At 64.3% G+C, this 48,965-nt stretch carries 49 protein-coding genes and 1 tRNA gene; 32 read left to right on the plus strand and 18 right to left on the minus strand.

From position 1 onward, the window contains the following. Nucleotides 1–47 precede the first annotated feature (47 nt). Nucleotides 48–902: a sulfurtransferase gene (locus NMG10_RS22175; protein ID WP_254465148.1), complete on the minus strand. Its 855-nt coding sequence runs from the start codon at nt 900–902 to the stop codon at nt 48–50. A 35-nt stretch (nt 903–937) separates the two neighbouring features. Further along, complete coding sequence (locus NMG10_RS22180) at nt 938–1,603, minus strand: TetR/AcrR family transcriptional regulator (RefSeq protein WP_050707373.1); 666 nt, start codon at nt 1,601–1,603, stop codon at nt 938–940. A gap of 146 nt (nt 1,604–1,749) precedes the next feature. Between NMG10_RS22180 and NMG10_RS22185 the strand changes: the two genes are divergently transcribed. The 6 genes from NMG10_RS22185 (at nt 1,750) to ggt (ending at nt 8,046) form a co-directional block, all read left to right on the plus strand. Continuing rightward, nucleotides 1,750–3,180, plus strand: coding sequence for a coniferyl aldehyde dehydrogenase (locus tag NMG10_RS22185; RefSeq protein ID WP_254465149.1), 1,431 nt, complete (start codon nt 1,750–1,752; stop codon nt 3,178–3,180). A 13-nt stretch (nt 3,181–3,193) separates the two neighbouring features. Beyond that, the gene (locus NMG10_RS22190) at nt 3,194–3,679 is read left to right on the plus strand and encodes a twin-arginine translocation pathway signal protein (RefSeq protein WP_203648564.1); all 486 of its coding nucleotides are present in this window, start codon (nt 3,194–3,196) and stop codon (nt 3,677–3,679) included. A gap of 135 nt (nt 3,680–3,814) precedes the next feature. After that, nucleotides 3,815–5,422: a GMC family oxidoreductase gene (locus NMG10_RS22195; protein WP_254465150.1), complete on the plus strand. Its 1,608-nt coding sequence runs from the start codon at nt 3,815–3,817 to the stop codon at nt 5,420–5,422. A gap of 101 nt (nt 5,423–5,523) precedes the next feature. Further along, nucleotides 5,524–6,003, plus strand: coding sequence for a pantetheine-phosphate adenylyltransferase (coaD, locus tag NMG10_RS22200; protein WP_028689146.1), 480 nt, complete (start codon nt 5,524–5,526; stop codon nt 6,001–6,003). 109 nt (nt 6,004–6,112) lie between these two features. Next, nucleotides 6,113–6,364, plus strand: a complete 252-nt coding sequence (locus NMG10_RS22205; protein WP_011531711.1) for a YfhL family 4Fe-4S dicluster ferredoxin — start codon at nt 6,113–6,115, stop codon at nt 6,362–6,364. Beyond that, nucleotides 6,364–8,046, plus strand: a complete 1,683-nt coding sequence (gene ggt / locus NMG10_RS22210; protein WP_254465151.1) for a gamma-glutamyltransferase — start codon at nt 6,364–6,366, stop codon at nt 8,044–8,046. Before NMG10_RS22205 ends, ggt begins: the two co-directional genes overlap by 1 nt. A 168-nt stretch (nt 8,047–8,214) precedes the next feature. Here the strand turns inward: ggt and mutM are convergent, their stop codons facing one another. Continuing rightward, the gene (mutM, locus tag NMG10_RS22215) at nt 8,215–9,027 is read right to left on the minus strand and encodes a bifunctional DNA-formamidopyrimidine glycosylase/DNA-(apurinic or apyrimidinic site) lyase (protein ID WP_232854886.1); all 813 of its coding nucleotides are present in this window, start codon (nt 9,025–9,027) and stop codon (nt 8,215–8,217) included. A gap of 3 nt (nt 9,028–9,030) precedes the next feature. After that, nucleotides 9,031–9,849: an HDOD domain-containing protein gene (locus NMG10_RS22220; RefSeq protein WP_232854953.1), complete on the minus strand. Its 819-nt coding sequence runs from the start codon at nt 9,847–9,849 to the stop codon at nt 9,031–9,033. 234 nt (nt 9,850–10,083) lie between these two features. On the opposite strand from NMG10_RS22220, the gene NMG10_RS22225 reads away from it, so the two are divergent. Then, nucleotides 10,084–11,280 carry a class I SAM-dependent rRNA methyltransferase gene (locus tag NMG10_RS22225; RefSeq protein ID WP_232854885.1) on the plus strand — a complete coding sequence of 399 codons (1,197 nt, stop codon included), beginning with the start codon at nt 10,084–10,086 and terminating at the stop codon, nt 11,278–11,280. Between the two features lie 171 nt (nt 11,281–11,451). On the opposite strand, the gene NMG10_RS22230 is transcribed toward NMG10_RS22225, so the two are convergent. Then, a complete protein-coding gene (locus tag NMG10_RS22230) occupies nt 11,452–13,128 on the minus strand; it encodes a DUF4153 domain-containing protein (RefSeq protein ID WP_232854884.1) in 1,677 nt (558 codons plus the stop codon). 317 nt (nt 13,129–13,445) lie between these two features. Between NMG10_RS22230 and ilvD the strand changes: the two genes are divergently transcribed. Continuing rightward, complete coding sequence (ilvD, locus tag NMG10_RS22235) at nt 13,446–15,287, plus strand: dihydroxy-acid dehydratase (protein ID WP_203648582.1); 1,842 nt, start codon at nt 13,446–13,448, stop codon at nt 15,285–15,287. A 272-nt stretch (nt 15,288–15,559) separates the two neighbouring features. Here the strand turns inward: ilvD and NMG10_RS22240 are convergent, their stop codons facing one another. From NMG10_RS22240 to serA, 4 genes are all read right to left on the minus strand, one after another. Further along, nucleotides 15,560–16,582: a putative 2-aminoethylphosphonate ABC transporter substrate-binding protein gene (locus NMG10_RS22240; RefSeq protein ID WP_254465152.1), complete on the minus strand. Its 1,023-nt coding sequence runs from the start codon at nt 16,580–16,582 to the stop codon at nt 15,560–15,562. A 30-nt stretch (nt 16,583–16,612) separates the two neighbouring features. Next, complete coding sequence (locus NMG10_RS22245; protein WP_234562339.1) at nt 16,613–18,337, minus strand: putative 2-aminoethylphosphonate ABC transporter permease subunit; 1,725 nt, start codon at nt 18,335–18,337, stop codon at nt 16,613–16,615. 1 nt (nt 18,338) lies between these two features. Continuing rightward, nucleotides 18,339–19,397, minus strand: a complete 1,059-nt coding sequence (locus NMG10_RS22250) for a putative 2-aminoethylphosphonate ABC transporter ATP-binding protein (RefSeq protein ID WP_203648586.1) — start codon at nt 19,395–19,397, stop codon at nt 18,339–18,341. Between the two features lie 185 nt (nt 19,398–19,582). Further along, nucleotides 19,583–20,812: a phosphoglycerate dehydrogenase gene (serA, locus tag NMG10_RS22255; protein WP_203648588.1), complete on the minus strand. Its 1,230-nt coding sequence runs from the start codon at nt 20,810–20,812 to the stop codon at nt 19,583–19,585. 170 nt (nt 20,813–20,982) lie between these two features. On the opposite strand from serA, the gene NMG10_RS22260 reads away from it, so the two are divergent. From NMG10_RS22260 to NMG10_RS22275, 4 genes are all read left to right on the plus strand, one after another. Beyond that, nucleotides 20,983–22,380: an FAD-binding oxidoreductase gene (locus tag NMG10_RS22260; protein ID WP_232854880.1), complete on the plus strand. Its 1,398-nt coding sequence runs from the start codon at nt 20,983–20,985 to the stop codon at nt 22,378–22,380. Between the two features lie 25 nt (nt 22,381–22,405). Then, nucleotides 22,406–23,071 carry a fumarylacetoacetate hydrolase family protein gene (locus NMG10_RS22265; RefSeq protein WP_254465153.1) on the plus strand — a complete coding sequence of 222 codons (666 nt, stop codon included), beginning with the start codon at nt 22,406–22,408 and terminating at the stop codon, nt 23,069–23,071. A gap of 151 nt (nt 23,072–23,222) precedes the next feature. After that, nucleotides 23,223–24,143: an SdiA-regulated domain-containing protein gene (locus tag NMG10_RS22270; RefSeq protein ID WP_254465154.1), complete on the plus strand. Its 921-nt coding sequence runs from the start codon at nt 23,223–23,225 to the stop codon at nt 24,141–24,143. An 86-nt stretch (nt 24,144–24,229) separates the two neighbouring features. Further along, the gene (locus tag NMG10_RS22275; protein ID WP_203648596.1) at nt 24,230–25,135 is read left to right on the plus strand and encodes an SdiA-regulated domain-containing protein; all 906 of its coding nucleotides are present in this window, start codon (nt 24,230–24,232) and stop codon (nt 25,133–25,135) included. A 171-nt stretch (nt 25,136–25,306) separates the two neighbouring features. Here the strand turns inward: NMG10_RS22275 and rpiA are convergent, their stop codons facing one another. Next, on the minus strand, nt 25,307–25,981 hold the full coding sequence (gene rpiA / locus NMG10_RS22280) for a ribose-5-phosphate isomerase RpiA (RefSeq protein WP_011536226.1): 675 nt from the start codon (nt 25,979–25,981) through the stop codon (nt 25,307–25,309). 133 nt (nt 25,982–26,114) lie between these two features. On the opposite strand from rpiA, the gene ilvA reads away from it, so the two are divergent. Together ilvA and NMG10_RS22290 are read left to right on the plus strand one after the other, a co-directional pair. Beyond that, nucleotides 26,115–27,629, plus strand: a complete 1,515-nt coding sequence (gene ilvA / locus NMG10_RS22285; protein WP_203648598.1) for a threonine ammonia-lyase, biosynthetic — start codon at nt 26,115–26,117, stop codon at nt 27,627–27,629. A 128-nt stretch (nt 27,630–27,757) separates the two neighbouring features. After that, entirely contained in the window at nt 27,758–28,183 is a 426-nt protein-coding gene (locus tag NMG10_RS22290) for a DUF2269 family protein (RefSeq protein WP_254465155.1), read from the plus strand. 115 nt (nt 28,184–28,298) lie between these two features. Here NMG10_RS22290 and NMG10_RS22295 read toward each other — a convergent pair whose 3' ends face one another. After that, on the minus strand, nt 28,299–28,955 hold the full coding sequence (locus NMG10_RS22295) for an HAD family phosphatase (RefSeq protein ID WP_254465156.1): 657 nt from the start codon (nt 28,953–28,955) through the stop codon (nt 28,299–28,301). A 141-nt stretch (nt 28,956–29,096) separates the two neighbouring features. Here NMG10_RS22295 and NMG10_RS22300 point away from each other — a divergent pair, with 141 nt between their 5' ends. From NMG10_RS22300 to NMG10_RS22310, 3 genes are all read left to right on the plus strand, one after another. Continuing rightward, nucleotides 29,097–29,576: an RNA pyrophosphohydrolase gene (locus tag NMG10_RS22300; protein WP_028688498.1), complete on the plus strand. Its 480-nt coding sequence runs from the start codon at nt 29,097–29,099 to the stop codon at nt 29,574–29,576. A gap of 22 nt (nt 29,577–29,598) precedes the next feature. Next, nucleotides 29,599–31,872 (plus strand): phosphoenolpyruvate--protein phosphotransferase, encoded by a 2,274-nt coding sequence (ptsP, locus tag NMG10_RS22305; RefSeq protein ID WP_254465157.1) that lies wholly within the window; start codon nt 29,599–29,601, stop codon nt 31,870–31,872. A 137-nt stretch (nt 31,873–32,009) separates the two neighbouring features. After that, nucleotides 32,010–32,453, plus strand: a complete 444-nt coding sequence (locus tag NMG10_RS22310; protein WP_203648604.1) for a hypothetical protein — start codon at nt 32,010–32,012, stop codon at nt 32,451–32,453. 163 nt (nt 32,454–32,616) lie between these two features. Here NMG10_RS22310 and gabP read toward each other — a convergent pair whose 3' ends face one another. After that, entirely contained in the window at nt 32,617–34,002 is a 1,386-nt protein-coding gene (gene gabP / locus NMG10_RS22315; protein ID WP_203648614.1) for a GABA permease, read from the minus strand. A gap of 606 nt (nt 34,003–34,608) precedes the next feature. Between gabP and NMG10_RS22320 the strand changes: the two genes are divergently transcribed. The 5 genes from NMG10_RS22320 to NMG10_RS22340 all read left to right on the plus strand — a co-directional run bounded on the left by NMG10_RS22320 (nt 34,609) and on the right by NMG10_RS22340 (nt 38,915). Continuing rightward, complete coding sequence (locus NMG10_RS22320; protein ID WP_203648616.1) at nt 34,609–35,382, plus strand: ABC transporter ATP-binding protein; 774 nt, start codon at nt 34,609–34,611, stop codon at nt 35,380–35,382. Nucleotides 35,383–35,395: 13 nt separating this feature from the next. Continuing rightward, complete coding sequence (locus NMG10_RS22325) at nt 35,396–36,157, plus strand: ABC transporter substrate-binding protein (protein ID WP_110734354.1); 762 nt, start codon at nt 35,396–35,398, stop codon at nt 36,155–36,157. 57 nt (nt 36,158–36,214) lie between these two features. Next, nucleotides 36,215–36,907, plus strand: a complete 693-nt coding sequence (locus tag NMG10_RS22330) for an ABC transporter permease (protein WP_203648618.1) — start codon at nt 36,215–36,217, stop codon at nt 36,905–36,907. After that, nucleotides 36,908–37,597 (plus strand): ABC transporter permease, encoded by a 690-nt coding sequence (locus NMG10_RS22335; protein ID WP_232854873.1) that lies wholly within the window; start codon nt 36,908–36,910, stop codon nt 37,595–37,597. It abuts the gene before it with no gap. A 94-nt stretch (nt 37,598–37,691) separates the two neighbouring features. Further along, nucleotides 37,692–38,915 (plus strand): methyltransferase, encoded by a 1,224-nt coding sequence (locus NMG10_RS22340; protein WP_254465158.1) that lies wholly within the window; start codon nt 37,692–37,694, stop codon nt 38,913–38,915. A 225-nt stretch (nt 38,916–39,140) separates the two neighbouring features. Here NMG10_RS22340 and mdtI read toward each other — a convergent pair whose 3' ends face one another. Continuing rightward, on the minus strand, nt 39,141–39,458 hold the full coding sequence (gene mdtI / locus NMG10_RS22345) for a multidrug/spermidine efflux SMR transporter subunit MdtI (RefSeq protein WP_050703396.1): 318 nt from the start codon (nt 39,456–39,458) through the stop codon (nt 39,141–39,143). Beyond that, nucleotides 39,452–39,811 carry a multidrug/spermidine efflux SMR transporter subunit MdtJ gene (locus NMG10_RS22350; protein WP_028688477.1) on the minus strand — a complete coding sequence of 120 codons (360 nt, stop codon included), beginning with the start codon at nt 39,809–39,811 and terminating at the stop codon, nt 39,452–39,454. Before NMG10_RS22350 ends, mdtI begins: the two co-directional genes overlap by 7 nt. A 527-nt stretch (nt 39,812–40,338) precedes the next feature. Between NMG10_RS22350 and NMG10_RS22355 the strand changes: the two genes are divergently transcribed. From NMG10_RS22355 to NMG10_RS22395, 9 genes are all read left to right on the plus strand, one after another. Further along, nucleotides 40,339–40,917: a hypothetical protein gene (locus NMG10_RS22355; RefSeq protein ID WP_203648623.1), complete on the plus strand. Its 579-nt coding sequence runs from the start codon at nt 40,339–40,341 to the stop codon at nt 40,915–40,917. 9 nt (nt 40,918–40,926) lie between these two features. Next, nucleotides 40,927–41,133: a helix-turn-helix transcriptional regulator gene (locus NMG10_RS22360; protein WP_023629980.1), complete on the plus strand. Its 207-nt coding sequence runs from the start codon at nt 40,927–40,929 to the stop codon at nt 41,131–41,133. A gap of 18 nt (nt 41,134–41,151) precedes the next feature. Then, the gene (locus NMG10_RS22365; protein ID WP_203648624.1) at nt 41,152–41,538 is read left to right on the plus strand and encodes a hypothetical protein; all 387 of its coding nucleotides are present in this window, start codon (nt 41,152–41,154) and stop codon (nt 41,536–41,538) included. A gap of 67 nt (nt 41,539–41,605) precedes the next feature. Then, nucleotides 41,606–41,812 carry a hypothetical protein gene (locus tag NMG10_RS22370; RefSeq protein ID WP_051555605.1) on the plus strand — a complete coding sequence of 69 codons (207 nt, stop codon included), beginning with the start codon at nt 41,606–41,608 and terminating at the stop codon, nt 41,810–41,812. 98 nt (nt 41,813–41,910) lie between these two features. Further along, nucleotides 41,911–41,986 (plus strand) — tRNA-Thr (locus NMG10_RS22375). A gap of 154 nt (nt 41,987–42,140) precedes the next feature. Next, nucleotides 42,141–43,286: a copper-containing nitrite reductase gene (nirK, locus tag NMG10_RS22380; protein WP_254465159.1), complete on the plus strand. Its 1,146-nt coding sequence runs from the start codon at nt 42,141–42,143 to the stop codon at nt 43,284–43,286. Nucleotides 43,287–43,363: 77 nt separating this feature from the next. Further along, nucleotides 43,364–43,576: a DUF3079 domain-containing protein gene (locus NMG10_RS22385; protein WP_254465160.1), complete on the plus strand. Its 213-nt coding sequence runs from the start codon at nt 43,364–43,366 to the stop codon at nt 43,574–43,576. 79 nt (nt 43,577–43,655) lie between these two features. Further along, nucleotides 43,656–43,904 carry a type II toxin-antitoxin system Phd/YefM family antitoxin gene (locus tag NMG10_RS22390; RefSeq protein WP_203648638.1) on the plus strand — a complete coding sequence of 83 codons (249 nt, stop codon included), beginning with the start codon at nt 43,656–43,658 and terminating at the stop codon, nt 43,902–43,904. A 10-nt stretch (nt 43,905–43,914) separates the two neighbouring features. After that, a complete protein-coding gene (locus NMG10_RS22395) occupies nt 43,915–44,262 on the plus strand; it encodes a type II toxin-antitoxin system RelE/ParE family toxin (RefSeq protein WP_254465161.1) in 348 nt (115 codons plus the stop codon). A gap of 202 nt (nt 44,263–44,464) precedes the next feature. Here the strand turns inward: NMG10_RS22395 and NMG10_RS22400 are convergent, their stop codons facing one another. The 4 genes from NMG10_RS22400 to NMG10_RS22415 all read right to left on the minus strand — a co-directional run bounded on the left by NMG10_RS22400 (nt 44,465) and on the right by NMG10_RS22415 (nt 47,285). After that, entirely contained in the window at nt 44,465–44,878 is a 414-nt protein-coding gene (locus NMG10_RS22400) for a type II toxin-antitoxin system HicB family antitoxin (RefSeq protein ID WP_050703389.1), read from the minus strand. Nucleotides 44,879–44,895: 17 nt separating this feature from the next. After that, on the minus strand, nt 44,896–45,087 hold the full coding sequence (locus NMG10_RS22405; RefSeq protein ID WP_050703388.1) for a type II toxin-antitoxin system HicA family toxin: 192 nt from the start codon (nt 45,085–45,087) through the stop codon (nt 44,896–44,898). A 521-nt stretch (nt 45,088–45,608) separates the two neighbouring features. After that, on the minus strand, nt 45,609–46,154 hold the full coding sequence (locus tag NMG10_RS22410; RefSeq protein ID WP_232854868.1) for a phosphonate degradation HD-domain oxygenase: 546 nt from the start codon (nt 46,152–46,154) through the stop codon (nt 45,609–45,611). Nucleotides 46,155–46,226: 72 nt separating this feature from the next. Then, complete coding sequence (locus NMG10_RS22415) at nt 46,227–47,285, minus strand: haloacid dehalogenase-like hydrolase (protein WP_274235420.1); 1,059 nt, start codon at nt 47,283–47,285, stop codon at nt 46,227–46,229. A gap of 244 nt (nt 47,286–47,529) precedes the next feature. Between NMG10_RS22415 and NMG10_RS22420 the strand changes: the two genes are divergently transcribed. Then, nucleotides 47,530–48,921, plus strand: a complete 1,392-nt coding sequence (locus NMG10_RS22420) for an L-cystine transporter (protein WP_254465163.1) — start codon at nt 47,530–47,532, stop codon at nt 48,919–48,921. Nucleotides 48,922–48,965 lie beyond the last annotated feature (44 nt).

A 48,965-nucleotide genomic window follows, 5' to 3' on the forward strand; every position in this document is an offset into this window, starting at 1 on the left:
CCCCCCCCCCCCCCCCCCCCCCCCCCCCCCCGCTCCCACGTTACGAATTACTCGCCAGTCGCCACGCCACGCTGCGGATCGTTGATCCATTCACTCCACGACCCGGCATACAGCCGCCCCAGCGGATACCCCGCGAGCGCCAGGGCAAACAGGTTATGGCAGGCCGTCACGCCAGAGCCGCAATAGGCCACCAGATCCTCCGGCGAACGACCGGCCAGCTTTTCGGCAAAACGCTGCTTCAGCTTGTCGGTCGGCAGGAAGCGCCCGTCGGCGCCAAGATTGTCGGTGAACGCCGCACATTGGGCGCCCGGAATGTGCCCGGCCACCGGGTCGATCGGTTCCACCTCGCCACGGAAACGCGGCAGCCCGCGGGCATCGATAAGGGTCAGCGCCGGATCGTCCAGGCGCTTGACCAGGTGTGTGGCGTCGATCTGCAGCTTCATGTCCGGCTCGCCGCTGAACGTCCCCTCGCGACGCACGGGCGGGTCCAGGCTCAACGGCAGGTGGGCGGCATGCCAGGCCTTCAGGCCGCCGTCGAGAATGAACACCGCATCGCGCTTGCCCAGCCAGGCCAGCAGCCACCAGGCCCGGGCGGCGAAGGCACCGGGACCATCGTCGTAGAGCACTACCTGGCTGTCGTTGTCCACACCCCACTCGCGCAGGCGTTCCACCAGCCGCTGCGGATCGGGCAACGGGTGACGCCCCGTGCGGCCCTTGACCACCGGCCCGCTCAGGTCACGCTCAAGGTCGGCGAAATGCGCCCCGGCGATATGCCCCTCGGCATAGCTGCGTTGGCCGTAGTCGACGTCCTCCAGGGCAAAGCGGCAATCGAGGATCACCAGGCCGGGCGCGTCCAGGCATTCGGCCAGCTGTTGCGGGGTGATCAGTTGCGCAAGGGGCATGACAATCTCCTGATGAATGGCTCGAAGACCCCGGTTCACTGCTCCAGGGCCTGGTTGAAAGGAACGTGGAACTCATCGCACAACGCCTGCACCGCGGCACGCGAGCCTGGGGTGACATACCCCAGTTCCAGCACCACCACCTGATAGACGCCGCGCATGAACGCTTCTTCACCCAGGTGCGCGCAATGCTCGCGGGTGGTGCTGAGAAAACGCACCCAGGAGGTCAGCACGATCCACGCGTTGATGGTCAGCGACTCGATCTGCGGGCCGTCCATGCTCAGGATGCCAGCCTCGACAAAGCCCCGGTAGATCGCCTGCCCCTGCAGCAGGCAGCGCCGCGAGAAACGCCGGTAACGGGCGGCCAGCTCCGGGTCGCTGTCGAGCAGGTGCTCCAGGTCACGGTGCAGGAAACGGTAGTTCCACATCGCCGCCAGCAGCGCCTTGAGGTAGAAGCGCTTGTCCTCGACGGTGGCGATGCGGCCCTGGGGCGGGCGCAGGAAGCTGTCGACCAGTTCTTCGTACTGGTTGAACAGCACGGCGATGATCGCCTGCTTGTTGGGGAAGTGGTAGTACAGGTTGCCGGGCGAGATTTCCATGTGCGCGGCAATGTGGTTGGTGCTGACGCAACGCTCGCCCTGCTGGTTGAACAGCTCCAGGCTGCTCTGCACGATGCGCTCTCGGGTCTTCATGCGCGGGGCCATGCTCAGCTCCAGTCTCCAGCTTGATTGATCGGACCCATCTTACGGCTTCCCGTAGGTCGGGTGCACCGCCGGCCAGGTGAAAAAGAGTGCACCATCGTACCAATTAGAGTATATGCTCTATTCACTTGTCACCCCCCGGAGCCGCCATGACCTCGCCTGCCGTCCTCCCCCCTGTGCAATCCGACCTCGACCTGCAAGCGACGTTCGACGCCCTGCGTCGGGCCTTCGCCGACAACCCGATGCCCCCGGCCGCGCAACGCCGGCAGTGGCTGAAAAGCCTGCGTGAGGCGCTGCTGGCCGAGCAGGAGACGCTGATCGCGACCATCGACGCCGACTTCAGCGGCCGCAGCCGCGACGAGACCCTGATCGCCGAGCTGATGCCGTCGGTCCTCGGCCTGCGCGACGCGGAAAAACAGCTGGGGCGCTGGATGCGCGCCTCGCGGCGCAAGGTCGGCCTGGCCTTCCAGCCCGCCAGCGCGCGGATCGAGTACCAGCCACTGGGGGTGGTGGGGATCATCGTGCCGTGGAACTACCCGCTGTTCCTCGCCATCGGCCCGCTAACCGGTGCCCTGGCCGCCGGCAACCGGGTGATGCTCAAGCTCAGCGAGTCCACGCCCGCCAGTGGGCAGGCCATCAAGGACCTGCTCGGGCGTGTGTTCCCCAGCGATCTGGTCAGTGTAGTACTGGGCGAGGTGGAGGTCGGCCAGGCCTTCGCCCGCCTGCCTTTCGACCATCTGCTGTTCACCGGTGCCACCAGCGTCGGCCGCCATGTGATGCTGGCCGCCGCGCAGAACCTCACCCCGGTGACCCTGGAGCTGGGCGGCAAGTCGCCGGCCATCGTCTCGGCCGACGTGCCGCTGGACACCGCCGCCGAACGCATCGCCTTCGGCAAGACCCTCAATGCCGGGCAGACCTGCGTCGCCCCCGACTACGTGCTGGTGCCCCGCGAACGCCTGGACGCCTTCGCCGATGCCTACCGCCGCGCCGTGCATCGCTTCTATCCGCGCCTGACCGACAACCCCGACTACAGCGCGATCATCAACGAGCGGCAGCTCGGTCGCCTCAATCGCCTGCTCGACGATGCCCTTGAGCAAGGCGCCCAGGTCGTCGACCTCTACCCCGACGAGCCCCGCCAGGGCCGCCATCTGCCGCCACACCTGCTGCTGCAGGTGCACGACGGCATGCAGGTGATGCAGGACGAGATCTTCGGCCCTTTGCTGCCGCTGGTGCCCTACGACCGCCTGGACGACGCCCTGGCCTACATCAACCAGCGCCCCCGGCCCCTGGCGCTCTACTATTTCGGCTATGACAAAGGTGAGCAGGGACGGGTACTGCGCGACACCCACTCAGGCGGCGTCTGCCTCAACGACACCCTGCTGCATGTGGCCCAGGACGACCTGCCGTTCGGCGGCGTCGGCCCGTCCGGCATGGGCCACTACCATGGCCACGAGGGTTTCCTGACCTTCAGCAAGGCCAAGGCCGTGCTGGCCAAGCAGCGCATCAATGCCGCCAAGACGATCTACCCGCCCTATGGCAAAGCCTTGCAGCGCCTGGTCTACAAGCTGTTCATCCGCTGAGCGCAGGCGCCTCATGCATCGTCGCGACCTGCTCAGGTTCAGCTTCGGCGCCAGCCTGTTCCTGGGTGCAACCAGCCTGGTCGGCTGTACGCCGCAGGCGGCCTCGCCCGGTTATCAGGTCCTGCGTGATGACGACCTGCCGCTGCTGCAGGCCCTGATACCCGTCGTGCTGGCGGGTACCCTGGCTTCCACCGAATTGGTGCTGCACAGCCTCGACCACAAGCTGGCGGCGCTGTCGCCCGCCATGCTCAAGCTGACCCGGCAACTGTTCGACGTGCTCACCCTGCCGCTGACCCGAGGGCCGCTGACCGGCATCTGGGGCGGCTGGGCCGGCGCCACGGATACAGAGCTGGACCGCTTTCTCGAACGCTGGCGTGACAGTTCGCTGAACCTGCTGCGCCAGGGCCATGCCTCGCTGCTGCAACTGCTGCTCATGGCCTGGTACGAACGCCCCGAGGCCTGGGCAGCCTGCGGCTATCCAGGGCCGCCGAAGGTCTGACCTGTCACATACTCCTGTAGGAGCGGGCTTGCCCCGCGAACACCGGCAAAGCCGGTGCCAGGCACAGCGCTGCCTGCTTCGCGGGGCAAGCCCGCTCCCACGAACCGCCGACTCGCAAAATAAAAAGGGAAGCCAATGCCCGTCCCAGACCCATTTCGCCAAGGCCTCGCTCGAGGCTGGATCACCCATGATGGCTCGCGCCTGGCGCAGGACCTGAGCCTCGAAGCCGACGTCGCCGTGATCGGCAGCGGTGCGGGCGGCGCCACTACCGCCGAACGGCTGAGCGCGGCCGGCCTCAAGGTACTGCTGATCGAGGAGGGCCCACTGAAGACCAGCAGCGACTTCCACCTGCTGGAACACGAAGCCTATGCCGACCTCTACCAGGAAGGCCTGGGCCGCCTGAGCAAGGACGGCGCCATCACCATCCTGCAGGGCCGGGCGGTGGGCGGCACCACCCTGGTCAACTGGACCTCGAGTTTCCGCACACCGCCACAGACCCTGGAGCACTGGGCCCGCGAACATGGCGTCAAGGGCTTGGACAGCGACAGCCTGAAGCCCTGGTTCGAACGCATGGAGCAGCACCTGGGCATCAGCCCCTGGATGATGCCGCCCAATGCCAACAACGACGTGTTGCGACGCGGCTGCGAGGCGCTCGGCCTGCGCTGGGCGGTGATCCCGCGCAACGTGCGTGGCTGCTGGAACCTGGGCTACTGCGGCATGGGCTGCCCGGTCAACGCCAAGCAGTCGATGCTGGTCACCAGCATTCCGGCCACCCTCGAGCAAGGCGGCGAACTGCTCTACCTGGCCCGCGCCGAACGCTTCAGCCACGACGGCCAACGCATCGACCACCTGCAATGCCAGGCCCTGGACGCCCAGGGGATCCAGCCCACGGGCCGCCAGGTTCGGGTGCGCGCCCGTCACTACGTACTGGCCGGCGGCGGCATCAACAGCCCGGCCCTGCTGCTGCGCTCCGACGCACCCGACCCTCACCAGCGCCTGGGCAAGCGCACCTTCCTGCACCTGGTCAACTTCAGCGCCGCGCAGTTCGAGGAGAAGATCGACCCGTACTACGGCGCGCCGCAGTCGATCTACAGCGACCAGTTCCAGTGGCAGGACGGCGTCACCGGCCCGGTCGGCTACAAGCTCGAAGTCCCGCCGCTGCACCCGGCCCTGGCCAGCACCCTGCTCGGCGGCCATGGCCAGGACAATGCCCTGCGCATGGCCGAGCTGCCCCATACCCATGTGATGCTGGCGCTGCTGCGCGACGGTTTTCACCCGGACAGCCCCGGCGGCCAGGTGGAATTGCGTAGCGATGGCTCGCCGGTGCTCGACTACCCGGTCACCGACTACCTGCGCGACGGGCTGCGCCGGGCCTGGCACAGCATGGCGCAGATCCAGTTCGCCGCCGGTGCTCGCCGGGTGCTGCCGGTGCATGGCGATGCCCGGTATGTCGATAACCCGGAACAGGCCAAGGCGTTGATCGACAGCCTGCCCCTGGAACTCCACCGCATGCGCCTGGGCAGCGCCCACGTCATGGGCGGCTGCGCCCTGGGCGAGGATCCTCGGCAGGCGGTGTGCGACAGCCTGGGCCGGCATCACCAGCTGGAAAACCTGTCGATCCACGACGGTTCGCTATTCCCCACCAGCATCGGCGCCAACCCGCAGCTGTCGGTCTATGCCCTGACCGCCCTGCTCAGCGAGGCGCTGGTCGGCCGCCTGGCATCCGCGCATGACAGCCAATAGCCATGCTGTCTATAGTGCCATCGACCAGCCACGCGACTTGGCCGAGCTCAATCGCTGCGCTACCATCCGACTCCCCAACGCACTCCAGCCAGGATGACGCGATGAACCGAGTGTTGTACCCGGGTACTTTCGACCCCATTACCAAAGGCCATGGCGACCTGGTCGAGCGCGCTTCGCGCCTGTTCGACCACGTGATCATTGCCGTGGCGGCCAGCCCCAAGAAAAACCCCCTGTTCCCCCTGGAACAGCGGGTAGCGCTGGCCCGCGAGGTCACCAAGCACCTGCCCAATGTCGAGGTCATCGGCTTCTCCTCGCTACTGGCGCATTTTGCCAAGGAACAGAACGCCAATGTGTTCCTGCGCGGCCTGCGCGCGGTGTCCGACTTCGAATACGAGTTCCAGCTGGCCAACATGAACCGCCAACTGGCGCCGGACGTCGAGAGCCTGTTCCTTACGCCATCCGAGCGCTATTCGTTCATTTCCTCGACGTTGGTCCGGGAAATCGCCGCGTTGGGCGGTGATATCAGCAAGTTCGTCCACCCCGCCGTGGCCGATGCGCTGACTGAGCGCTTTCGCAAGTAAGCCGCGCGGTCACGATGTCGCGCCCGCGTGCACTGCGGGCGCGAATCCGGCACAATTGTGCCCATCGCTTTGAAACATGCCCGGGCCCAACGCCCCGGCCGGAGTCTCCATGTCCCTGATCATCACCGACGATTGCATCAACTGCGACGTCTGCGAACCCGAGTGCCCGAACGCCGCCATCTCGCAAGGCGAGGAGATCTACGTGATCGACCCGAACCTGTGCACCCAGTGCGTCGGCCACTACGACGAGCCCCAGTGCCAGCAGGTCTGCCCGGTGGACTGCATCCCCCTGGATGAAGCCCACCCGGAAACCGAAGACGAGCTGATGGCCAAGTACCGCCGGATCACCGGCAAGGCCTGATGCCGTTCGTCGCCGCGCTCCGCCACGCAGCCCTCGGCGCCCTCCTGGCGCTACTGGCCCATGGCGCCCTGGCCGCCGGGCCAGGCCAGGCGGCGATCGCCAGCCCGCACGGTGAAGCCACCGCGGCGGCAAGGCAGATCCTGCAGCAGGGCGGCAACGCCTTCGATGCCGCCGTGGCCATCGGCGCCACGCTGGCCGTTGTCGAGCCCTACGGCTCCGGCCTTGGCGGTGGCGGGTTCTTCCTGCTGCGCGAGAGCGCCGACAGCCCACGCTATGCCTTCCTCGACGCCCGCGAGCGCGCCCCGGCCGCCGCCCGGGCCGACATGTATCTAAAGGACGGGCAGGTGCAGCCGGGCCTGTCGGTCAATGGCCCACTGGCCGCGGCGATCCCGGGCCTGCCCCAGGCGCTGGCCGACCTGGCCGCGACCCACGGCAGGCTGCCGCTCAAGGACAGCCTGGCCCCGGCCATTCGCCTGGCCAACCAGGGCTTTGCCGTCGACCGCATCTACCGTGACCGCGCCACCATGCGCCTGAGTGCCCTGCGCGACAATGCCGAAAGCGCCCGGTTGTTCCTTGCCGACAATGACGTACCGGCGCTAGGCACGGTGATTCGCCAGCCGGAACTGGCCGCCACCCTGCAGGCCATGGCCGAACACGGCCGCGACGGTTTCTATCAAGGCCCGACGGCCCACCGCCTGGTCGAAGGCGTGCGCCAGGCCGGCGGTGTCTGGACCCTCGATGACCTCGCCGGCTACCGCACCGCCTGGCGCGAGCCACTGCGTTATCCACTGGCCGACCAGCGCGAGCTGATCAGCAGCCCGCCGCCCTCGGCTGGTGGCGTGGCCCTGGCCCAGAGCCTGGCCATGCTCCAGCGCCTGCCCTGGCAGAGCGCCGAACCGGTGCAGCGCAGCCATTATGTGATCGAAGTACTGCGCCGGGCCTACCGCGACCGCGGGCTGCTGGGCGACCCGGACTACGTGGCGAACCCCATCAACCGCCTGCTGGGGCGCCAGTACCTGACCGGCCTGGCCGACAGCATCGACGTGCACCAAGCCACCCCCAGCAGCGCCCTGCCCCCCTCACCGGCCTGGCGCGAGGGCGACCACACCACCCACTTCACGGTGATCGACGCCGACGGTAATGCGGTTTCCGCCACGCTCTCGGTCAACCTGCCGTTCGGCGCGGCGTTCAGCGTGCCCGGCACCGGCGTGGTGCTGAACAACGAGATGGACGACTTTGCCGCCGATCCCACCGGCAGCAACAGCTATGGGCTGGCCGGCAGCCAGGCCAACGCGGTGGCGGCGGGCAAGCGCCCCTTGTCGAGCATGAGCCCGACCTTCATTGAAAGCCCGAGCCAGTTCGCCAGCTTCGGCACGCCCGGCGGCAGCCGGATTCCGAGCATGGTGCTGCTGTCGGTGATGGGGTTCCTCGAAGGGCGGCCGGTGGCCGCGTGGCCGGCGACGCCGCGCTATCACCATCAGTACCTGCCGGATGTGGTGGAGCATGAGCCGGGGACGTTCAGCGCCGCACAAAAAGCCGAGCTGCAGGCGCGCGGGTATAGGTTGAAGGATGTGGGGCGTAACTATGGCAACCAGCAGGTGCTGTATTGGGACAAGGCTGCCGGGACCGTGGAGGCGGCCAGTGACCCCAGGGGTGTAGGGCAGGCGGCGGTAGTCGACTGATCCGGCCCTATCGCGGGGCAAGCCCGCTCCTACAGATCCCCTGCTACCCCTTGAGGCAGCAAAAATCCTGTGGGAGCGGGTTCACCCGCGAACACCGGCGAAGCCGGTGCCATCCTCCGCGCCACCTTCTTCGCGGGTAAACCCGCTCCCACAGGGCTCGCATGTCACTTAACGCTGGCATTTCGGGCAGAACACGCTCGCCCGCTGCCCCAGCTTCACTTCGCGCAGCTCGGTGCCACACAGCTTGCACGGCTGGCCCCCGCGCCCATAGACGAACAGTTCCTGCTGGAAATACCCCGGCTGGCCATCGCCACCGATGAAGTCGCGCAGGGTGGTCCCGCCCTGCTCGATGGCCGCTGCCAGCACCCGCTTGATCTCGATCGCCAGCTTCAGGTAGCGCGCCCGGGAGATCCCGCCCGCCTCGCGGCGCGGATCGATCCCAGCGGCGAACAGCGCTTCGGTGGCGTAGATGTTGCCCACCCCCACCACCACCGCGTTGTCCATGATGAACGGCTTGACCGCCATCGACCGACCCCGCGACAGCTGGAACAGCCGCTCGCCGTCGAACAGGTCGGTCAGCGGCTCCGGCCCCAGCCGTATCAGCAATTCGTGGTTGAGCGGGTCGAGGCTCCAGAGCATGGCCCCGAAGCGGCGCGGGTCGGTGTAACGCAGCATCAACCCCGACTCGAGCTCGATATCCACATGTTCGTGCTTGGCCGCTGGCAAGCCCAGTTCGACCAGGCGCAGGTTGCCCGACATGCCCAGGTGGCTGATCAAGGTGCCGACCTCGGCGTTGATCAGCAGGTACTTGGCGCGGCGCTCGACGCTGACGATGCGCTGCCCCGACAGACGCACGTCGAGGTCTTCCGGGATCGGCCAGCGCAGGCGCCGGTCGCGCACCACCACGCGGCTGACCCGTTGGCCTTCCAGATGGGGCGCGATGCCGCGCCGCGTCGTCTCGACCTCTGGCAGTTCCGGCATGGCTCAGTGCCCGCCCAATTCGCGGATGTTCTGCTTGAGCTGCTCGAAGTCGTAGTCGGTCAGGCCGATGTAGTCCAGCACCAGCGGGCCAACCATGTTCCACTCGTGGTCGACGGTCTGGTTGCCCAGCACGCGGTAGGACGCACAGATGTGCTCGGACATCTTCAGCACCGCCAGCAGGTTCTTCAGCTGGGTCTGGGTATTGCGCGAGGACTCGTCGCGGAACACCGCCAGGGCGTTGTGGTGGTTGGCGATGGCGGCGCTGATGTGCTCCGGCAGGCGCCAGGACTTGGCGGTGAAATAGCCGACCACCGAGTGGTTGGTGTTGAACACGCGGTTCTCGGTGTCCACCACGCGAATCTCGTCATTGGCCTTGGCGTAGGACTCTTCCAGCACTTCCATGTAGTTGGGGAAGCGCTTGTGCATCAGCGGCACGCCGCAGTCGTGGAACAGGCCCAGGGTGTAGGCCTCGTCCACCGCCTGGATACCGGTGCGCTTGGCCAGGGTCAGGCAGGTCATGGCCACGTCCTGGGCGGTGTCCCAGAACGGGTTGAGGGTGACGATGGTCTCGTCGCTCATCTCGCCCCTGATCGACTGGGCGTTGATCAGGTTGATGATCGAGCGGCTGCCCAGCAGGTTCACCGCGCGCTGGATCGAGCCGATCTTGTTCGCCAGGCCGAACTGCGCCGAATTGACCAGTTTCAGCAGGGCGCCAGACAAGCCCGGATCCTGGCTGATCAGCTTGGCGATGGTCTCGAGGTCCGGGTCGGGCATGTACTGCTCGAACTGCAGGTCGACCATGATCTGCGGCTGCGGCGGGATGGTGATGCCCTGCAGGGCTTGCTGGATCTGTTCGGCGGTAAGTTCCTGGGACATTCGTGCATTCTCGCTGGGGACGGGGGATTCTAACCCTGTACGCCGGCAGGGTAACTATCAGTGGATCGTTGGATCCAAGAATTTCTTTAGCCCCGCGATGATGCCAACGTTTGGTCGCGCCCCACAGCGAAGCCTTGGCCAACACGGTATACTCCCGCTCTTTTTTCCCGGAGCGACGTCATGTCCCTGCCCAGCCTTCGCCTCAAAGCCAATGCCGACCGCCGCCTGCGCGCCGGCCATCTGTGGGTCTACAGCAATGAAGTCGACGTCGCCGCGACCCCGCTGCAAGGCCTGAAGGCGGGCCAGCAGGCCATCCTCGAAGCCGCCAACGGCAAGCCCCTGGGTGTGGTGGCGATGAGCCCGAACAACCTGATCTGCGCCCGCCTGCTGTCGCGCGACATCAAGCTGCCGCTGGACAAGTCGCTGCTGGTGCACCGCCTGAACGTCGCCCTGTCGCTGCGCGAGCGTCTATTCGACAAGCCGTGCTACCGCCTGGTCTACGGCGACTCCGACCTGCTCCCGGGCCTGGTGGTCGACCGCTTCTTCGACATCCTCGTGGTGCAACTGGCCTCGGCCACCATGGACGCGCACAAGGACGACGTCATCGCCGCCCTGGTCCAGGTCCTGAAACCAAGCGGCATCCTGTTCAAGAACGATTCCGCCGCCCGCGACGCCGAAGGCCTCGGCCGCTATGTCGAGACCGTCTACGGCGAAGTGCCAGACTGGGTCGCGCTGGAAGAAAACGGCGTGAAGTTCGAGGCCCCGGTGCGCGAAGGCCAGAAGACCGGCTGGTTCTACGACCACCGCATGAACCGCGCCCGCCTGGCCCCCTACGTCAAGGGCAAGCGCGTGCTGGACCTGTTCAGCTACATCGGTGGCTGGGGCGTGCAGGCCGGCGCATTCGGCGCCAGCGAAGTGTTCTGCGTGGATGCCTCCGGCTTCGCCCTCGACGGTGTCGAGCGCAACGCCGCGCTGAACGGCATCAGCGAGAAGCTGACCTGCATCGAAGGTGACGTGTTCGAAGCCCTGCGCGAGCTGAAGGCCGCCGAAGAGCGTTTCGACGTGATCATTGCCGACCCGCCCGCCTTCATCAAGCGCAAGAAAGACCTGAAGAACGGCGAGGCCGCCTACCGCCGCCTCAATGAACAGGCCATGCGCATGCTGAACAAGGACGGCATCCTGGTCAGCGCCTCGTGCTCGATGCACCTGCCCGAGGACGACCTGAACAACATCCTGCTGACCAGCGCCCGCCACCTGGACCGCAACCTGCAACTGCTCGAGCGCGGTGGCCAGGGACCGGACCACCCGGTGCACCCGGCGATCGCCGAGACCCGCTACATCAAGAGCATCACCTGCCGGTTGCTGCCCAACAGCTAAGCAACGTTTGTTTGAGGCTGCTGCGCAGCCTTTCGCGGCACAAGGCCGCTCCTACAGTGGTTGATTACGCGGTCACTGTAGGAGCGGCCTTGCCGAGGCGTCGGACCGGCCGGAAAGGGCCGCAGAGCGGCCCCGGCTCCCTCAAACGCTCACGCTCATGCCCGTCAACCACTATCGCCTGAAGTCCGGCACCAGTTCCTGCCCATCAATACTGAGCGTCTTGTAACGCGGAGCCACCAGTTTCACCGCACCCTCGCGAATCCCCTTGGCCAGGCCCTCGAGGTTTTCCATCCGGCCGCTCAGGCTGCCCACCTCACGCCACTCGCGCTCCTCCCAGGTGAACACGAACACACTCGATGCATAGGTGTGCCGGGGGATCATCAGCACTTCATTGTGCCCATCACCATCCAGATCGACCGCCCACAAATAGCATCCCTTACCACCGCACTGGCTTTGTCCAAGGGTCGAGTCGGCCAGTGACTCGCTGGTGGATTGCACAGGCCCCAGCCACTCGAACTTCGGACCATGGGTTTCGACCACCTCCGGCCGACGCACCTGCGCCATCAACCCCAGCAATTGCTCGCGGCGCCCCGCATCGAACAGTTCATCGGTTTCCAGCCGCTTCTCCAGTTGCTCGAAGGCTGCACGCCCAGGCTGACCGAGGTCGCGGTACAAGGTCCCGGCATCGAACTCGGTGATTGGCGTGCGTCCACCGAGCAGGCGCTCGACCTGACTCTTCGCACTCAACACCTGCGGGTCGAGCAACGGTGTGTAGAACAGCACTATCAGCACCGCGCTGAGCAAGGCGATCAACGGGTTGCTCAGCCGCAGGCTATTCAGCCAGGCCTGCCGTGAGCTCACCACCGCCCACACTGCCGCCAGGCTGTGCGCCAGCATCACACCCACCAACAGCATGGCCATGATGCGCGACGGGGTCAGGCCGTACTGGTCGATGCGCATCCAGCTGGCATAAGCCGCCAGGCCCACCAGTACCGGCAGGCAGAGCAGGCTGGCTTCGACCAAGCGTTTGAGCGGCGCAGGATAGGCATTGCCCTGATGGCCGTCCTGAAACACGCCATTGGCCAGGAACAGATTGATACCTGCCAGCACCAACAGCAGAGCGGTCGAATAACCCGTGTCCCACACCGGCTGCAGGCCGCTGAAGGGCAGTGTCAGGGTGAACACCACGGCGATCAGCGCACTCAACGGCAACAGGAAGCGACAGAGTGTCAACAGAATGCCGCGCAACAACCCGATGACCTTCTCGTTGTCCCGCCCCATGCGCATCCCCAGGGAGAACACCACCGGCAGCACCAGCCAGAGAAACACCGGGGACTCCACTACATCCGTGACCTGCGGTATGCCGAGCATGCCGAACAGCAACGCACACAACCACAGCAACTGCCAGAACAGGCCGGTCAACAGTTGCGCCAGGAAAAGAATGAACACGTTGTTCCAGGCATGCCGGAACAGGTCCTCATAGCGCGGCCGCCCATTCTCGCGGGTCGGCCAGGCAAGAATGAACGCGGTGCCGATATAGCCCAGCACGATGGCGGCCAGGAACCAGGTCTGCTGCAGCCAGCCCATGCGCCCGCTATCCAGGACCCAGGCACTGATCCCGCTGATCAGCAGGGTCAGGCCCAGCACCAGCCAGCCGGTGCCACGCTGGCGCACCGCGCTGCCGAGCAGTTGCAGGTTCACGCCGGCCACCACCACCGCGGCGCACAGGGCGACCGACAGGTTGAAACCGAGCAGCTCGCCCTGCCCCTTCACGGTGGCGAGCAACACCAGGCCCTGGATCAGGCCGATGACGACATAGAACAATAAGGAGCGGCTAGGCGCTGGCATTGCAAATCCTTTTGGCCAGTGGGACAGGAAGCGCGCAAGTCTACCCAAACCCGCCCGAACCACGCCAAGGCCTTTACCTTGCGGGCTGGCGACAGCCAATTATCACAACGCCATTCCCTCGCGGGCGCGGCGGTGTAGAATCGATCCATTCATCGCCAGACATCCCCGGCGGGTTTATGAGCTCTGGTCGAGCCTGCGGCGATCCCGCGCGGTCTTCGGCCCCCATCCTTGCCAGCGGCAACCGGCCTTCGGCGTTTCAGGACAAGAGAAGCTCACTCCCTATTTACGTGACGTGATTTAGCCGCCAGGAGCGCTCCATGCCTGATTATCGTTCCAAGACTTCCACCCAAGGCCGCAACATGGCCGGTGCCCGTGCCCTGTGGCGCGCCACCGGGATGAAGGACGAAGACTTCAAGAAACCGATCATCGCCATCGCCAACTCGTTCACCCAGTTCGTCCCGGGGCATGTGCACCTGAAGGACCTGGGCCAGCTGGTCGCCCGCGAGATCGAACGCGCCGGTGGCGTGGCGAAAGAGTTCAACACCATCGCCGTGGATGACGGCATCGCCATGGGCCACGACGGCATGCTCTACTCGCTGCCCAGCCGCGAGATCATCGCCGACGCCGTCGAGTACATGGTCAACGCCCACTGCGCCGACGCCATCGTCTGCATCTCCAACTGCGACAAGATCACCCCCGGCATGCTGATGGCCGCCCTGCGCCTGAACATCCCGGTGATCTTCGTCTCCGGCGGCCCGATGGAAGCTGGCAAGACCAAGCTGGCCAGCCACGGCCTGGACCTGGTCGACGCCATGGTCATCGCCGCCGACTCCACCGCCAGCGACGAGAAAGTCGCCGAGTACGAGCGCAGCGCCTGCCCGACCTGCGGTTCGTGCTCCGGCATGTTCACCGCCAACTCGATGAACTGCCTGACCGAAGCCCTGGGACTGGCCCTGCCGGGCAACGGCTCGACCCTGGCCACCCACTCCGACCGCGAGCAGCTGTTCCTCACCGCCGGTCGCACCATCGTCGAGCTGTGCAAGCGCTACTACGGCGAGAACGATGAGTCGGTACTGCCGCGCAGCATCGCCAACTTCAAGGCGTTCGAAAACGCCATGATGCTCGACATCGCCATGGGCGGTTCGACCAACACCATCCTGCACCTGCTGGCCGCGGCCCAGGAGGGCGAGGTGGACTTCGACCTGCGCGACATCGATCGCCTGTCGCGCAAGGTGCCGCAGCTGTGCAAGGTGGCGCCGAACATCCAGAAGTACCACATGGAAGACGTGCACCGCGCCGGTGGCATCTTCAGCATCCTCGGCTCGCTGGCCCGTGGCGGCCTGCTGCACACCGACCTGCCGACCGTGCACAGCGCCAGCATGGAAGAGGCCATCGCCAAGTGGGACATCACCCAGACCGATGACGAAGCCGTGCACACCTTCTTCAAGGCAGGCCCGGCGGGCATCCCGACGCAGACCGCGTTCAGCCAGTCGACCCGCTGGGAAACCCTCGACGATGACCGCGAGAACGGCTGCATCCGCAGCTTCGAGCACGCCTACTCGCAGGAAGGCGGCCTGGCCGTGCTGTACGGCAACATTGCCCTGGACGGCTGCGTGGTGAAGACCGCAGGTGTCGATGAGTCGATCCACGTGTTCGAAGGCACCGCGAAGATCTTCGAGAGCCAGGACAGCGCCGTGCGCGGCATCCTCGCCGACGAAGTGCAGGCCGGCGACATCGTCATCATCCGCTACGAAGGCCCGAAAGGCGGCCCGGGCATGCAGGAGATGCTGTACCCGACCTCGTACCTGAAGTCCAAAGGCCTGGGCAAGGCCTGCGCCCTGCTCACCGACGGCCGCTTCTCCGGCGGTACCTCGGGCCTGTCGATCGGCCACGCCTCGCCGGAAGCGGCAGCGGGCGGCGCCATCGGCCTGGTGCGCGATGGCGACAAGGTGCTGATCGACATCCCCAACCGTTCGATCAACCTGCTGGTCAGCGACGAAGAGCTGGCTGAGCGTCGCGTCGAGCAGGACAAGAAGGGCTGGAAGCCGGCCGAGGTGCGTCCACGCAAGGTGACCACCGCACTCAAGGCTTACGCCCTGCTGGCCACCAGCGCCGACAAGGGCGCGGTGCGCAACAAGGCAATGCTCGAAGGGCTGTGAGGCTCTGACGGCATAAAAAAACCGGCGCCTGGTGCGCCGGTTTTTTTATGCCTGTGGCCCCCTGCATTGCCCATGCAGGCCCTTTGGGCTGCGTTGTCGCGCTGGGAACTGTCCCCTGTGGGAGCGGGTTCACCCGCGAACACCGGCGCAGCCGGTGCCATACACCGCGCTGGATTCTTCGCGGGTAAACCCGCTCCCACAGGGTCGAGCTAAATCAATAGGTTACGTGTTGTTCCATAGGAGCGGGTTTACCCGCCAATGAGGCCGACGCGTTATTGCTGCGCGACCTTTTCCGACTTGCCGTCATAGCGCTTGCGCCACTCGCTGAGGATCTGGTCGCGGTTCTTCGAGGCCCAGGCGAAGTCGTTCTTGATCAGGCGCTGCTCGTAGTCCGCCGGCAACTCGGTCTGCGGCTTGGCGATGCCGGGCGCGGCGAGCACGGCGAAGTTCTCCTTGTACAGCTCCATGGCCGCGGGGCTGGCGGAGAAGTCGGCCAGGCGCCTGGCGGCATCGGCCTTCGGCGAGCCCTTGATCACTGCGGTGGCTTCGATCTCCCAGCCCAGGCCTTCCTTGGGCAGCACGATATCCAGCGGCGCGCCCTGGCGCTTGAGCTGCACGGCCGGGTATTCGAACGAGATGCCGATCGGGAATTCACCGGCGGCGGCCAGCTTGCACGGCTTGGAGCCGGAATGAACGTACTGGCCGATGTTCTGGTGCAGCGCATCCATGTAGGCCCAACCCTGCGGTTCGCCAAAGGTCTGCAGCCAGGCGCTCACATCCAGGAAGCCGGTGCCGGACGAGGCCGGGTTGGGCATGACGATCTTGCCCTTGTATTCAGGCTTGGTCAGGTCCTGCCAGCTCACCGGCTTGCTAAGGCCCTGCTTCTCGGCCTCGACGGTGTTGAAGCAGAGGGTCGCGGCCCACACGTCCATGCCCACCCAGGCCGGCGGGTTGGCGGCGTCGCGGTAGTTGGGCGAGATCTTGCCCAGGTCCTTGGGCGCATAGGCTTCGAGCATGCCGTTCTGGTCGAGGATGGCCAGGCTGGAAGCGGCCAGGCCCCACACCGCGTCGGCCTGCGGACGTTCCTTCTCGGCCAGCAGTTTGGCAGTGATGATGCCAGTGGAATCGCGCACCCACTTGATCTCGATGTCGGGGTTGGCCTTTTCGAAGGCCTGCTTGTAGCTCTTGAGCTGCTCGGCCTCGAGGGCGGTGTAGACAGTCAGCTGGGTCGCGGCCGAGGCCTGCAGGCTGAAGACGGCGGATACGGCAGCGGCAAGTGCGAGGGGCTTGAACATGATGCGGTTCCTATCAGTGTGGGCAGTCGGTCAATGGCCTGGCGCGCGCTGGCGCCAGGCCTGGGAGCGGCGCAGCAGGCCGCGTGAGGCAGCGGCCAGCAGCAACGATGCGGCAGCGCTGGTAAGCAGGATCAGGGTCGACATGGCGGCGGCACCGCCAACGTTGCCGGCGTCGTCCATGTTCAGCACGGCGACGGCGGCGAGGATGGTGTCGGGGCTGTACAGGAAGATCGCCGCAGACACGGTGGTCATCGCCGAGACGAACAGGTAGCGGATGATGTCCAGCAGCGCCGGCAGGCAGATCGGCACGGTGACCCGCATGAAGTGCCTGTACAGCGGCGCCTTGAGCGACAGCGCGGCGGCCTCGAACTCGCCGTCGAGCTGGCGCAGGGCGGTGGTGGCGGTCATCTGCGCGGTGGTCAGGTAGTGGGCGATGGTGCACACCACCAGCAGCGCCATGCTGCCGTAGAACACATGCAGTGGGTTGCCATTGAGGTTGAAGAAGAACACGTAGCCCAGGCCCAGCACCAGGCCAGGCACCGCCATCGGGATGAAGCTCAGCAAGCGCAGCAGCTGGTTGAGCAGGCGCTGCCCCTGGGTCTTCTCCATCAGGTAGGCGCCGGTGAAAATCACCACGCTGCCGATCAGCGCGGTGCCGATGGCCATGGTCACGCTGTTGCGGTAGGCCAGCCAGCCGCCACCGGCGGTGTCCTCGAACATGTAGTGCTTGAGCGACAGCGACAGGTTGTATGGCCAGAACTTGACCAGCGACGAGTACACCGCCATGCCGATCACCGCCAACAGTGCCGCGCACACCAGCAGCACGATGGCCAGGAAGCAGCCATCGCGCAGCCTGGAAGGCTTGGGCTCGAACACTTGGGCGCGACCGCTCATGGCCTCGCCCTGACGGCGACGCAACCAGGCATCGACGGCGAAGCTGAGCAGCGCTGGTACCAGCAGCACCATGCCGATCAGCGCGCCGCGACCGAACTGCTGCTGGCCGACCACGGCCTTGTAGGCTTCCAGCGCCAGCACCTGGTAATCCCCACCCACCACGACCGGCACGCCGAAGTCGGTGATGGTCAGGGTGAACACCAGGCAGAACGCGGCGAACACCGCCTGGCGCGTGGCCGGCCAGGTGATGCTGAAGAACGCCCGCGTCGGCCCCGCCCCCATGCTCGAGGCCGCATCGAACAGCCTTGCGTCGGCCAGCGACAGCGCCGAGAGCAGGATCATCAGGGCGTGGGGGAAGGTGTAGATGACCTCGCCGAGGACGATGCCCCAGAAGCCGTAGATATTGTCGCTGAGCAGCCCGCGCAGCAGGCCCTGGTTGCCGAACAGGTAGACCAGCGCGATGGCCGGCAGCATCGACGGTGCCAGCAGCGGCAGCAATGAGATGCCGCGCCACAGGCCCTTGGCCGGGATCAGCGTGCGTTGCAGGGCATAGGCGAACAGGTAGGCCAGCGGCACGACGATGGCGGCGACGGTGAAGGCCACCGACAGGCTGTTGCCGAGCAGCCAATGGAAGTTCTCGCTGGCGAACAGTTCACGGGCAGCTGGCAGGCCGCCGCCCTGCCCGGCTTCAGCGCTGAAGCCGCGCCAGAAGATCGCCAGCAACGGCATCAGCACCGCCAGCACCAGCAGGATCAGCAGCAGGCTCTTGCCACCGATCACGAACAGACGGTCCCCCAGGGCAACACCACTGCGAGGTGCGGCATTGGTTGAGGTGAGCGGCAGGGTCATCGGCGCGGCCATCTCAGGCAAACACCTGCAGGCTCTGCGGCGGCAGGGCCACCCAGATGTCCTGCGAACCCAGGCGCGGCATCGCCTCCGGCGCCAGCTCCGCGAGCAACGCATGGCCCGGGAAGGCCTTGAACTCGAAGCTCATGCGGCAGCGGTTGCCGAGGAAGGTGATCTCGCGAACCTTGGCCGGGAACAGGTTTTCCTCGTGTACCACCGGGTTGACGGTGATCGCCTCGGGTCGGCAGAACAGCCGGCCGCTGCTGGCTCCTGCGGCGTTGGCTGCCAGGCGCATGTGCAGGCCGCCGACCTGGGCATGGCTGTCGCCGCTGCGCTGGAACGGCAGCCAGTTGCCCTGGCCGACGAATTCGGCGACGAACGGCGTGGCCGGCTGGTCGTAGATTTCCTGGGGCGTGGCGTACTGCTCGACCTGGCCGTTGTTCATCACGGCAATGCGGTCGGCCATCAGCATGGCCTCGTCCTGGTTGTGGGTGACCATCAGCGTGGTGATGCCCAGCTGGCGCTGCAGTTGGCGCAGCTCGGTACACAGGTGCTCGCGCACGCGAGCGTCCAGTGCCGACATCGGCTCGTCGAGCAGCAGCAGCGACGGCGAAGGCGCCAGGGCGCGGGCCAGGGCCACGCGCTGTTGCTGGCCGCCGGATAGCTGGCCGGGGTATTTCTTTTCGCTGCCCGTCAGGCCGACCAGTTCGAGCATTTCACCGACCCGCTGGCGCGAGGCCTCACGATTGCTGCCGGTCAGGCCGTAGGCGATGTTGGCTTCGACGGTGAGGTTGGGGAACAACGCGTAGGACTGGAACAGGATGCCGTAGTCGCGGGCCTGGGGTGGCAGCTCGGAGATATCGCGGTCGCCAATGTACAGCGTGCCACGATCCTGGCGTTCGAGCCCGGCAATGCAGCGCAGCAGGGTGGTCTTGCCACAGCCCGACGGGCCGAGCAGGCACACCAGCTCGCCGGCGGCGATGTCGAGGGAGACGTCGTTGAGTGCGGTGAAGGCGCCGAAGCGCTTGTGGATACCGCGCACTTTCATCTGTGCGCCTGGAGTGGCGTTGTTCATGGCAAGGCCTCATCGAAGAGATGGGGCCATGCTAGGAGGGCTGTGAGACGGTTGTGTGGCGAGGGGGCAAAAACGAGTGATAGTGGTATTGGTGAATTTTTGTAGCGACCATCCGGTTTTCAGGCGTTAGCTGATAAAAAAAAGGGAGGCCACCAGGGCCTCCCTTTTTCTTGACGCAGTGAAACTCAGAACAGTACGCGCGAGCGGATGGTGCCCTTCACGTGCTGCAGTTTCTCCTGGGCCAGGTCCGAGTACTCGGCGTCGACGTCGATGACCACGTAACCCACTTTCTCGTTGGTCTGCAGGAACTGACCGGAGATGTTGATGGCGTTCTCGGCGAACACTTTGTTGATCTCGCTGAGCACGCCCGGGATGTTTTCGTGGATGTGCAGCAGGCGGTGCTTGCCTGGGTGGGCCGGCAGGGCCACTTCCGGGAAGTTGACCGACGACACGGAGGTGCCGTTGTCGCTGTACTTGACCAGCTTCTCGGCCACTTCCAGGCCGATGTTGGCCTGGGCCTCGGCGGTGGAACCACCGATGTGCGGGGTCAGGATCACGTTGTCCAGGCCACGCAGCGGGCTTTCGAACTCTTCGTCGTTGGAGCGCGGCTCGACCGGGAACACGTCGATGGCGGCGCCGATCAGGTGCTTGTCCTTGATCGCGGCGGCCAGGTGGTCCAGCTCGACCACGGTGCCACGGGCGGCGTTGATCAGGATCGAGCCCTTCTTCATCGCGCGGATTTCCTTCTCGCCGATCATCCACTGGGTGGACGGCAGCTCAGGCACGTGCAGCGAGACGATGTCGGCCAGGCCCAGCAGCTCGTGCAGGCTGGTGACCTGTACCGCGTTGCCCAGCGGCAGCTTGGTCAGCGGGTCGAAGAAGTACACCTGCATGCCCAGGCTCTCGGCCAGGACCGACAGCTGGGTGCCGATCGAGCCGTAGCCGACGATGCCCAGTTTCTTGCCACGGATCTCGAAGGAGTTGGCCGCGCTCTTGATCCAGCCGCCACGGTGGCAGGAAGCGTTCTTCTCGGGGATGCCGCGTAGCAGCAGGATGGCTTCGGCCAGCACCAGCTCGGCCACCGAACGGGTGTTCGAGTAGGGGGCGTTGAACACGGCGATACCGCGCTCGCGGGCCGCTGCCAGGTCAACCTGGTTGGTGCCGATGCAGAAGCAGCCGACCGCGACCAGTTTCTTCGCGCAGTCGAAGATCTCTTCGGTCAGTTGGGTGCGCGAACGGATGCCGATGAAGTGGGCATCAGCGATCTTTTCCTTCAGCTCGGCTTCCGGCAGCGAACCAGTGAGGTATTCGATGTTGGTGTAGCCGGCGGCCTTGAGGGTATCGACCGCGTTCTGGTGCACACCTTCAAGAAGAAGGAACCTGATCTTGCTCTTGTCGAGAGAAGTCTTGCTCATCTGCGTAAACCTGTATCCCGGAGAAAAATGGCGAGGAGAGTGGAGCGGCGCGGCGTCGGCCTTAGCACGAACGGCGGGAGGGCTATGCTAGCATACGCGACACAACCTGAGCTTATCCCGACAGGTGAAGCGTGCTCAGGGTGACTATGAATAAGTCGAGAGTTCCGGCGATGACCCAGTCCGTGGTAATTGATGAGCTGATGACCCTGGTCGACCCTGGCAAGGTCCTCACCGACCCGGCCTCGCTCGAGGCCTACGGCAAGGACTGGACCAAGCACTACCCGCCGGCGCCGAGCGCCATCGTCTTCCCCAAGTCCGTCGAGCAGGTGCAGGCCATCGTGCGCTGGGCCAACCGGCACAAGGTCGCCCTGGTGCCGTCGGGCGGGCGTACCGGGCTGTCGGGCGCCGCCGTGGCCGCCCATGGCGAGGTGGTGGTGGCCTTCGACTACATGAACCAGATCCTCGCCTTCAACGAATTCGACCGTACCGTGGTCTGCCAGCCGGGGGTCGTCACCCGCCAGTTGCAACAGTTCGCCGAGGACCAGGGGCTCTACTACCCGGTGGACTTCGCCTCGAGCGGCTCCAGCCAGATCGGCGGCAATATCGGTACCAACGCCGGCGGGATCAAGGTGATTCGCTACGGCATGACCCGCAACTGGGTGGCCGGGCTGAAGGTGGTCACCGGCAAGGGCGAACTGCTCGAGCTGAACAAGGACCTGATCAAGAACGCCACCGGCTACGACCTGCGCCAGCTGTTCATCGGCGCCGAAGGCACCCTGGGCTTCGTGGTCGAGGCGACCATGCGCCTGGACCGCGCGCCGCGCAACCTCACTGCCATGGTGCTGGGCACGCCCGATTTCGACGCGATCATGCCGGTGCTGCACGCCTTCCAGGGCAAGCTTGACCTGACGGCCTTCGAGTTCTTCTCCGACAAGGGCCTGGCCAGGATCCTCGCCCGGGGCGATGTGCCCGCACCGTTCGAGACCGACTGCCCGTTCTATGCGCTGCTGGAGTTCGAAGCCAGCACCGAGGAGGTGGCCAACGAAGCCCTGGCCACCTTCGAGCACTGCGTCGAGCAGGGCTGGGTACTGGACGGGGTGATGAGCCAGAGCGAGACCCAGCTGAAGAACCTGTGGAAGCTGCGCGAGTACCTGTCCGAGACCATCTCCCACTGGACGCCTTACAAGAACGACATCTCGGTCACCGTATCGAAGGTGCCGGCGTTCCTGCGCGATATCGACGCCACCGTCGGCGAGCACTACCCGGACTACGAAGTGGTCTGGTATGGCCACATCGGCGACGGCAACCTGCACCTGAACATCCTCAAGCCCGACCACATGACCAAGGACGACTTCTTCGCCTCCTGCGCCAAGGTCAACAAGTGGGTGTTCGAGATCGTCGAACGCTACAACGGCTCGATCTCCGCCGAGCATGGCGTGGGCATGACCAAGCGCGACTACCTGGGCTACAGCCGCTCTCCGGAGGAAATCGCCTGCATGAGGGCGATCAAGGCGGTGTTCGACCCGAACGGCATCATGAATCCGGGTAAGATCTTCGCTCCCGAATAAAAAGCAGTATTCACAGGAGTCGGCCATGAGTTACCAGCACCAGTACGTAGACGGCACGCGCATCCACTTCCCGCTGGGCAAGGTGGTATGCATCGGCCGCAACTACGCCGAGCATGCCAAGGAACTGGACAACCCCATCCCCAGCGAGCCGCTGCTGTTCATCAAGCCCGGCAGCTGCGTGGTGCCCCTGGAAGGCGGCTTCAAGATTCCGACCGAGCGTGGCTCGGTACATTACGAGGCGGAGATTGCCGTGCTGCTGGGCAAGCCCCTGTCCACCCACCCTTCCGAGGAAGAGGTGCTCGACGCCATCTCCGGCTTTGCCCCGGCGCTGGACCTCACTCTGCGCGATGTGCAGGCGAAGCTGAAGGAAAAGGGCCTGCCCTGGGAACTGGCCAAGTGCTTCGATGGTGCCTGCGTGCTGCCGCCGTTCGTGTCAGCCGATACCTTCGAGGACCTGACCGATATCGGCATCCGCCTGAGCATCAACGGCGAGGTGCGCCAGGACGGCAACAGCGCGCTGATGCTCAACCCGATCGTGCCGATGATCCAGCACATCGCGGCGCACTTCTCCCTGCAGGCAGGCGATGTCATCCTCACTGGCACCCCGGCGGGCGTGGGGCCGTTCAATGTCGGCGATGAGCTGGTGCTGGAACTTCCCGGTGCAAGCCGGTTCGAAGGCCGGGTGCTTTGACTCCGGGCGACGACGGTGCAATGCCGTCGTCGCTGCTTGTGCCGGTGGGATTTGTCGTTTTTTTCACAATTGATCCGGATAATTCGTCTATTAACCTTCATTTGCCGACAGTGGCGACCACGCTGCCGCCTACTTTCAGGATCTCCATTCGATGACCAATCCTTCCAGCGCATCCCTTCCGCCAAAGCGACGCCTGATCACCCGCTGGTCGCTGTGGCTGCTTGCGCTGGCGATCATCGCCTATGGCCTGGTGGTAGCCATGCACTGGGATGACCGTGGCCTGCTGTGGATAAAGGAAGGCTTCGAAAGCCAGACCGAGCGCCAGGAAAGCATCTGGCTGCCGGATTACGTGGCCGACATCGATGCCAAACCGTTGCCGGGGATGGAGCGTGACGAGGCGTCGGACCTGGCGTTCAATCCGCACACCCGTACCTTGTTCGCGGTCATGGGCAAGCACCCGTTCCTGGTCGAACTCAACCTCGACGGTGACGTGCTGCGCAAGATCCCGCTGGTGGGTTGGTCCAATCCGGAAGGCGTGGCGGTACTCGAGAACGGCCAGATCGCCATTGTCGACGAGCGCAACCATGATCTGACACTGGTCAAGGTGGATGCCGCCACGACATCGCTGAACCGCGCCGACTACCAGCCCTACGACCTGGGCGATACGGAGGATGGCAACAAGGGCTTCGAGGCCATTGCCTGGGACCTGATCCGGCAGCGACTGATCATTGGTGCCGAGCGGCCACCGAAGATGTTCATCTGGAGCACCGATGGCCACGGCCCGCTCAAGGGCGACAAGCAACCGCTGCCCAGTGATGAACTGGACCTGCGCAACCTGTCCGCGCTGGGCATCGACCCACGCACCGGGCACCTGCTGGCTTTGTCGGCGGACTCCAACATGCTGCTCGAGCTGGACGAGAAGGGTGAGCAGGTCAGTTTCATGACCTTGCTGGGCGGCTTTAATGGCCTGGCTGACACCATTCCCCGGGCAGAAGGGGTGGCAATGGATGACCAGGGCAACCTGTACGTCGTCAGCGAGCCCAACCTGTTCTATCGCTTCAAAAAGCACTGATCGATCAGATATTTCTGATGGTGGCATTAAGCTTTGCTTCAGTTGATAGTGGTTAGATACGTGCTCCTTTCGCCGAGTCCGACCGCATGCGCCGCCACCTTCGCCTGATCTTAGCCTTCATCGTGCTTGTTGCCCTGCTCGTCCTGGGCGCCGCCGGGCATGAGTTCCGCCTGTTCGAGCGCGGCTGGTTCAACCTCAAGACCTGGTGGCAGCCGGCCGAGCAGAGCATCGGCCTGGATCGCTACCAGGTGGCGATCGAAGCGCAGCCCATCGTCGGGCTGGACGATGACATCTCGGCGCTGACCTACGATCCCGACCGCAAGAGCCTGTTCACCGTCACCAATGCCCGCTCGGAGCTGATCGAGCTGTCGCTGGACGGCCGCATCCTGCGCCGTGTTCCACTGACCGGCTTCGGCGACCCCGAGGCGGTGGAGTATGTAGGGCCCAACAGCTACGTGATCACCGACGAGCGCCAGCAGCGGCTGATTCGCGTGCGTCTTGACGATGACACCCTGTTCCTCGACGCCAGCGATGCCGAGCAGCTGTCCCTGGGCATCGGCCTCAATGGCAACAAGGGTTTCGAGGGGCTGGCCTACGACTCGGCGGGCAAGCGCCTGTTCGTGGCCAAGGAACGGGACCCGATGATGATCTACGAGGTGCATGGTTTTCCCCATGACAACCCCGACAAACCCTATGCCGTGCATGTGGTGCAGGATCGCAAGCGTGACCGGCGGCTGTTCGTGAGGGACTTGTCGAGCCTGCAGTTCGATGAGCGCAGCGGGCACCTGCTGGCGCTTTCGGACGAGTCACGGCTGGTGCTGGAGCTGGATGTGAAGGGCCGGCCACTGAGCACGCTGTCACTGCGCAAGGGATTCCAGGGCTTGAAACAGACCGTGCCGCAGGCGGAGGGGATTGCGATGGACGATGCCGGGACCATCTACCTGGTCAGCGAGCCGAACCTGTTCTATGTGTTCAAGCAGCCGGCTGATTGATTGCCTGGGCTGGCGCTATCGCGTTTACGTCTACCCCTGTAGGAGCGGCCTTGTGCCGCGAAAGGGCCGCAAGGCGGCCCCGGCAATCTTTGTTCAACGCTGAAATCTGGGGCTGCTACGCAGCCCTTTCGCGGCACAAGGCCGCTCCTACAAGGATCGCGCAAGGCTTGTTTACTCGGCCTTGAGGGTTTTCACGCCTTCAGCGGTCCCCAGCAGCAGCACATCCGCCGGACGCGCCGCGAACAGGCCATTGGTGACCACGCCGACGATGGCGTTGATCTGGCTCTCCAGCTCCACCGGGTTGGTGATCTGCAGGTTGTGCACATCCAGGATGACGTTGCCGTTGTCGGTCACCACGCCTTCACGGTAGACCGGGTCGCCGCCCAGCTTGACCAGCTGGCGCGCGACATGGCTGCGGGCCATCGGAATCACCTCGACCGGCAGCGGGAAGGCGCCCAGTACCGGCACCAGCTTGCTGGCGTCGGCGATGCAGATGAAGGTCTTGGCCACCGCCGCGACGATCTTCTCGCGGGTCAGGGCCGCGCCGCCGCCCTTGATCAGGTTGAGGTGGGCGTCGCTCTCGTCGGCGCCGTCGACGTAGAACTCCAGCTCGCTGACGCTGTTCAGCTCGTAGACCGGGATACCATGCCCCTTCAGGCGCTGGGCGGTGGCCTCGGAGCTGGCGACGGCGCCGTCGAAGGCGGTCTTGTGCTGGGCCAGGGCGTCGATGAAGAAGTTGGCGGTCGAACCGGTACCGACGCCGACGACGCTTTTCTCATCCAGTTTCGGCAGGATGAGATCGACGGCGGCCTGGGCGACGGCCTGTTTGAGTTGGTCCTGGGTCATGCGGGCTCCGGGAGGGGCTGGGCGGATTTCAAAGTTGCCTAGTATAACGGCTCCCGCGGCTTTGCTGTGGTCGCCCGACGTGACGCTGGGGTAGACTCCCAGCCCTTGTCCCGCGGCCCAGTGATGCTTTCCGATGCTCGAACAGTACGTCAAGAAGATCCTCACCTCGCGCGTCTACGACGTTGCCGTCGAAACCCCGCTGCACAGCGCCGGGCAGTTGAGCAAGCGCCTGGGCAACACGGTGCTGCTCAAGCGCGAGGACCTGCAGCCGGTGTTCTCGTTCAAGATCCGCGGGGCCTACAACAAGCTGGCGCAACTGAGCGCCGAGGAACTGGCCCGCGGCGTGGTCACCGCTTCGGCCGGCAACCACGCCCAGGGCCTGGCCCTGGCGGCGCGGGAGCTGGGGATCAAGGCGACCATCGTCATGCCCAAGACCACCCCGGAGATCAAGATCGAAGGCGTGCGGTCCCGGGGCGGCAAGGTGGTGCTGCACGGTGACACCTTCCCCGAGGCGCTGGCCTACTCGCTGAAGCTGGTGGAGGAGAAGGGCTTCGTCTACATCCACCCCTACGACGATCCGCACACCATCGCCGGGCAAGGCACGGTGGCCATGGAAATCCTGCGCCAGCACCCGGGCCAGCTGGATGCGATCTTCGTGCCGGTCGGCGGCGGCGGGCTGATCGCTGGCATCGCCGCGTACGTGAAATACCTGCGCCCCGAGATCAAGGTGATCGGCGTCGAGCCGGACGACTCCAACTGCCTGCAGGCGGCCATGGCCGCGGGTGAGCGCGTGGTGCTGCCACAGGTCGGGCTGTTCGCCGATGGCGTGGCGGTGGCGCAGATCGGCCAGCATACCTTCGACATCTGCCGTCACCATGTGGACGAGGTGATCACCGTCAGCACCGACGAAATCTGCGCAGCGATCAAGGATATCTACGACGATACCCGCTCGATCACCGAACCTGCCGGCGCGCTGGGCGTAGCCGGCATCAAGAAGTACGTCGAGCTCAAGGGCGTCGCCGGGCAGACCCTGGTGGCCATCGACTCGGGCGCCAACGTCAATTTCGACCGCCTGCGCCATGTGGCCGAGCGCGCTGAACTGGGCGAGAAGCGCGAGGCGATCATCGCCGTGACCATCCCGGAGCGTCCGGGCAGCTTCAAGGCCTTCTGCGAAGCCATCGGCAAGCGCCAGATCACCGAATTCAACTACCGCAAGCACACCTCGGACGAGGCGCATATCTTCGTCGGCGTGCAGACCCACCCGGAAACCGACCCGCGCGCGGTGTTGGTCCAGCAGTTGATCGAGCAAGGCTTCCCGGTTACCGACCTGACCGACAACGAGCTGGCCAAGCTGCACATCCGCCACATGGTCGGCGGCCACTCGGCCGGAGCCAGCGACGAGATGGTGCTGCGCTTCGAGTTCCCCGAGCGGCCGGGTGCGCTGTTCAACTTCCTCAACAAGCTGGGTGGGCGCTGGAACATCTCGATGTTCCACTACCGCAACCACGGCGCCGCCGATGGCCGGGTGGTCGCGGGCCTGCAGGTACCGGAGGACGAGCGCCACCTGGTGCCGGCGGCGCTGGCCAAGATCGGCTATCCGTACTGGGACGAGACCGAGAACCCGGCTTACCGGCTGTTCTTGGGTTAACTGACTAAGCTGGGCGTATGGTCCTTCGCGGGTAAACCCGCTCCCACAAGGTTGGCGCGTCACCTGTGGGAGCGGGTTTACCCGCGAAGAGACGGGCGCGAATTACCCTGCTGAAGGACGATGAAGACATGGAACACCTGACCACCCTCAAGACCCTGCACATCCTCGCCACTGCCCTGTTGCTGCTGGGCGCACTGGGCCTCGCGACCTGGACTGTCCGCGCCCGCCGCCAGGGCGATGCCGAGGCCTACGGCAAACTGTTGCGCCGACCGCTGGTGTTCGTCTGGCTGCTGATGGGGCTGTGCCTGGTGAGCATGCCGTTCACCGGCTGGTGGCTGGTGCACCTGGTCGGCTGGCCGCTGGGGCAGACCTGGGTACTGGCGTCCAGCGTCATCTATACGCTTGGCGCGCTTGCCGTGTGGTGGCTGGTGGTACGCCTGAACCGGCTGCGCAAGGCTGAAACCGTGGGTTTGAAGTTCACCTTGGCATTGGCGGTGTTCAGTGGCGTCTGCTTCCTGTCCATTGCCGGCTTGATGGGCGCCAAGCCGATCTGAGACAGCAGGAGGGCTCCGCCCTCCCTCGCGGCACAAGGCCGCTCCTACAAGCAATCACAGCCCCCTGTAGGAGCGGCCTCGTGCCGCGAAAGGGCCGCAAAGCGGCCCCGCGCCCTCAATCGCGCAACGAAATAACCTGCCACCCCCGCCGCTCGGCCTCGACCCGCAGCCTCGGATCCGGATCCACCGCCACCGGGTTCGCCACCACCTCCAGCAACGGCACATCGTTCAGCGAGTCGCTGTAGAAGTAGCTGCCTTCCAGATCGAACCCGTTCTCCAGCATCCAGCGCGCAAGCCGCGTCACCTTGCCTTCACGGAAACAGGGTATATCGGTGCTACGCCCGGTATAGCGACCATCGCGCACCTCGCACTCGGTCGCCAGCAAGGTACGCACACCCAGGCGGCGGGCAATGGGCGCTGTGACGAAGCGGTTGGTGGCGGTGATGATCACCAGCTGGTCGCCGGCCTCGCGGTGCTGGCGCAACAGGGCTTCGGCCCTGGGCAGGATGATCGGCTCGATGCAGTCACGCATGAACTCGCGGTGCCACTGCTCCAGCTGCGCAGGTTCGCTGGCCGCGAGGATTTCCATGGAGAAGGCCAGGTAGGCCTGCATGTCCAGGGTGCCGTTGAGGTAGTCCTGGTAGAAGGCGTCGTTGCGTTGCTTGTAGGCGACCGGGTCGAGAATGCCCCGCTCGCACAGGTAGTCACCCCAGGCGTGGTCGCTGTCACCACCGAGGAGGGTATTGTCCAGGTCGAATAAAGCCAGGCGCATCGCGGTCACTCGCATCAGCCACGGAAGAGCCCCGCACAATACGGAGTTTTCACCTCGCTGCACATAAGCTTGGCGGGCGCGTTGCTGCGCGCTCAGGCTTTGTGGAACAATGCGGTGACATGCGTTTGCGAGGTTGCTGCCGTGATCGACCCGGATGGTTTTCGCCCCAATGTCGGGATCATTCTCACGAATGATGCCGGGCAGGTGCTATGGGCTCGGCGGATCAACCAGGATGCCTGGCAGTTTCCCCAGGGTGGCATCAACCCTGACGAGACGCCGGAAGATGCCCTGTACCGCGAGCTGAACGAAGAAGTGGGCCTGGAACGCCAGGACGTGGAAATTCTTGCCTGCACCCGTGGCTGGTTGCGTTATCGTTTACCCCAGCGCCTGGTGCGCACCCACAGCCAGCCGCTGTGCATCGGCCAGAAACAGAAGTGGTTCCTGCTGCGCCTGGTGAGCAATGAGCAACGGGTGCGCATGGACCTCACCGGCAAACCGGAATTCGATGGCTGGCGCTGGGTCAGCTACTGGTATCCGCTGGGCCAGGTGGTGACATTCAAGCGCGAGGTCTACCGCCGCGCCCTGAAAGAGCTAGCCCCGCGCCTGCTGACGCGCGACTGACGACGGAGTCCGACCCCGAGCCATGCTCAATACGCTGCGCAAGATCGTCCAGGAAGTGAACTCCGCCAAAGATCTCAAGACGGCGTTGGGTATCATTGTCTTGCGCGTCAAGGAGGCGATGGGCAGCCAGGTCTGCTCGGTCTACCTGCTCGACCCGGACAGCAACCGCTTCGTGCTGATGGCCTCCGAGGGCCTGAACAAGCGCTCCATCGGCAAGGTCAGCATGGCCCCCAACGAGGGCCTGGTCGGCCTGGTCGGCACCCGCGAGGAGCCGTTGAACCTCGAGAACGCCGCCGACCACCCCCGCTACCGCTACTTCGCCGAGACCGGCGAAGAAAAATTCGCCTCCTTCCTCGGTGCGCCGATCATCCACCACCGCCGCGTGGTGGGGGTACTGGTCATCCAGCAGAAGGAGCGCCGCCAGTTCGACGAGGGCGAAGAAGCTTTCCTGGTCACCATGAGCGCCCAGCTCGCCGGGGTTATCGCCCACGCCGAGGCCACTGGCTCGATCCGCGGCCTGGGCCGCCAGGGCAAGGGTATCCAGGAAGCCCGCTTCGTCGGCGTGCCGGGCTCCCCGGGCGCTGCCGTCGGCCGCTCGGTGGTGATGCTGCCGCCCGCCGACCTCGAGGTGGTGCCGGATCGCACCGTCGAAGACATAGACACCGAACTCAAGCTGTTCAACAACGCCCTCGAAGGCGTGCGCGAGGACATGCGCAAGCTGTCGGCCAAGCTCGCCACCCAGCTGCGCCCCGAAGAGCGCGCGTTGTTCGACGTCTACCTGATGATGCTCGAGGACGCCGCCCTCGGTGGCGAGGTGGTCGAGGTCATCAAGACCGGCCAGTGGGCCCAGGGTGCCCTGCGCCAGGTGGTCGGCGAGCACGTCAACCGCTTCGAGCTGATGGACGACGACTACCTGCGCGAGCGTGCCTCGGACGTCAAGGACCTGGGCCGGCGCCTGCTGGCGTATCTCCAGGAGGCCCGCTCGCAGTCGCTGGTCTATGAGGACAACACCATCCTGGTCAGCGAGGAGCTGACCCCCGCCATGCTCGGCGAGGTGCCGGAAGGCAAGCTGGTGGGCCTGGTCTCGGTACTCGGCTCGGGCAACTCCCACGTGGCGATCCTCGCCCGGGCGATGGGTATCCCCACCGTCATGGGTGTGGTCGACCTGCCGTATTCGAAGGCCGACGGCATCGAGATGATCGTCGACGGCTACAAGGGCGAGGTGTTCACCAACCCGGGTGAAGTGCTGCGCAAGCAATACAGCGATGTGGTCGAGGAGGAGCGCGAACTGGCCAAGGGCCTCGACGCCCTGCGCGAACTGCCGTGCATCACCCCGGACGGCCATCGCATGCCGCTGTGGGTCAACACCGGCCTGCTCGCCGACGTGGCCCGCGCCCAGCAGCGCGGCGCCGAAGGCGTCGGCCTGTACCGCACCGAAGTGCCGTTCATGATCAACCAGCGCTTCCCCAGCGAGAAGGAACAGCTGGCGATCTACCGCGAGCAGCTGCAGGCGTTCCACCCGCTGCCGGTAACCATGCGCAGCCTCGACATCGGCGGCGACAAGTCGCTGTCGTACTTCCCGATCAAGGAAGAGAACCCGTTCCTCGGTTGGCGCGGCATCCGCGTCACTCTCGATCACCCGGAAATCTTCCTGGTGCAGACCCGCGCCATGCTCAAGGCCAGCGAGGGCCTGAACAACCTGCGCATCCTGCTGCCGATGATTTCCGGCATCCACGAACTGGAAGAAGCCCAGCACCTGATCCACCGCGCCTGGGGCGAGGTGCGCGACGAAGGCACCGACGTGCCGATGCCGCCGGTGGGGGTGATGGTGGAAATTCCCGCCGCCGTGTACCAGACCCGCGAGCTGGCGCGCCAGGTCGACTTCCTCTCGGTCGGCTCCAACGACCTGACCCAGTACCTGCTGGCGGTCGACCGCAACAACCCGCGGGTCGCTGACCTGTACGACTACCTGCACCCGGCGGTGCTGCAGGCGTTGCAGACCGTGGTCAGCGTCGCCCACGAGGAAGGCAAGCCGGTGAGCATCTGCGGTGAGATGGCCGGCGACCCGGCCGCGGCGATCCTGCTGATGGCCATGGGCTTCGACAGCCTGTCGATGAACGCCACCAACCTGCCGAAGGTGAAGTGGATGCTGCGCCAGATCAACCTGAGCAAGGCCAGGGAACTGCTGGCCGACGCCATGAGCCATGACAACCCGCAGGTTATCCACAGCTCGCTGCAACTGGCGCTGAAGAACCTTGGCCTGGCGCGGATGATCGGGCCGAACAAGACCCTCTGAGATCCTGGGCCCGCTTTGCGGGCCTTATGTCGCGAAAGGGGCGCAGAGCGCCCCGGCGATCTCGAATACCTGCTTGGGTTTCCCTGGCAACTACGCTTCAATACGCGCCTTTACCAGTCGTCCAAGGATCCGCCCCCATGGCCACCAACACCAAACAACAGAAACGCGCCAAGCGCGCCGCCACCAAGGCCAAGCAGAACCGCATGGTGCGCAGCGGCCAGGCAGTCAAGGCCAGTGCCGGCGACAGCGCCAGCGTCGAGCAGGTGTTCAACAAGGCCATGGAGTCGGGCAGCTACGACAGCCTGTTCGTGAAAATGAAGGAAGCCCAGGAAGGCGGCCTGGTGCCGATGATCTCGGTATTCCTGGTCGACCCACTGCTGGCGCTGGTGCTCAAGGGCCACAAGGAAGAACACGCCACCGACTACATCGTCCTGGTGTTCACCGCCTACCGCGCGTGGCTCGACGGCATCGACGAGGATGCGACCATGGCCTGGCTGGAGAGCGACGAGTTCCAGGACGCCTATGTCACCGCCTCGGAGGTCGTGGCCAGGCAGCAGCAACAGCAGAAGCAGTTCGGCTGATAGTGACGCTCAACTTGCGCCGGCCTCTTCGCGGGTAAACCCGCCCCCACAGATTCCCTATCGCCTTTCAGGCTTGTGCGATCCTTGTGGGAGCGGGCCTCACAGGCAAACAAAAAGGCCGCGCCCCTCACAGGACGCGGCCTTTGCATTTCACACCAGCGGATCAGCTATCCAGCGCCACCCGCGCAGCAGCGCCACGCTTGCGGTGCAGCAGCAGGCCAGCCGCCACCACACCAATGCTCAGGATGGCCGTGGCGATGATCTCGGCACGGTGATCCTCACGCAGCGCCATCACCACCAGGATGGCAATGATGAAGGCGATGGTCGCCCAGGTCAGGCCCGGGAACATCCACATCTTGAACGAGATCTTCTCGCCCTTGGCTTCACGCTGGGCACGCATGCGCAGTTGCGACACGGCGATCACCAGGTACACCAGCAGGGCGATGGCGCCGGAGCTGGCCAGCAGGAACTCGAACACCGCGGCCGGGGCCAGGAAGTTGGCGAACACGCACAGGAAGGCCGCGGCGGTGGAGAGCAGCACGGCCCAGTGCGGGGTGCCCGCCTTGGTGGTGCGCTGGGCGATGGCCGGGGCGTCGCCACGCTTGCTCAGGGAGAACAGCATGCGCGAAGAGGTGTACAGCGCCGAGTTCAGGCAGCTGGTCACGGCGATCAGCACGACGATGTCGACGATCAGCTTGGCATTCGGCACGCCGATCAGGCTGAGGACGGTCTGGTAGGAACCTTTCTCGGCGAGGGTCGGATCGTTCCAAGGCACCATGGCCACGACCAGGAAGATCGACACCAGGTAGAACAGGCAGATACGCCAGATCACCGAGTTGGTGGCCTTGCTGATCTGGCGACCCGGGTCTTTCGACTCGGCGGCGGCGATGGTAACGATCTCGGTACCCATGAACGAGAACATGGTGGTCAGCATCGCGGCCAGCACCGCGCCCAGGCCGTTGGGCATGAAGCCCTGGGTATCGAACAGGTGGCTGATGCCGCTGACCTGGCTGCTCGGCACCATGCCGAACATGGCCGCGCAACCGACGACGATGAAGCCGATGATCGCCAGCACCTTGAGCAGGGCGAACCAGAACTCGAACTCACCGTAGTTCTTCACGCTGAACAGGTTGGTGACGGTCAGCGCCAGGGTAATGATCAGGGAGAACGCCCACAGGTCCACCGACGGGAACCAGGCATGCAGGATAGCGGCGGCGGCGTTGGCTTCCAGCGGGATCACCAGGACCCAGAACCACCAGTACAGCCAACCGATGGTGAAACCGGCCCAGCGCCCGATGGCGCGATCGGCGTAGGTGGAGAAGGAACCGGTGTCAGGCGAGGCGACCGCCATTTCGCCGAGCATGCGCATTACCAGCACCACCAGGGTACCGGCGGCGGCGTAGGCCAACAGCACGGCAGGGCCGGCGGCAGCGATGGCATGGCCGGAGCCGACGAACAGGCCGGCGCCGATCACGCCGGCAATCGACAGCATGGTCACATGCCGTTGCTTGAGCCCCTGAGCGAGGTCATTGGAATTGTTACCGCTCATAAAACTACCTTTGTAAGGAGGTGGACTACACGAATGACTGGCCAGCGCGCCGGGGTGTGAGTGGGCGTCGCTGCATTCAGTGGTTTCGGGATGGCAATAAGCGGGCCAGCTGAGAATGGCTTTCGTCTGAAATGTTTCTGTAACCAAGAACGACGCGGCTTGCAGGGCATTGTGCCAAGCTTTGACCGAAAGGTCGTCAAATCCCCATGCCAAGTTGGGATTACTGAAATACCCACTTACAAACGCACCAAAGGTGCCCCTCGGTAACACCTGGGCACAAATTCAGGACACGGCAAAGCGCAACCTCAAGGCGCAACCTCGAACCCGCATAACCCGCGACACAGTGCCACCCGGCCAAAAACGGCTTCCCAGATAGGAACAAAGCTGGCACCATCGCGCCTTTTTTCATCAAAGCTCCGGTGCTGGGCAGAACGCCAATGCGGATATCCTGGCGACAGTCCACTGCAGCGATGCGACAAACTGTCCCACCAGCGACCCGAGCCCCCCGCGACCCGGTTGGCCGCCGTTGCGCCGCTATGCTAGCGTGGCGCTCGCCAGGAAGGCCGCCAACAGCTGGGAACGCACCCGAACACATGAGGACCGCACATGGCCCAGGCCACGCCCGCGCTGGAAATCCGCAACCTGCACAAACGCTATGGCGAGCAGGAAATTCTCAAGGGCATTTCGCTGACCGCGCGCGACGGTGACGTGATCTCCATCCTCGGCTCATCCGGCTCTGGCAAGTCCACCCTGCTGCGCTGCATCAACCTGCTGGAGAACCCGCACCAGGGCGAAATCATCGTCGCCGGCGAGTCCCTCAAGCTCAAGGCGCAGAAAAACGGCGACCTGATCGCCGCCGACAACCGCCAGATCAACCGCCTGCGCAGCGAGATCGGCTTCGTCTTCCAGAATTTCAACCTGTGGCCGCACATGTCGATCCTCGACAACATCATCGAGGCGCCGCGCCGCGTGCTCGGCCAGAGCAAGGCCGAGGCCACCGAGCACGCCGAGGCGCTGCTGAACAAGGTCGGCATCTTCGACAAGCGCCACAGCTACCCCGCCCAGCTTTCCGGTGGCCAGCAACAGCGTGCCGCCATCGCCCGTACCCTGGCCATGAAGCCCAAGGTCATCCTGTTCGACGAGCCGACCTCGGCGCTCGATCCGGAAATGGTCCAGGAAGTGCTTAACGTCATCCGCGCATTGGCCGAAGAAGGCCGTACCATGCTGCTGGTGACGCACGAGATGAACTTTGCCCGCCAGGTGTCCAGTGAAGTGGTCTTCCTGCACCAGGGCCTGGTCGAAGAGCAGGGATCGCCGCAGCAGGTCTTCGAGAACCCGACCTCGGCGCGTTGCAAGCAATTCATGTCCAGCCACCGCTAACGGAGCAACACGAATGCAGACCTACAAGAAATTCCTCCTGGCCGCTGCCGCCACCCTGGTGTTCTCGGCCAATGCCATGGCAGCCGAGAAACTGAAAATGGGCATCGAGGCGGCCTACCCGCCCTTCAACAACAAGGATGCCAGCGGCCAGGTGGTCGGCTTCGACAAGGATATCGGTGACGCCCTGTGCGCCAAGATGAAGGTCGAATGCGAAGTGGCCGTCTCCGACTGGGACGGCATCATCCCGGCGCTGAACGCCAAGAAGTCCGACTTCATCATCTCCTCGCTGTCGATCACCGACGAACGCAAGCAGGCCGTCGACTTCACCGACCCCTACTACTCGAACAAGCAGCAGTTCATCGCACCGAAAAACGTCGACTTCAAGACCGACCGCGCTTCGCTCAAGGGCAAGACCATCGGCACCCAGCGCGCCACCCAGGCGGCTACCTGGCTGGACGATAACGGCGGCATGGACGGTGAGTTCAAGGTCAACCTGTATGATGGCCAGGAAAATGCCTACCTCGACCTCACCTCCGGCCGCGTCGATGCCATCCTCGCCGACAAGTACGCCAACTACGACTGGCTGAAATCCGAAGCCGGCAAGAACTACGAGTTCAAAGGCGACCCGGTGAACGAAAGCGATAAGGTCGGCATTGCCGTGCGCAAAGGCGACAATGAGCTGCGCAACAAGCTCAACGCCGCACTGAAGGAAATTGTCGCCGACGGCACCTACAAGAAGATCAACGACAAGTACTTCCCGTTCAGCATCTATTGATTCGCCCCGACAGGCATCGCCGCCCTGGCGATGCCTGTCCCTTGAACAAACTTACCCATGAATATCGACCTGCACGGATTCGGCCCGGCCATGATGGCCGGTACCCTGATGACCGTAAAACTGGCGCTCTGCGCCTTGCTGCTGGGGCTGGTCCTGGGCCTGCTCGGCGCCCTGGCCAAGACCTCGCCGGTCAAGCCCTTGCAATGGCTTGGCGGCACTTATTCCACACTGGTGCGCGGCGTACCCGAACTGCTCTGGGTGCTGCTCATCTACTTCGGCACCGTCGGACTGATGAACAGCCTGGGCGAGCTGCTGAACATGCCGGGCCTGGAGCTCAGCGCCTTCACCGCCGGGGTGATCGCCCTCGGCCTGTGCTTCGGCGCCTACGCCACGGAAGTGTTCCGCGGCGCGATCCTGGCCATCCCCAAGGGACACCGTGAAGCGGGCCTGGCACTGGGCCTGTCCAAGGGTCGCATCCTCTCGCGGATCATCCTCCCGCAGATGTGGCGCATCGCCCTGCCGGGCCTGGGCAACCTGTTCATGATCCTGATGAAGGACACCGCGCTGGTGTCGGTGATCGGCCTTGAAGAAATCATGCGCCACGCGCAGATCGGCGTGACCGTGAGCAAGGAGCCGTTCACCTTCTACGCGGTCGCCGCCTGCATCTACCTGGGCCTGACCATCATCGCGATGATCGGCATGCACTTCCTGGAAAAGCGCGCCGCTCGCGGCTTCATGAGGGCCGAGTAAATGAACTGGGAAGTCATCATCAAGTGGCTGCCACGCCTGGCCCAGGGCGCGACCCTGACCCTGGAGCTGGTGGCCATCGCCGTCATCGCCGGCCTGATCCTGGCCATTCCGCTGGGTGTGGCGCGCTCTTCGCGGCACTGGTACGTGCGCGCCCTGCCCTACGGCTACATCTTCTTCTTCCGCGGCACACCGCTGCTGGTGCAGCTGTTCCTGGTCTACTACGGCCTGGCCCAGTTCGACGCAGTGCGCAACAGTTCGCTGTGGCCGTACCTGCGCGATCCGTTCTGGTGCACGGTGCTGACCATGACCCTGCATACTGCCGCCTATATCGCCGAGATCCTGCGCGGCGCCCTGCAGGCGATCCCCAAGGGCGAGATCGAGGCGGCCCGGGCGCTGGGCATGTCGCGGGGCAAGACGCTGCTGTACATCATGCTGCCGCGCGCCACGCGCATCGGCCTGCCGGCCTACAGCAACGAAGTGATCCTGATGCTCAAGGCCAGCGCCCTGGCCAGTACCGTGACGCTGCTGGAACTGACCGGCATGGCGCGGACCATCATTGCCCGGACCTACCTGCCGGTGGAGATCTTCTTTGCCGCCGGGGTGTTCTACCTGCTGATCTCGTTCGTGCTGGTGCAGGGCTTCAAGGTGCTGGAGCGCTGGCTGCGCGTGGATGCCTGCCAGGGACGTTGAACCCGGGGCCGCACGCGGCCCCCTCTCTGTAGGAGCGGCCTTGTGCCGCGATGGGCTGCGCAGCAGCCCCTCTCGCTAGCGCCCCGGTGCTCGAATGACCACACCCCCCATCCTGCAAACCAACCAGCTCCTCGAGCGCTTCCAGGCCCTCGACCGCTTCCTCACCCGCCACCAGCCCCTGTGGCACCCACGCCCGTTCACCCACCTGCGCCTGGCGTGGGAAGACCAGCACCCGCAACTGTCCCATTGGCTGCGCCAACGCACCCTCGAGCAAGCCGAATCCTCCGAAACCTCCGAGGCCCCGCCCCCCTTCCCACAACTGGCCGCCGAAGCCGCGCAGCTGTCCGCCGTCGGCGAGCTGCCCGATGCCGGCCTGCATCCCGCCGGCCACCGCCTCGATGTCGGTGTCCCCGGCCGCAAGTGGCAGCAGATCGAAGCCTTCAGCCGTCGCCTGGCGTTCAGCCAACCCGCCCGGCACTGGCTCGACTGGTGTTCCGGCAAAGGCCACCTGGGCCGTCGCCTGTTGCAGACCGACCAGCAACTGACCTGCCTGGAGTACGACGCTGAACTGGTCAGCGCCGGCAAGGCCCTGAGCGAGCATCACCACCTGCCCGCCACCCACGTACACCAGGACGTCATGGCCGCCGACAGCGCCCGCCACCTGAACGGCGACAAGAGCGCGGTCGCCCTGCACGCCTGCGGCGACCTGCATGTCCGGCTCATAGAGCTGGCAAGCCAGCAGGGTTGCCGGCAGATCGCCGTTGCGCCCTGCTGCTACAACCGCATCCAGGGCAAGGCCTATCAGCCACTCTCCGGCGCCGCCCGGGCCTCGGCGCTAGCCTTGACCCAGGAAGACCTGGGCCTGCCGCTGAGCGAGGCGGTCACCTCCAGCCTGCGCACCCGCCGCCAGCGCGACACCTCAATGGCCCGCCGCCTGGGCTTCGACCTCTTGCAGCGCCAGCAACGTGGCATCGACGGCTACCTGCCCACGCCATCGCTGCCGGTCAGCTGGCTGGCAAAACCCTTCGAGCAGTACTGCCGCGACCTGGCCGAACTCAAGCAGGTCACGATCAACGGCAACCCCGACTGGGCCACCCTGGAAGCCGCAGGCCAGCGACGCCTGGCCGAGGTGCGCAACCTCGAGCTGGTTCGCAATCTGTTCCGCCGCCCCCTGGAAATGTGGCTGGTGCTCGACCGCGCCCTGTTCCTTCAGGAGCAAGGCTACGTGGTGCGTGTCGGGGTGTTCTGCGATTACCCGCTGACGCCCCGCAACCTGCTGCTGCTAGGCGAGCGTGACACAGCGCCGCAGCACGGTTGACAGCCTGTGGATAACTCTGTGAACAAGCTTGTGATGAAAATCACCAAATCTTGGATCCAGCGGCTATTTGCGCTGCTTTGCTTATTCCACCATGGGCGTCAAAGCCAGTAAAAACAGGACTTTGCGCAAAGACCGATGGTAGCGCTGGCCGGCATGCCTTTCGCGCAAGCGGCCAATGCCCATTGTGCATAAACCATTCGGCCAAGCGCTTTGGCGGGGGTGTTGTCAAGCCAGTTTGAGCAAGCTCATGCCTACCAGCAGCAGCACCAGGCCGAGCCAGCCGCGCCCGGCCAGGCGCTGACCGAACAGGGCCCAACCCATGGCCACGGTGGCGAGAATGCCGAAGCCACCCCAGATCGCGTAGGCCAGCGACAGGTCGATGTCCTTGACCGCCTGGGCCAGCGCGGTGAACGCCGCCAGCACGCAGAGGATCGAGGCCACGCCCAGGCCCTTGCGGCGGAAACCGTCGGAATACTTGAGCAACAGGTTGGCCAGGACTTCCAGCACGATGGCCAGGCCCAGCCAGGCAAATGGCATCAGCATGGCACGGCCTCCCCTTCACGTTCGACAGCCTTGGCCCGGGTGCCGGCCTTGACCAGCAAGATGCCGGCGATCATCACCGCCAGGCCCAGGGCCTTGGTCCAGCCCAGGCTTTCGCCGAGCCAGAGCACGCTGATCAAGGTGATCAGCACGATACCGAACCCCTCCCACAGCGCGTAGGCGACACCCACCGGCACACGCTTGACCGCCAGGGCCAGGAAGAAATACGACAGACAGATCATGACGTACATGACGGCATGCCCCAGCACGGGGAAATGGGTGGCGGCGAGTTTCATCGACGCCGTGCCGATCACCTCGAAGGTGATGGCGACGATCAGGTAGATCCAGGAACGCATGATGCCCTCCCATGGGCGACAGCAACCGAGCGCACAGGCATCGGCACCAGACAGAGACGTTTACGGCTGTAGAGGGAGGGTGGCGCTAGAGGTCGCCGGTCCAGTGACGCTCACGGGAAACCAGGCGGGAGGAAGAGAGGAGCTTGAAAGCTTTACTGTTCAACATAATGAACACAAGATTAGCTGAGCTGATCGATTAAGTCAAAACGATAGGCTAAGACTAAATATTTCTCGCGAAAAATTGCGTGCCTCCAGATTTATCCTCTTAAAGCCTGCTGAAAGCTTCGTAAATTATATTCCCCACAGTCGTTCCTATAGGGATGACCCTGCGACTGCTCTATAGCGTAGGCAAGCTTCCTCAGCGTGGGAGCGGGCTAGCCCCGCGATCACCGGCAAGGCCGGTGCCATGCCTACTCCCTCCTCCTGCGACAAACCGTCGCCACAGGCCAAATAACAAAATTAATTATTGTTTTACGATAATTATTCAAGAATAATCCGCCCCGTTCATCACTGTACGGAGGCACCCCATGAACAGTAGATCCGTGGCCTATGCGCGTTCGCGCCTACGCACCATCGGCGCATTCGCCGCCTACCTGGCGTGGACAACCGCGATCGTCGAGCTGACGATCACCCCGTTGCTTTTTATTTTCGATTTCCCCGACATGCTCAACGGCTACCTGCAAGCCTACGGCGACCAGATGCCCCTGCTGCTGGAACCCGGCTACCAGGCATCCCCCCTGGCCATCGGCCTGGTATTGGTGGTGGACATGATCCCGACGATGATTTCCGTCATCGCCCTCTGCCTGACCGGCCTGTTCTTCCATCGGCTGTCCCGTGGCCAGACCTGGACCTCGGACAATATCAAGCTGCTCTGGTGGGTCGGCCTGCTGTGCATCTTCACCCCGTTGCTGTGGCCGGTGACCTATACCTTGCAGGGCCTGGCCCTGGCCATCGACCTGCCGGCCGGCGAAAGGAGCTTCAGCTTCTCGATCGGTGTATCATCGCAGGCTGTCTACGAGATCATGAAAGGCATCCTGCTGTGTGCCTTCTCGCTGCTCATGCGTGACGCCAAGACCATCAGCGATGAACACAACTGTTATGTCTGACTGCTTCCTATGCCGATAATCATCCGCCTCGACGTCGTCATGGCCCGGAACAAGATGCGTTCCAAGGACCTGGCGGAAATCATCGGTATCACGGAAGCGAACCTGTCGCTGCTGAAAAACGGCAAGATCAAGGGTTTCAAGATCGAGACCCTGGAGAAGCTGTGTCGCGCCCTGAACTGCCAGCCCGGCGATCTGCTGGAGTTCAGCGACGAATGATCAAGGACTGCAACACCCATGGCACTTTTCCACAACAGTTTGGCCGCCCTCGTGCTGGCCTGCCTGGCCTTGGCCCTGGCCGGCTGCGGCCCGAGCTACACCTATAGATACTCGCCACCGCCCAGCGCGCATGGCATGAATTGCATCAACAGCTGTTCGACGGAGCGCAACCACTGCCAGCAGATGGCGCGCCTGCAGGAGAACAGCGAACGTGCGCTGTACCAGGCCGAGATGAGGGCCTACCAGTACTGCCAGAACGGCAAGAGCAAGAAGGAAGCGCGTCACAGTTGCCACTACCCGAGCTACCCCTTCCACACGGGGAGCAGCTACAGTTGCGGCAATGACTACGACTCCTGCTACATGGCCTGCGGCGGCACCATCCAGCGCATCCTGAACAAAGACTGATCCCGGAACGGACTCGAACATCGTGAAACACACCAAGCCTTTCGCCCTGCTGACCCTCGCCCTGGCCATGACCGGCTGCGCCAGCGGCACGCCTTCGAGCAAGCCCGCCCCGCTGAACTGGAACATGCCCGGCATGCAACTGGGCGGCGACCGCGGCCTGCCCCTGCACAACGCCGACGGCAGCTGCCGCAAGCGCGGCTGCGACAACGGCAAGCTGTTCTTCAACCCGGGCCAGCCCGAACCGAGCGTCAACTCGATCCACCGCGGCTGGTAGGAAAATTCTCCTTTGTGCGCGGTGACTTAGGGGAATGTGCGATGGATGCAACGAAGTGGTTTACAGCGGCAAATCCATCGCTATAATGACGCCCCTGTGCCGGTATAGCTCAGATGGTAGAGCAACTGACTTGTAATCAGTAGGTCCCGGGTTCGATTCCTGGTGCCGGCACCATCCTCAAAGCCTCGACGAATGTCGGGGCTTTTTCGTTTCAGCCCCTGCGACACATTGCCCACCCTCTCCACTTCTTGTTCTCCCTCAATAAACCCTACATTCAAAGCGGCTATTCCTGTGCCCGACGGCTTTCGTCGAGTTAAGGAGAAGTCCCATGAATGAGCAAGAAGGCGTGTCCCTGACCCGGCGCGGCATACTGGCCGGTACCGTGTTGCTGGGCGTCGGCGCCTCGGCGCTTGGCAGCGGCCTGGCAAAGGCCGCGACCGCCGTACCGGGCCAGGACCCGGCGGTTGACCTGGCGAAACTGGAGCGTGTCAGCGTCGAGCTGGTGGCGCCGCCGCAAGTCCACGCCCATACCCAACGCGCCGAGGGCAAGCCGCGGATCGTCGAGTTCCGCATGGTCATCGAGGAGAAGGAGCTGGCTATCGACACCGCCGGCGCCTACATCCACGCCATGACTTTCAACGGCTCGGTTCCCGGCCCGCTGATGGTGGTGCACGAGGGCGACTACGTGGAGCTCACCCTGGTCAACCCAGCCAGCAACAGCATGATGCACAACATCGACTTCCACGCTTCCACCGGCGCCCTCGGCGGCGGCGAGCTGACCCACGTGAAGCCCGGCGAGCAAGTGATATTGCGCTTCAAGGCCGACCGTGCCGGGGTGTTCGTGTATCACTGCGCACCGGGTGGGGCGATGATTCCCTGGCATGTGGTGTGCGGCATGAACGGCGCGATCATGGTCCTGCCCCGCGACGGCCTGAAGGACCCCGAGGGCCAGCCGTTGCGCTACGACAAGGTCTGGTACATCGGCGAGCAGGACTACTACATCCCCCGCGACAAGGACGGCAAGTACAAGCGCTACGCCAACCCCATGGCCAGCTTCGGCGACATGAGCCAGCTGATGAAAGGGCTGGTGCCCAGCCATGTGGTGTTCAACGGCAGCGTCGGTGCCCTGACCGGCAAGCAGGCGCTCACCGCAAAGGTCGGCGAGACTGTGCTGATCGTCCATTCCCAGGCCAACCGCGACACTCGCCCGCACCTGATCGGCGGCCATGGCGACTATGTCTGGGCCTCGGGCAAGTTCGCCAACCCGCCGCAACGCAACCTGGAAACCTGGTTCATCCCCGGCGGCGCGGCAGGCGCTGCGTTGTACACCTTCCGCCAGCCCGGGTTGTACACCTACCTCAACCACAACCTGATCGAAGCGGTGATGCTCGGCGCCGCCGCGCATGTACAGGTCGAGGGCCAGTGGAACGACGACCTGATGAAACAGGTGCAGGCGCCCGGGCCGATCAGCTAGCGGTATTGACCCCGATCAAGCCCCTTGGCCATGCGCGGCATAGCCTGAGCGCAGGCATTCACTTCATGGAGGGAGACATGGCCAAGCGATTTCCCAGCAACCCCAGCCATCCCGAACGGATCTGCTGGGGCTGCGACCTGTACTGCCCGGCCAAGGCACTGGCGTGCGGCAACGGCGCGGACCGAACCATGCATCCGGTGGAGTTGTTCGGGGAGGATTGGAACCAATTGGATGATCGCCTTGACAGGCCAATCGACAGCCATGTGGATCGCCCATCGAATACTGGCTGACGCGGCTTGCCAGACCTACGGTCTTGATTCAGTCTGAATTTGGACTACGATGCATTCCACTGCACTCGAGGACACTCAGATGAGAGTCGAAACTATCAGCTACCTGAAGCGCCATGCCGCAGACCTCGACCTGGAAGAGCCCATGGTGGTCACCCAGAATGGCACACCCGCGTATGTGATTGAATCCTATGCAGATCGCAAGCGTCGCGACGAAGCCATCGCCCTGGTCAAGCTTCTGGCCATGGGCTCACGCGAGTACGCTCAAGGCAAACACAGCTCTGCGGACGATCTCAAGGCGCGTCTTTCCAGGAAGTTCGCCGAGGACTAAGCGATAACGCATGGCCAAGCCAAGTATTCGTTTCACCGACTCCGCGTCACAAAGCCTTGAGGACCAGGTTCATCATCTGGCGGTCTACAACGGCGCCCCGGCAGCACTCGACACGATCCCCAACCTGATCGATGCCATTGAGCACAAGCTCTCGATGGCACCCGCCGCCTATCCCATCAGTCCTCAGGCCAGCGAGCTGGGCGTGGCGCACTACCGGGAACTGAATCTTGCGGGTTACCGTGTGTTCTACGAGATCGTCGAGGACGGGCGAGTGGTGGCCGTTGAGCTGGTCTTGAGGCAGAAGCAAAGCATCGAGCAGGCGCTTGTCCGTTACTGCCTCATCTATCCCCTGGCCTGACACATGTAGTCACTTGATCGCCAGTTGAGGCTGTCACAGGTGTCGCCGGTCAATGGGTACTTGGCCAAGGCGTTGCAGATCGCATAGTCCGACCAGTGCGGTTTGGGGCTGAGCATCGCCCAGCTTATCGCGACCAATCCTGGCAGCGAGCTGCTGCTGGAGTACCGACAGTGTGCGACTGCCCTTGGATGCAAGCCGCTGATCACTTGCAATCACCCTGCAAAATCCTCAGCGCCGCCTCGGCCAGGAAACCCGAGCGACTCTTGTGCTCCGGGTGGTTCTGCACATACGAATCGATGCGGGTGAGCAGGTACGCTGGCAGTGTGATGTTGAGCTTCTCGGCCTTGCCCAGGTAACGGGTGATGTCTATATCGATCAGCGCCCAGGTACAACCGGCATAGGACGGATTGGCTGCGTGTACGCTGACCAGGCTGGCCTTGGGGATCTCCTGCTGGTCCTGGGCCAGCAGTTCGAGGTGGCCTTCGATGGCTTCGCGGGCCATGGCGATGGCGTTGTCGAGGTCTTCGCCGGCCGAGAAACAGCCCGGGATGTCAGGGACTTCAACACCCCAGGCGTGTTGATCGTCACCGGGGAGAATCGCAATGGGGAACAACATGGTGATGGGTCTCCTCGTCAACTGGCATAGCCGATCCGCGCCTGGCGCAGGATGCTGGCCGCAGTGGCCGGCAGCAGGTCTTTCTTTGGGTGCGGGATGGTGACCAGGCCTGGCTTTTCGGGATGCTTGAAGTGATGGTGGCTGCCTTTCGAACGCACCAGGTACCAGCCATCCGCCTCGATCACTGAAATCATTTCACGGCTGTTCATGAACCCATTCCTTGGGCTGGCCGCTCGGTGGTTAGTATAACCACCGAGCGGCGTTTATCAACACCATACCCACTATTGCGACGAGTGGGCTGCCAGGAAGGGAAGTATGGTAAGAGGCACAGCATGAGCATCTGGAGAAGTGATGCGGGATCTTGCGGCCAAGCCTTTCAGGGTCTTTGACCGAGCGAGGGCCTTCAGGTGTCTGCCGTTACCCTTGCAGCGCCTATCAGATCGAGCGCCGCCCGCGCGGCGCATCGCGGCACAAGGCCGCTCCTACATTTGTTGCAACGTGCCGAACCTGTCAGGCCATGGTTGCCTGCCTTGGTGCATGTCTTGAGACAGGTGGGGTGTCCACGCTGAGACCGCGTCGGAGCAACAAGGTGGACCAGGTAATGGCACAGGATTGACTGGCCCGAAACAGATGTAGGAGCGGCCTTGTGCCGCGATGCGCCGCGCGGGCGGCGCTCGATCTGATAGGCGCTGCAACTCTAACGCCGAACACCTTGAAAACAACGAATCGATCAAAGTACCGCCAAAGCCTTACTCTTCAGCACCTCCAGATCCATCACCGGCACCCCGGTCAGCTTCGCCATCTCGTCCCACTCGCGCAGGCGCAGACTCACCCGGAATAGAGGATCGGCCTCGAAAGCATCGGCTTCGCTGTCGCTCATCACCCCGCCCTGGTACGCCAGCGTGCGCCGGCTGGCCTCGCTCAGGCGATCGTAGTAACCGGGCTGGCGCAAGGTCAGGTAGCGCTTGGCCTCGACGTGATACTGCACCAGCCGCGCCAGTCGCTCGCTGAAGCCGCAGCGGCGCAGGTACTCGGCACCGATACGTTCATGGCTGACGATGCCATAGCCGCCCATGTCCTCGCCCTCGCACAGGTGGCCGATGTCGTGGAAGAAGGCGGCGAGGACCACTTCGTCGTCGTAGCCCTCCTGCATGGCCAACTGGGCGGCCTGGGACATGTGCTCGATCTGGGTGATGGCTTCGCCGATGTAATCGGCACTGCCGTGGCGCTCGTAGAGGGCGAAGGTGTCGCTGATGATCTGGGTGGGTGTGGGCATTGTGCCTAATCCTGACTGACCTGGTCTGTCGCTATCGCGGGGCAAGCCCCGCGACAGGGCCATGACGACTTGTTACTGAATCTGCTCCGGCGTCACGATCACCCAGTTCTTGTCCGCAGTCACCGGCAACCCTTCCCTGGCCTGGGCCGCCGCGTTCTTGGCGATCATGCCGTTCAACTGGTCCATGTACTTGGCCTTGCGATTTATCCACAGGTGGATGCCGCCTTTGCCCACATCCACACCATGGAATTGCATGTAACCATCGCTGGTCGGGGTATCGCCGCCCACCAGCACCGGCTTCTTCCACTCATCGATGTAAGTGAGGATGGCCGCCTGCTTGCCGGCCATCCAGGTGGCCGGGGTCCACAGGTACGGGGTCAGTTCCAGGCCTTCATTGGCCTTGGGATCGTACTGCCCCGCAGTGATCTGCTTGCGCGCCGTGGTCATCTGGCCACTGGCGCGGTCCTTGAGCAGCAGGCTCACGCCGATCACGTTCTGCGGTTTGACGTTGTAGCCGTACTTGGGATCGGCGGCGACCATGCGCACCAGCTCTTCGGAGGCCGCGGAAATCACATAGACCTCGATGCCGTTCTCCATCAGCTTGTTGTACAGCTCGGCCTGGCCGGTGAACACCTTGGGCGGTTGCACCTCGATGGTCTTGACCTGATCCCCCTCGAAATAGGTGCTGGGGATCGGCTTGCCCGAAGCCATCAGCTCGTCGACCTGCTGCTTCAGCTCCTTGAGGGTGAAGCCCGAGAACACCTGGGCTACCCAGGGGTAGCAGACCATGTCGTCGAGTTCGCACAGGCGGTAGTAGTAGCTGAACAGGCTCTCCTTGTGCTCGGCGGTGTCCTTGAACGGGATCAGCTTGAGCGAGGGGTCGAGCTTGTCGCGGGTCAGCAGGCCCTTGTTCTCCATGAACGGCAGCAGCGCTTCCTCGAGGTCGAAGCGGTAGCTGGTGTTGTCCATGTCGAACACCGCGTAGTTACCCTTGTTGGCGTTGGCGGCAATCATCGCGTCGAGCTTCTGCGCGGCCTCGGCGGGCCAATGCTTGAGCTCGGTGGCCGCCCAGCTGCTGGCGCTCAGCAACAGGGCCAGGCCGCCGGCAAGGATTCTCGGAGCAGACATCATGTGCGGTTCTCCAAAAGACGTGGCCGCTCAACCCTAGACCTGATTTGTGACAAACAGGCATGCGTGAGCGACCCCGAGACAACCGCAAACGTCATGTTCATTGCCAAAAACGACCAGACGTTATTCCATAAACGACTATGCAAATTACTTTTAGGTATAAATTCGTTTGTTTTCAGGCTGTTAGCATTTCCGTTCGTAATCGCTCACAGAGGCGATGCCTCTTCCGCCTTTTCCTGGAGCTTCAATGAACCTGCCGCTGTCACTCAACCTGCTGGCGTTCCTGGCCCTGCTGCTGGGCCTGGCGCAAACCCGCCGCACCGACTGGAGCCTGGCCAAGAAAGTGCTGTTGGGCCTGGTGCTGGGCGTGGTGTTCGGCCTGGTCCTGCACACGATCTATGGCGCCGGCCACCCGGTGCTCAAGGCTACCCTCGGCTGGCTCGACCTGGTCGGTAACGGCTATGTCGGCCTGCTGCAGATGATCGTCATGCCGCTGATCTTCGCCTCGATCCTCAGCGCCGTGGCGCGCCTGCACAACGCCTCGAGCCTGGGCCGGATCAGCGTGCTGAGCATTGGCGCCCTGCTGCTGACCACCGCCATCGCCGCGCTGATCGGCATCGTCCTGACCAACCTGTTCGGCCTCAATGCCGAAGGGCTGGTGGCCGGTGCCCAGGAAAGCGCCCGCCTGCAAGCCATCCACAACGACTACGCGGGCAAGGTCGCCGACCTCAACATCCCGCAACTGCTGCTGTCGTTCATCCCGACCAATCCGGTGGGCGACCTGGCCCGGGCCAAGCCGACCTCGATCATCAGCGTGGTGATCTTCGCCGTGTTCCTGGGCCTGGCCGCGCTGCAGCTGATCAAGGACGACAAGGACAAGGGCGAGCGCGCCCTGTCGGCCATCGATGTGCTGCAGGCCTGGGTGATGCGCCTGGTGCGCCTGGTGATGAAACTCACCCCCTATGGCGTGCTGGCCTTGATGACCAAGGTGGTGGCCAGCTCCAACCTCGAGGACATCCTCAAGCTGGGCAGCTTCGTGGTGGTGTCGTACATCGGCCTGGGCCTGATGTTCGTGGTCCACGGGGTGATCCTGGCGCTGACCGGCGTCAGCCCCCTGCGCTTCCTGCGCAAGGTATGGCCGGTGCTGACCTTCGCCTTCACCAGCCGCTCCAGCGCCGCCAGCATTCCGCTGAACATCGAGGCGCAGACGCAGCGCCTGGGCGTGCCGCAGTCGATCGCCAGCTTCAGCGCCTCGTTCGGCGCGACCATCGGCCAGAACGGCTGCGCCGGGCTGTACCCGGCGATGCTTGCGGTGATGGTTGCCCCGGCCGTGGGCATCAATACCTTCGACCCGCTGTGGATCGCCACTCTGGTGGCCATCGTCACCCTGAGTTCGGCCGGTGTGGCCGGCGTGGGTGGCGGGGCGACCTTCGCTGCGCTGATCGTGCTGCCGGCCATGGGCTTGCCGGTGGAGCTGGTGGCCTTGCTGATCTCGGTGGAGCCGCTGATCGACATGGGGCGTACGGCGCTGAACGTGAATGGTTCGATGATGGCGGGGGTGGTTACCAGCCAGTTGCTCAAGCAGACTGATCAGCAGGTGCTGGGCGGCGACGAGCATGCGGAACTGAGTCACTCCTGAGATATTGTCGGGGGCGCTTTGCGCCCCTTTCCGGCCGGTCCGAC

The sequence above is a fragment of the Pseudomonas sp. DVZ6 genome (genome assembly GCF_024259445.1).
GTDB classification, from domain to species: Bacteria; Pseudomonadota; Gammaproteobacteria; order Pseudomonadales; family Pseudomonadaceae; genus Aquipseudomonas; species Aquipseudomonas peradeniyensis.

Bases quoted from the DNA above. Each gene is read 5' to 3' on its own strand.
- NMG10_RS22175 (WP_254465148.1), bottom strand. From the start codon at position 902: ATGCCCCTTGCGCAACTGATCACCCCGCAACAGCTGGCCGAATGCCTG.
- NMG10_RS22180 (WP_050707373.1), bottom strand. From the start codon at position 1,603: ATGGCCCCGCGCATGAAGACCCGAGAGCGCATCGTGCAGAGCAGCCTG.
- NMG10_RS22185 (WP_254465149.1), top strand. From the start codon at position 1,750: ATGACCTCGCCTGCCGTCCTCCCCCCTGTGCAATCCGACCTCGACCTG.
- NMG10_RS22190 (WP_203648564.1), top strand. From the start codon at position 3,194: ATGCATCGTCGCGACCTGCTCAGGTTCAGCTTCGGCGCCAGCCTGTTC.
- NMG10_RS22195 (WP_254465150.1), top strand. From the start codon at position 3,815: ATGCCCGTCCCAGACCCATTTCGCCAAGGCCTCGCTCGAGGCTGGATC.
- coaD (WP_028689146.1), top strand. From the start codon at position 5,524: ATGAACCGAGTGTTGTACCCGGGTACTTTCGACCCCATTACCAAAGGC.
- NMG10_RS22205 (WP_011531711.1), top strand. From the start codon at position 6,113: ATGTCCCTGATCATCACCGACGATTGCATCAACTGCGACGTCTGCGAA.
- ggt (WP_254465151.1), top strand. From the start codon at position 6,364: ATGCCGTTCGTCGCCGCGCTCCGCCACGCAGCCCTCGGCGCCCTCCTG.
- mutM (WP_232854886.1), bottom strand. From the start codon at position 9,027: ATGCCGGAACTGCCAGAGGTCGAGACGACGCGGCGCGGCATCGCGCCC.
- NMG10_RS22225 (WP_232854885.1), top strand. From the start codon at position 10,084: ATGTCCCTGCCCAGCCTTCGCCTCAAAGCCAATGCCGACCGCCGCCTG.
- NMG10_RS22230 (WP_232854884.1), bottom strand. From the start codon at position 13,128: ATGCCAGCGCCTAGCCGCTCCTTATTGTTCTATGTCGTCATCGGCCTG.
- ilvD (WP_203648582.1), top strand. From the start codon at position 13,446: ATGCCTGATTATCGTTCCAAGACTTCCACCCAAGGCCGCAACATGGCC.
- NMG10_RS22240 (WP_254465152.1), bottom strand. From the start codon at position 16,582: ATGTTCAAGCCCCTCGCACTTGCCGCTGCCGTATCCGCCGTCTTCAGC.
- NMG10_RS22245 (WP_234562339.1), bottom strand. From the start codon at position 18,337: ATGGCCGCGCCGATGACCCTGCCGCTCACCTCAACCAATGCCGCACCT.
- NMG10_RS22250 (WP_203648586.1), bottom strand. From the start codon at position 19,397: ATGAACAACGCCACTCCAGGCGCACAGATGAAAGTGCGCGGTATCCAC.
- serA (WP_203648588.1), bottom strand. From the start codon at position 20,812: ATGAGCAAGACTTCTCTCGACAAGAGCAAGATCAGGTTCCTTCTTCTT.
- NMG10_RS22260 (WP_232854880.1), top strand. From the start codon at position 20,983: ATGACCCAGTCCGTGGTAATTGATGAGCTGATGACCCTGGTCGACCCT.
- NMG10_RS22265 (WP_254465153.1), top strand. From the start codon at position 22,406: ATGAGTTACCAGCACCAGTACGTAGACGGCACGCGCATCCACTTCCCG.
- NMG10_RS22270 (WP_254465154.1), top strand. From the start codon at position 23,223: ATGACCAATCCTTCCAGCGCATCCCTTCCGCCAAAGCGACGCCTGATC.
- NMG10_RS22275 (WP_203648596.1), top strand. From the start codon at position 24,230: ATGCGCCGCCACCTTCGCCTGATCTTAGCCTTCATCGTGCTTGTTGCC.
- rpiA (WP_011536226.1), bottom strand. From the start codon at position 25,981: ATGACCCAGGACCAACTCAAACAGGCCGTCGCCCAGGCCGCCGTCGAT.
- ilvA (WP_203648598.1), top strand. From the start codon at position 26,115: ATGCTCGAACAGTACGTCAAGAAGATCCTCACCTCGCGCGTCTACGAC.
- NMG10_RS22290 (WP_254465155.1), top strand. From the start codon at position 27,758: ATGGAACACCTGACCACCCTCAAGACCCTGCACATCCTCGCCACTGCC.
- NMG10_RS22295 (WP_254465156.1), bottom strand. From the start codon at position 28,955: ATGCGCCTGGCTTTATTCGACCTGGACAATACCCTCCTCGGTGGTGAC.
- ptsP (WP_254465157.1), top strand. From the start codon at position 29,599: ATGCTCAATACGCTGCGCAAGATCGTCCAGGAAGTGAACTCCGCCAAA.
- NMG10_RS22310 (WP_203648604.1), top strand. From the start codon at position 32,010: ATGGCCACCAACACCAAACAACAGAAACGCGCCAAGCGCGCCGCCACC.
- gabP (WP_203648614.1), bottom strand. From the start codon at position 34,002: ATGAGCGGTAACAATTCCAATGACCTCGCTCAGGGGCTCAAGCAACGG.
- NMG10_RS22320 (WP_203648616.1), top strand. From the start codon at position 34,609: ATGGCCCAGGCCACGCCCGCGCTGGAAATCCGCAACCTGCACAAACGC.
- NMG10_RS22325 (WP_110734354.1), top strand. From the start codon at position 35,396: ATGCAGACCTACAAGAAATTCCTCCTGGCCGCTGCCGCCACCCTGGTG.
- NMG10_RS22330 (WP_203648618.1), top strand. From the start codon at position 36,215: ATGAATATCGACCTGCACGGATTCGGCCCGGCCATGATGGCCGGTACC.
- NMG10_RS22335 (WP_232854873.1), top strand. From the start codon at position 36,908: ATGAACTGGGAAGTCATCATCAAGTGGCTGCCACGCCTGGCCCAGGGC.
- NMG10_RS22340 (WP_254465158.1), top strand. From the start codon at position 37,692: ATGACCACACCCCCCATCCTGCAAACCAACCAGCTCCTCGAGCGCTTC.
- mdtI (WP_050703396.1), bottom strand. From the start codon at position 39,458: ATGCTGATGCCATTTGCCTGGCTGGGCCTGGCCATCGTGCTGGAAGTC.
- NMG10_RS22350 (WP_028688477.1), bottom strand. From the start codon at position 39,811: ATGCGTTCCTGGATCTACCTGATCGTCGCCATCACCTTCGAGGTGATC.
- NMG10_RS22355 (WP_203648623.1), top strand. From the start codon at position 40,339: ATGAACAGTAGATCCGTGGCCTATGCGCGTTCGCGCCTACGCACCATC.
- NMG10_RS22360 (WP_023629980.1), top strand. From the start codon at position 40,927: ATGCCGATAATCATCCGCCTCGACGTCGTCATGGCCCGGAACAAGATG.
- NMG10_RS22365 (WP_203648624.1), top strand. From the start codon at position 41,152: ATGGCACTTTTCCACAACAGTTTGGCCGCCCTCGTGCTGGCCTGCCTG.
- NMG10_RS22370 (WP_051555605.1), top strand. From the start codon at position 41,606: ATGACCGGCTGCGCCAGCGGCACGCCTTCGAGCAAGCCCGCCCCGCTG.
- nirK (WP_254465159.1), top strand. From the start codon at position 42,141: ATGAATGAGCAAGAAGGCGTGTCCCTGACCCGGCGCGGCATACTGGCC.
- NMG10_RS22385 (WP_254465160.1), top strand. From the start codon at position 43,364: ATGGCCAAGCGATTTCCCAGCAACCCCAGCCATCCCGAACGGATCTGC.
- NMG10_RS22390 (WP_203648638.1), top strand. From the start codon at position 43,656: ATGAGAGTCGAAACTATCAGCTACCTGAAGCGCCATGCCGCAGACCTC.
- NMG10_RS22395 (WP_254465161.1), top strand. From the start codon at position 43,915: ATGGCCAAGCCAAGTATTCGTTTCACCGACTCCGCGTCACAAAGCCTT.
- NMG10_RS22400 (WP_050703389.1), bottom strand. From the start codon at position 44,878: ATGTTGTTCCCCATTGCGATTCTCCCCGGTGACGATCAACACGCCTGG.
- NMG10_RS22405 (WP_050703388.1), bottom strand. From the start codon at position 45,087: ATGAACAGCCGTGAAATGATTTCAGTGATCGAGGCGGATGGCTGGTAC.
- NMG10_RS22410 (WP_232854868.1), bottom strand. From the start codon at position 46,154: ATGCCCACACCCACCCAGATCATCAGCGACACCTTCGCCCTCTACGAG.
- NMG10_RS22415 (WP_274235420.1), bottom strand. From the start codon at position 47,285: ATGATGTCTGCTCCGAGAATCCTTGCCGGCGGCCTGGCCCTGTTGCTG.
- NMG10_RS22420 (WP_254465163.1), top strand. From the start codon at position 47,530: ATGAACCTGCCGCTGTCACTCAACCTGCTGGCGTTCCTGGCCCTGCTG.